Annotated in this window: 32 protein-coding genes and 1 pseudogene; 15 read left to right on the top strand and 18 right to left on the bottom strand. The window is 63.4% G+C overall.

Annotation, left to right across the window (positions count from 1 at the left end; translation table 11 throughout):
* The 4 genes from VGH41_RS02575 to VGH41_RS02560 all read left to right on the top strand — a co-directional run.
* On the top strand, positions 1 to 448 hold a 448-nt coding region (locus VGH41_RS02575; protein ID WP_331595780.1), incomplete at its 5' end, for a TolC family protein.
* On the top strand, positions 445 to 1,755 hold the full coding sequence (locus tag VGH41_RS02570; RefSeq protein WP_331595779.1) for a paraquat-inducible protein A: 1,311 nt from the start codon (positions 445 to 447) through the stop codon (positions 1,753 to 1,755). The genes VGH41_RS02575 and VGH41_RS02570, both read left to right, overlap by 4 nt.
* Entirely contained in the window at positions 1,748 to 3,370 is a 1,623-nt protein-coding gene (locus VGH41_RS02565; protein WP_331595778.1) for an intermembrane transport protein PqiB, read from the top strand. Before VGH41_RS02570 ends, VGH41_RS02565 begins: the two co-directional genes overlap by 8 nt.
* The gene (locus VGH41_RS02560) at positions 3,367 to 3,972 is read left to right on the top strand and encodes a PqiC family protein (protein WP_331595777.1); all 606 of its coding nucleotides are present in this window, start codon (positions 3,367 to 3,369) and stop codon (positions 3,970 to 3,972) included. Before VGH41_RS02565 ends, VGH41_RS02560 begins: the two co-directional genes overlap by 4 nt.
* A 56-nt stretch (positions 3,973 to 4,028) precedes the next feature.
* Here the strand turns inward: VGH41_RS02560 and VGH41_RS02555 are convergent, their stop codons facing one another.
* From VGH41_RS02555 to VGH41_RS02515, 9 genes are all read right to left on the bottom strand, one after another.
* Positions 4,029 to 6,809 (bottom strand): Hsp70 family protein, encoded by a 2,781-nt coding sequence (locus tag VGH41_RS02555; protein WP_331595776.1) that lies wholly within the window; start codon positions 6,807 to 6,809, stop codon positions 4,029 to 4,031.
* 5 nt (positions 6,810 to 6,814) lie between these two features.
* Positions 6,815 to 8,662, bottom strand: a complete 1,848-nt coding sequence (locus VGH41_RS02550; RefSeq protein ID WP_331595775.1) for an Hsp70 family protein — start codon at positions 8,660 to 8,662, stop codon at positions 6,815 to 6,817.
* Positions 8,659 to 9,261 (bottom strand): DUF2760 domain-containing protein, encoded by a 603-nt coding sequence (locus VGH41_RS02545; protein WP_331595774.1) that lies wholly within the window; start codon positions 9,259 to 9,261, stop codon positions 8,659 to 8,661. Before VGH41_RS02545 ends, VGH41_RS02550 begins: the two co-directional genes overlap by 4 nt.
* A 675-nt stretch (positions 9,262 to 9,936) precedes the next feature.
* Positions 9,937 to 11,886 (bottom strand): alpha amylase C-terminal domain-containing protein, encoded by a 1,950-nt coding sequence (locus tag VGH41_RS02540; RefSeq protein WP_331595773.1) that lies wholly within the window; start codon positions 11,884 to 11,886, stop codon positions 9,937 to 9,939.
* 14 nt (positions 11,887 to 11,900) lie between these two features.
* Positions 11,901 to 13,163 carry a cupin domain-containing protein gene (locus VGH41_RS02535; RefSeq protein WP_331595772.1) on the bottom strand — a complete coding sequence of 421 codons (1,263 nt, stop codon included), beginning with the start codon at positions 13,161 to 13,163 and terminating at the stop codon, positions 11,901 to 11,903.
* Positions 13,164 to 13,180: 17 nt separating this feature from the next.
* The gene (locus VGH41_RS02530) at positions 13,181 to 14,359 is read right to left on the bottom strand and encodes a cupin domain-containing protein (protein WP_331595771.1); all 1,179 of its coding nucleotides are present in this window, start codon (positions 14,357 to 14,359) and stop codon (positions 13,181 to 13,183) included.
* 4 nt (positions 14,360 to 14,363) lie between these two features.
* Positions 14,364 to 16,187, bottom strand: a complete 1,824-nt coding sequence (locus VGH41_RS02525; protein ID WP_331595770.1) for a GMC family oxidoreductase — start codon at positions 16,185 to 16,187, stop codon at positions 14,364 to 14,366.
* A gap of 18 nt (positions 16,188 to 16,205) precedes the next feature.
* On the bottom strand, positions 16,206 to 17,237 hold the full coding sequence (locus tag VGH41_RS02520) for a gluconate 2-dehydrogenase subunit 3 family protein (RefSeq protein ID WP_331595769.1): 1,032 nt from the start codon (positions 17,235 to 17,237) through the stop codon (positions 16,206 to 16,208).
* Between the two features lie 16 nt (positions 17,238 to 17,253).
* Positions 17,254 to 20,565, bottom strand: a complete 3,312-nt coding sequence (locus VGH41_RS02515; RefSeq protein ID WP_331595768.1) for an adenylate/guanylate cyclase domain-containing protein — start codon at positions 20,563 to 20,565, stop codon at positions 17,254 to 17,256.
* 595 nt (positions 20,566 to 21,160) lie between these two features.
* On the opposite strand from VGH41_RS02515, the gene VGH41_RS02510 reads away from it, so the two are divergent.
* A complete protein-coding gene (locus tag VGH41_RS02510; RefSeq protein ID WP_331595767.1) occupies positions 21,161 to 22,783 on the top strand; it encodes a S10 family peptidase in 1,623 nt (540 codons plus the stop codon).
* Positions 22,784 to 22,807: 24 nt separating this feature from the next.
* On the opposite strand, the gene VGH41_RS02505 is transcribed toward VGH41_RS02510, so the two are convergent.
* Positions 22,808 to 25,378 (bottom strand): adenosylcobalamin-dependent ribonucleoside-diphosphate reductase, encoded by a 2,571-nt coding sequence (locus VGH41_RS02505; protein WP_331595766.1) that lies wholly within the window; start codon positions 25,376 to 25,378, stop codon positions 22,808 to 22,810.
* A 201-nt stretch (positions 25,379 to 25,579) separates the two neighbouring features.
* Between VGH41_RS02505 and VGH41_RS26575 the strand changes: the two are divergent.
* Positions 25,580 to 25,891, top strand: a pseudogene (locus tag VGH41_RS26575) (ArsR/SmtB family transcription factor); the annotation flags it as partial.
* A 6-nt stretch (positions 25,892 to 25,897) separates the two neighbouring features.
* Positions 25,898 to 26,374 carry an SRPBCC family protein gene (locus VGH41_RS26570; RefSeq protein ID WP_331595781.1) on the top strand — a complete coding sequence of 159 codons (477 nt, stop codon included), beginning with the start codon at positions 25,898 to 25,900 and terminating at the stop codon, positions 26,372 to 26,374.
* A gap of 144 nt (positions 26,375 to 26,518) precedes the next feature.
* On the opposite strand, the gene VGH41_RS02490 is transcribed toward VGH41_RS26570, so the two are convergent.
* Positions 26,519 to 26,809 (bottom strand): DUF3331 domain-containing protein, encoded by a 291-nt coding sequence (locus tag VGH41_RS02490; protein ID WP_331595765.1) that lies wholly within the window; start codon positions 26,807 to 26,809, stop codon positions 26,519 to 26,521.
* A gap of 337 nt (positions 26,810 to 27,146) precedes the next feature.
* Between VGH41_RS02490 and VGH41_RS02485 the strand changes: the two genes are divergently transcribed.
* On the top strand, positions 27,147 to 28,220 hold the full coding sequence (locus VGH41_RS02485; RefSeq protein ID WP_331595764.1) for an AI-2E family transporter: 1,074 nt from the start codon (positions 27,147 to 27,149) through the stop codon (positions 28,218 to 28,220).
* 69 nt (positions 28,221 to 28,289) lie between these two features.
* On the opposite strand, the gene VGH41_RS02480 is transcribed toward VGH41_RS02485, so the two are convergent.
* Positions 28,290 to 29,165 (bottom strand): alpha/beta hydrolase, encoded by an 876-nt coding sequence (locus VGH41_RS02480; protein WP_331595763.1) that lies wholly within the window; start codon positions 29,163 to 29,165, stop codon positions 28,290 to 28,292.
* A 285-nt stretch (positions 29,166 to 29,450) separates the two neighbouring features.
* A complete protein-coding gene (locus tag VGH41_RS02475) occupies positions 29,451 to 30,569 on the bottom strand; it encodes an OpgC domain-containing protein (protein WP_331595762.1) in 1,119 nt (372 codons plus the stop codon).
* A gap of 526 nt (positions 30,570 to 31,095) precedes the next feature.
* Between VGH41_RS02475 and VGH41_RS02470 the strand changes: the two genes are divergently transcribed.
* Positions 31,096 to 32,250: a porin gene (locus VGH41_RS02470; RefSeq protein ID WP_331595761.1), complete on the top strand. Its 1,155-nt coding sequence runs from the start codon at positions 31,096 to 31,098 to the stop codon at positions 32,248 to 32,250.
* Positions 32,251 to 32,288: 38 nt separating this feature from the next.
* On the opposite strand, the gene VGH41_RS02465 is transcribed toward VGH41_RS02470, so the two are convergent.
* Entirely contained in the window at positions 32,289 to 32,873 is a 585-nt protein-coding gene (locus tag VGH41_RS02465; RefSeq protein ID WP_331595760.1) for an NUDIX domain-containing protein, read from the bottom strand.
* A gap of 82 nt (positions 32,874 to 32,955) precedes the next feature.
* On the opposite strand from VGH41_RS02465, the gene VGH41_RS02460 reads away from it, so the two are divergent.
* Complete coding sequence (locus VGH41_RS02460; RefSeq protein WP_331595759.1) at positions 32,956 to 33,711, top strand: DeoR/GlpR family DNA-binding transcription regulator; 756 nt, start codon at positions 32,956 to 32,958, stop codon at positions 33,709 to 33,711.
* Between the two features lie 87 nt (positions 33,712 to 33,798).
* Here the strand turns inward: VGH41_RS02460 and VGH41_RS02455 are convergent, their stop codons facing one another.
* Positions 33,799 to 34,602: a glycosyltransferase family A protein gene (locus VGH41_RS02455; protein ID WP_331595758.1), complete on the bottom strand. Its 804-nt coding sequence runs from the start codon at positions 34,600 to 34,602 to the stop codon at positions 33,799 to 33,801.
* Positions 34,603 to 35,172: 570 nt separating this feature from the next.
* Between VGH41_RS02455 and VGH41_RS02450 the strand changes: the two genes are divergently transcribed.
* From VGH41_RS02450 to VGH41_RS02430, 5 genes are all read left to right on the top strand, one after another.
* On the top strand, positions 35,173 to 38,001 hold the full coding sequence (locus VGH41_RS02450; protein ID WP_331595757.1) for a xanthine dehydrogenase family protein molybdopterin-binding subunit: 2,829 nt from the start codon (positions 35,173 to 35,175) through the stop codon (positions 37,999 to 38,001).
* A complete protein-coding gene (locus tag VGH41_RS02445; protein ID WP_331595756.1) occupies positions 37,998 to 38,669 on the top strand; it encodes a (2Fe-2S)-binding protein in 672 nt (223 codons plus the stop codon). Before VGH41_RS02450 ends, VGH41_RS02445 begins: the two co-directional genes overlap by 4 nt.
* Positions 38,666 to 39,943 carry a c-type cytochrome gene (locus VGH41_RS02440; RefSeq protein WP_331595755.1) on the top strand — a complete coding sequence of 426 codons (1,278 nt, stop codon included), beginning with the start codon at positions 38,666 to 38,668 and terminating at the stop codon, positions 39,941 to 39,943. The genes VGH41_RS02445 and VGH41_RS02440 overlap by 4 nt, the downstream gene beginning before the upstream one ends.
* A gap of 156 nt (positions 39,944 to 40,099) precedes the next feature.
* Complete coding sequence (locus VGH41_RS02435; RefSeq protein WP_331595754.1) at positions 40,100 to 40,516, top strand: hypothetical protein; 417 nt, start codon at positions 40,100 to 40,102, stop codon at positions 40,514 to 40,516.
* Between the two features lie 536 nt (positions 40,517 to 41,052).
* Positions 41,053 to 42,051 carry a peptidoglycan DD-metalloendopeptidase family protein gene (locus VGH41_RS02430; RefSeq protein WP_331595753.1) on the top strand — a complete coding sequence of 333 codons (999 nt, stop codon included), beginning with the start codon at positions 41,053 to 41,055 and terminating at the stop codon, positions 42,049 to 42,051.
* A 55-nt stretch (positions 42,052 to 42,106) separates the two neighbouring features.
* Here VGH41_RS02430 and prpF read toward each other — a convergent pair whose 3' ends face one another.
* From prpF to prpC, 3 genes are all read right to left on the bottom strand, one after another.
* On the bottom strand, positions 42,107 to 43,297 hold the full coding sequence (gene prpF, locus VGH41_RS02425; RefSeq protein WP_331595752.1) for a 2-methylaconitate cis-trans isomerase PrpF: 1,191 nt from the start codon (positions 43,295 to 43,297) through the stop codon (positions 42,107 to 42,109).
* A gap of 62 nt (positions 43,298 to 43,359) precedes the next feature.
* Positions 43,360 to 45,954, bottom strand: a complete 2,595-nt coding sequence (gene acnD / locus VGH41_RS02420) for a Fe/S-dependent 2-methylisocitrate dehydratase AcnD (protein ID WP_331595751.1) — start codon at positions 45,952 to 45,954, stop codon at positions 43,360 to 43,362.
* Positions 45,955 to 46,196: 242 nt separating this feature from the next.
* On the bottom strand, positions 46,197 to 47,135 hold a 939-nt coding region (gene prpC / locus VGH41_RS02415), incomplete at its 5' end, for a bifunctional 2-methylcitrate synthase/citrate synthase (RefSeq protein ID WP_331595750.1).

Here is a 47,135-nt window from a genome sequence, read left to right as displayed (position 1 = left end):
CAGCGGACAGGTCAAGCAAGCCGAAGCGCAGCAGCAACAGGCGCTGTTCCAGTACCAGGAGGCCATTCAGACCGCGTTCCAGGAAGTCGACGATGCGCTGATCGCACTGCAGAAGTCGCGTGAACAGCTGGTGGTGCAGGGTCGTGAGGTGGATGCATTGAAGACCTATGCACGGCTCGCGCGCTTGCGCTACGAGGGAGGCTATACGAGTTATATCGAAGTGCTGGACGCCGAGCGAAGTCTCTTCAATTCGCAATTGACCTATACGCAGACAAACGGCCTGGTGTACCAGTCGGTCGTGGCGCTTTACAAGGCAATGGGCGGTGGCTGGGTAGTGACTGCGGAAGAGCTCACGCATCAGGACGCTGCGCCGCAGGCCGTACCTCACGATCAGCCGCAAGGCAGTGCAACCGGGGTCAAACAATCGGTTGCGGAGCTGCCGCGATGATCGCGACCGTCGCTCCTCAGGAAGGGCGTCTGATCGCCTGTCACGAATGCGATCTGTTGCAACGTGAGCGGCCTTTGCCGCGCAACGGCGTGCTGCGCTGCCGCCGTTGCAATGCCGAATTGTCGCGCAGCCACCCGGACAGTGTGGATCGGGCGCTGGCGTTTACGCTGGCGTCGCTGGTGCTGTTCGCTGTCGGCAATGCGTTCCCCATCGTCGGTCTGGAGGTCAATGGCACGCTGGTCAAGACGAGCTTGCTGGGAGCGGCGCGCGTGCTCTACGACGACGGCATGTGGCCGCTCGCCGGACTGGTGCTGGCGACGACGTTCATCATGCCCTTGCTGCAGATGCTCACCATGACGTATCTGTTGACCCCGTTGCGCATTGGCCGCGCGCCGTACCGCGCCGACCTGGTATTTCGACTGCTGCAAATGGCGCGGCCCTGGGGCATGACCGAAGTGTTGATCCTCGGCATGCTGGTTGCGCTCGTCAAGCTCGCGCATATTGCGAGCGTGGTGCCGGGTACGGCGCTCTGGTCGTTCGGCGTCCTGATGTTGTTGCTTGCGGCGGCGAGCGCCGCGTTCGATCCGCAAGAAGTGTGGTCGCGCACGCGTGCCGCCCTGGGCGAGGTGCCCGGGCACCCGACGTTGACAGCGCCGTCCGCCGCGACCGCGATCGGCTGCGGTCTCGCGACCTGCCACAGTTGCGGCTTGCTGGTGCGCGCTCCCGTTCATCTGCACGAGGCCGCCTGTCCGCGTTGCGGCAGCCACCTGCATGCGCGCAAGCCGAACAGTATCGCGCGGACCTGGGCATTCCTGATTGCCGCCATGGTGCTCTATATTCCAGCGAATTTACTGCCGGTCATGAACACCAGTTCGCTGTTCGGCAGCGAGAAGGACACCATCATGAGCGGTGTGGTCTACCTGTGGACTTCCGGCTCGTGGCCGCTTGCCATTGTCGTGTTTATCGCGAGCGTTGCGGTGCCGATGCTCAAGATCATGGCGATGGTATTTCTCGTCGCCGCCGCCCAGCTCCGTTCCTCCTGGGTGCCGCACCAGCGGGCGAAGATCTATCGTCTGGTCGAACTGGTCGGCCGCTGGTCGATGCTCGACATCTACGTCATCACCATTCTGGTGGCGCTCGTGCAGTTCCAGGGACTGGCGACCATCCAGGCAGGGCCGGCGGCGATTGCCTTCGGTTCGGTGGTGGTGCTGACGATGTTCGCCGCCATGTCGTTCGATCCGCGTCTGATGTGGGACAGGCTGGAGAGCGAAGCGGACAGCCGCAAGCCGGAGCGCGATCGTGGCTAGACCTCCCGAGCCACCCGAGATCCCCGAGGCGCTAGCCGTCGGGCGCTCGCGCTGGCGCATCCAGCTGATCTGGCTGGTGCCGGTCATTGCCGTGCTGATCGGCGGCTGGCTCGCCGTCAAGGCGGTGCTCGAGAAAGGACCGACCATCACGATCAGCTTTGCCACCGGCGAAGGTCTGGAAGCGGGCAAGACCAAGATCAAGTTCAAGGACGTGGACGTCGGCGTGGTGCATAGCGTGACGCTGTCGCACGACCACCGTAGCGTCATCGCCACCGCGGAGCTTTCCCGGGATGCAGAGAGCCTGCTGGTCGACAACACGCGCTTCTGGGTGGTGCGTCCCCGCGTCTCGGGTGGGACGGTATCGGGCATCGGCACCTTGCTGAGCGGTTCGTTTATCGGCATGGACGTGGGCAATTCGACGACCCCGCGGCGCGACTACGTCGGACTCGAGACGCCCCCTGTATTCGCGAGCGGTGTGCCGGGCCGCGAGTTCGTGCTGAAGGGCGAGAACATGGGCTCGCTCGATATCGGTTCGCCCATCTTCTATCGGCGCCTGCAGGTCGGACAGGTGACCTCGTACCGTCTCGATCCGGACGGCAAGGGCGTGACGATGGAGGTGTTCGTCAACGCGCCGTACGACAGGTTCGTCAAGGACGAGACGCGTTTCTGGCAGGCGAGCGGCATCGATGTGTCGCTCGATACCAGCGGTGTCAAGGTCAACACACAGTCGCTGGTGGCCATCCTGATAGGCGGGCTCGCGTTCCAGACGCCGGATGATGCCGCGCCGGATGTCGATACGGCTCCGGAGGCCCAACCCCGCAAGACGTACACGCTGTTCCCCGACCGCGCGGAGGCGATGAGAAGGCATGACAGCATCGTCGATAAGTATGTGTTCAATTTCAACGAGTCGGTGCGGGGCCTCACGGTGGGCGCGCCGGTGGACTTCCGCGGGATCGTGGTGGGCGAGGTCGCGGCAATCTACACGCGCTTCGATCCGGTCAACCGGCGCTTCAGCATTCCGGTCGAAGTGCGCCTCTATCCGGAGCGCTTCACCTCGCGTCTGCAGTCCGGCGGACCGGGGGGCAGACTGACTGGGGACCGCCAGGGGCTGGCGCAATGGATGGTCGCACACGGTTTGCGTGGACAGTTGCGCACCGGAAACCTGCTGACCGGGCAGCTCTATATCGCGCTCGACTTCTTCCCCAACGCACCGAAGCGGACACTCGATCTGAGCACTGTTCCACCCGAACTGCCGACCGTGCCAGGCGGGCTGCAATCGCTGCAGGACTCGGTGACGGAGCTGGTGACGAGGCTGAACAAGATCCCGTTCGAAGGGATTGGCGACAACGCAAAGAAGACCCTGGCGGACGCGGATCTGCTCCTCAAACAGTTGAGCACCGAGGTCATTCCGCAAGCCCGCTCGACACTGGCGGCAGCGCAAACGGCGTTGAACTCGGCGAACAGCACGCTGCAACCGGACTCGCCATTGCAGCAGAATACGGCTGACACGATGCGTGAACTCGGCCGCACGGCCGCGGCGTTCCGCACGCTGGCGGATTACCTCGAGCGTCATCCGGAGGCGTTGATTCGCGGCAAGCCGGAGGACAACAAATGATGCGTCTTTGTTTGCCCGTGACCATCGCGTTGGCCGTCTCGGTGCTGGGCGGGTGCGCGTCGCCGAAGGCCGCCTTCTACACGCTCAGTCCGGAGGCGCGGCGCGACAGTACCAGTTCCGGCGCGCCGGTCACGGTAGTGATCCGCCCGGTGAGCGTGCCCGAACTGATTGATCGTCCGCAGATGGTGGTTCGCGCCGGCGACAATCAGGTGACCATCGAGGAGTACGCGCGTTGGGCCGACCCGCTGAGGAGCCAGATCCCACGCGTGGTCGCCGCCGATCTTGGCATCGTGCTCGATAGCACACTGGTGTCCGTGAATCCCGTCGGCGTAGACCCGGCCGCGGCCTGGCGGGTACAGATCGACGTGCAGCGCTTCGATGCCACCCTGGGCGAGGCGGCCACGGTCGATGTGCTGTGGTCGGTGACGCCGCCCGGTAACGGCTCGCCGCTCACGGGCCGGACGCGGGCCAGCGAACGCTGTTCAGGTCCAGGCTACGACGCGCTGGTGGCGGCGTACAGCAGGGCGCTTGCGACAGTGAGCGGGGATATTGCGGCGGCGATTCATCCGGCGGCCGTGATGCGGAAGGCGCCGTCGTCATAACAGGCAGGGTTGCCACGCGAGCCCTGCAGGTCCGCCGCTTTCGACACGCGGCGCCGTCAACCAATCAGCTTGAGCCCGGGTGGCAAGGACTCGCCAAATACGCGTCCCTCATCTGCTTCATCCAGCTCGACGGTCTCGCGCACCATGCTGATCCAGTTGACCGGCGCGCGTGCGTTGTCGAGCCGTTTGATGACGCCCGCGCGGATGTCTTCGGGCAAGTCACGCGTCCGGTCGCCCGTCATGCGCGCAATCTGCACTGCGGCAAATGCGGCGGGTTCGACCTTCTTCCAGTCGAGCGCGAGAATCTCATCCAGCCACTGCCCGGCAATCTCAGGCGGCACGACGCTGTGCGCGCTGCCGTAGAACGGCCGCCTTGCGCCGATACGGCCCACGGCCCACCAGCCCTGATGGCTTTCTGCAGGCTTCCTGAGCGAGCTCAGCAGCCGCTGGCCGAGTTCGATCTTGCGTTCGGCAGGCACGCGTTCAAGTGACGCTTCGAGCCGCACCATGTCGGCATAGCCGGCCCTGGAAGGGTCGAACGGCAGCTTCGCGCGCGTCGCGCCGGCGGCCTGCATGTAGGCCACTGCGTCAAGCACGCCGAGCTGTTCGCTTTCGCCAAGACCGCCCGCGGCGCGCCGCCATAGCGTCCACCATTCGGACCATACCTGAGCGTCGTTGATGTACTGGATACCGTCATCGAACAGGGTCCAGAGCTGCTCGACGCGCCACTCGTCGAGCGGATAGCCGAAACCGGGACGCAGGCAATAACCCGCCAGATTGAGCCACAGTCGTTCATGGTCCGCCGAACGGCGGCGCCGCCGCACGCGCTCCCACAACGCATTGAACAGTTCGCGCAGCAGCGCGCTGTTCCAGCCTGCACGCGGACCGAGTAGCTGTTCGAGGTCCGCACGCAGGCGCCGGACCTGCTTCGGATCGACCTTCTGCGAGCGCGAGCCGAAGGTGCGATCGATCAGTTCCAGTGCTTCAGGCAAGGCGGGATGCGGCGTGTCTTTCGATAGCGTGACTTGCGCTTCGCTGCCTCGCAACTGGAATTCGAGCAGCCAGCGTTGTGCCGCATCGTTGGCGTCGATGCAATGCACTTCCAGCGTGCCGACCTCGGTGAGCGAAGTCACGATCTGAACAGGTGTTTCATGCGATTGCACCGCGCCGCGTGGCTGCACGACCGTTGCAATCGGCGGCAAGCGTACGAAATCGCCCAACGGCAATTGCGCGATTTCGCCGGGCTGCCACGCGGTGTCCGCCGTCGACGACACCAGATGAAACTGCACCGGATGCCCGAGCCGCAGCGCGAAGCTGCGATCGGCCAGATGGATCTCGTGACCTTCTTCGGTGCCGCGCGGCAACACGCAGACGCCTGTTAAGGCGTGCGCATCTTCATCGAGCATGAGGAAATAGCTGCGCGGCGAGCCGCCGCCGATACGCGGTGCGTGTCCCGCGCGCGCCAGCGCGTACGCGACGGCGCCACGCGCGACGGCCACGTCGGGGTTGGCGTTGTGCAGCACATTGAGCGGCGCCCCGCGCCATGTTCCCAACGTGCTCGCCAGACGGGCGGTGAGCGGTTGCGCGCGGAATACGCCGCCGTTGAGCAGCAGGGTGTCGGGCATCGGCAGCGCGTCCTCTCCGAGGGGGCTGCCGGAAACACCCAGCGCCTCACGCGATTGCGCGGCAAGCCGGCTCAGAAATGCGGCCACGTGGCGCGTGATGGCCGGATCGCTCGCGTAGGGCAAACCGAATTCGACGATCGCGCCGCGCGGCCGTCCGGGTCGGGCATCCGCGGCAACGGCCGGGAAAAAGCCGTCGACGATGATCTGTTCGACCTCCGCGCGCGTCAATTCAGCCGAGCGCGCCCCGCCGATCAGTTTCGAACCCGCGCCCAGTAACGTGATCGGCGCGGACTCAGGTGCCTGCGCGCCGAGCAGTTGTTCCTTGGCGCCACGGCAGCGCTCGACGAGCTGCGACAGACTCGCCGCCGACAGCCGCGTCTGCGGCGTCGACAAGCGGCTCTCGGCCAGATGGGCAAGCGCCAGATCCATGTTGTCGCCGCCGAGCATCAGATGGTTGCCCACGCCAATGCGCGTCAGTTGCGGCTCGCCGCCTTGCATCTGCACTTTGATCAGCGTGAAGTCGGTCGTGCCGCCGCCGACGTCGCAGATCAGGACGAGGCGCGTATCGGCAAGTTCGGCGGCGAGCGTGCCGCGGTGCTGAAACAGCCAGTCGTAGAACGCGGCTTGCGGCTCTTCAAGCAGACGCAGCGTCGGCAGACGCGCCATGCGCGCCGCTTCGAGCGTCAGCGCCCGCGCGCCGTCGTCGAACGAGGCGGGCACCGTCAACACCACGTCCTGATCTTCGAGCAACGCTTGCGGGAAACGATGGTTCCACGCCGCCCGCACATGCGCCAGATAGCTCGCGCTGGCCGCGACGGGTGATACCTTGTCGACGTCGTCCGGGGCGCCCCATGGAAGGATCGGCGCCACCCGGTCCACCGCTGCATGCGAGAGCCAGCTTTTCGCACTGGCGACGAGCCTGCCCGGTACCTGCGCGCCCAAGGTGCGTGCGAGGCGTCCGATCACGGCACGCTGGGAGCCGCTTTCCTGGGATTCCGAAGCAGTAGACCAGGGTAGTTGCAGATCACCCGCGCTCAGCTCGCGAGGCGCGGCCTGATAGCGCACGGACGGCAGCAGCTCGCGCGCGGCGACCTCGCCCGGACTGACGAGCTGGTCGATATCGAAGACGCGAATCTGCTCCGATCCCGCCTCGGCATAAGCGACGACCGTATTGCTCGTACCGAGATCGATCCCGACGATGTACTGCTTCATCTCGTTCAGACGTTGGCGTTGCCGCGCACGTCGAACTCGACCTTCCAGCGCTCACCGGTACCACGCGGGATGGCTTCCAGTTCGAGCGTGCCGGCTTCCGTCACGCGCGCGTGCAGTTTGACTGGCACCACTTCGCCTGGGCTGCGGCCTTCGGGCGGCAGCGTGGCCTGGATTTCTTCGAGTTCCTGCAGCTCTTCAGGCGACCAGTAGTCAAGCAAGGTGCCGACCTGATCCTGGCGGCGCACCGACGACCCGAAGAAGCGGAAGTGCACCGGTTCGCCTACCACGAGGCCGAATTCCTGCGCGGGCAACTCCGCGTCGGTTCCTTCTTCCATGCCGAAGGGCGCGACGCACAGCGCCTGAATCGGCGGCTCGAAACCGGGCACGGCGGGCATGGCCGATTCCACCGCGATATAGAACGCCCGCGCGAGGCCGCCGCGAATCCGCACGCCCTGGCCGCGCTTCACGTAGCCGTAGTAGGCGGCGCCGCGTGCCACGGCGAGGTCCAGATCCGCGCCTTCCAGCAGACGGGCGGGCGCGGCGCCTTCGTTGGCCAGCCAGCCGTTCAAGGTCTGCATGATGCGCTCCACCAGCAGTGGCGACTTGAATACGCCGCCGTTGAACAGCACCGCGGTGGGATGCAGGAAGCTCGCGCCTTCGGGCTGCACGCGCTGGAAGCCTTCGAGCTCGGCGAGTGCCGCAACCTGACGGCCAAGGAAGGCAGCCAGATGACGCGTGATGGCGGCATCCTGTGCATAGGGCAGGCCGAGTTGCGTCAGACCGACGCGGGCCCGGCTGACCGGACGCGCGGCGCTGTCCACTTGCGGAAAGAACCCTTCGAGGATGGTCTGCGTGAGTTCGGCGCGCGTCAGTTCCGTGCGGATCGAACCGCCGATCAGCTTCGCGCCGCGGCTCGGCACGACGAGCGGCACCGCGTCGGCGCTGGCATCGGTGAGCAGCGTTTCCTTGGCGGCGCGGCACGCGTAGGTGAGGGCGCGCAATTGCCACGGATCGGGCTGGGTGCCTTGCGCGGCGAGCTTGCGCGCCACCACGTGAGCGAGCGCGAGGTCCATGTTGTCGCCGCCGAGCAGAATGTGCTCGCCCACTGCCACGCGATGCAGTTCGAGATTGCCTGCACGCTCGACCACGGCGATCAGCGACAGGTCCGTGGTGCCGCCGCCCACGTCGACGACCAGAATGATGTCGCCCACCTTGACCTGCTTGCGCCATTGGCCCGCGCTCTTCTGGATCCAGCTGTAAAGCGCGGCTTGCGGTTCTTCCAGCAAGGTCATGCCGGTATAGCCGGCGGCCTGGGCGGCTTCGGCGGTCAGTTCGCGCGCGGCCGGATCGAACGAGGCGGGAATCGTCACGGTGATTTCCTGCTCGCCGAACGGCGCGTCAGGATGCGTGTGGTCCCAGGCTTCGCGCAGATGCGTGAGATAGCGAATCGAAGTTTCGAGCGGCGAGACGCGCGCGACTTCCGGTGGCGCGTCATTGGGCAGAATCGCCGCGCGACGGTCCACGCCGGGATGACAGAGCCAGCTTTTCGCACTCGAGACGAGACGGATCGGCGTGGCTGCGCCGCGGCTGCGCGCCATTTCGCCCACGGCGAAATCGCGGCTGCCGGTCCACGGCAAACCGAGGTCGAACGGCGCCAGCTCACTCGCATGCGGCAGATAAAGGAAGGACGGCAGCAAAGGCAGATCGTCGATGCTGCCCGGCGCTGTCAACTGCGTGATGGGCAGCACCTCCTGGGTGGTCTTTTCGCCGTCACTGCCGGCGAGGTCGACGTAGGAGAGGGCGCAATGCGTCGTACCGAGGTCGATACCAATCGAATAACGCGGCTCGCTCATAGTTCCACCTCGGCCGGTGCGATGACTTTCGTGTCGTGGCGCTCGGCGAGCTTCGGCAGACGCACGTCTTCAACGCGCCAGCCACGATGACTCAGCGTGCCGGTAAACGGCGCTTTACCGACGACATTGCCGGTCAGGCGCACAGCGGCGGCGTCGAAGCCCTCCGCGAGCGTCAAACGACTGCCTTCGGCTTCATCGCGTACCGGGCGAATGGTGAAATGCTCGCGCAGCACGGTGCGGCAGCCGCCGTGCACGACGCGCGCGGCAGCTCCGATGTCCGCATCCGAATAGCCGGCGACGTCTTCCTGAATGAAGTCGACAAAGCGCGCGTCGCGTTGCAGCAGACCGAGCAACTGCAGCGCGGCGTCCGGTGTGGCCTGCTTGAGCGTGGGCGCGACGGGCTGCGGCGCCGGTGCGGGCGTTGCAATTGGGGCGGCGGCCGGTGCCGGCGTGGCGGCTGGGGCTGTCGGGGCTGCGAAGGGCGTGCCCGCGCGCAGACGCTGGACGCGAGCGGCGAACTCGCCGTCGCCGAGAATGCTGAAGAACGTCCCCACGGCCAGTGAGATCCTGCCGAGGAAAGACACGTTCGAGTCGGTCATGAATAGGGCTCCTGATGCGCTCTGTTCGAGGACGAGCTGTCCTTGGGCGAGCCCGGGCAAAGCCGGGGCCGCCACGGTTCAAGCGGTTGCGGACATCGATGCACGCGCGGGCGCCATCGTCGAATTCATGGGGTGAGCGGGTCGGCTCCTATAGGCCGCCCGTTCCGGACAGGCTTTGCTCGCACCTGGTCAGCTTGCGCCGCCAATGAGACTGCCATCCCGTTATTTTACCTTCCAGGCGGGCGGGCTCCGGCCAGTGGCCCGTATCGGGGCGACAAACAGGGCGGGATGAGGTGTGGAGCGGGCCGATGGGCGGTGGGTCGCCGCGCAAATTCGCCCTAAAGCGGTAATTTATACCTGGTGCGCGTCAACAAAGGCAGGTCAAGAGCGGGAAATTACTCATGAAGTACTGAAGACGTTCGCCGATATCATAGCTACGCTTTCGCAATTGACAGGGTCACGCGGCGGTCGGCGCCGCAGTCCACATCCGGGCCATGTCACGGTCGAACGCTCCCGGTCGCTTCTGCTGACCGGTACTCCATTACGAGGATCGCCTGCGCGGCTCCGGGCGAGCGGCAGGCGGGCTTCAAATCGACACGCCGCGCGCCCGGCTGGGCGGCGCGGCCCATCTACTCGAGCTACCCGATTCGATGCGCGGTTTTGCCTCCATGCATCTCAACGCGCCAGCACGAGAAAACCATTCGCCGGCAGCGTGATCTCAGCCGAAGCCGGCATGTCATTCCACGGCACGTCGGACTGCGCGACCACCTCGCCACCGTTGCCCACCACTTGCGGGTTCGGATATCCATCGTAGTAGTCGCTATTGAAAATCTCGCGCCACGTGCCGCCTGACGGGAATCCCGTTCGATAGCCGTAGCGGTTCTCTTCCTGCAGATTGGCCACCAGCATCACGTCCGCGCCGACACCGTCGATCCAGCGGTGCAATGCGATGACGCGGTCCTCGGCATTGACGACCCACACATGCAGCGACTCGCTTCGCAACGCCGGCCAGTTGTTGCGAAGGTGGATCAGGTCGCGGCAAAAGGCGAGGTAGTCGCGCATCACGGAGTCCGTCGCGAGGCCGTCCCACCAGATCAGCAGGTTCGCGTGGAAGTTGATGTCGTCGCTCCACTGCTTGTCTTCGAGGATTTCCTCGCCCATGAAGAGCTGTGGGATGCCGGGCGCGCCGAACATCAGGCCCAGTGCCCAGCGCGCGCGGCTACGGGCAAACCACGAACGGTGGTCGGCAGGGTCGGCGAGGGCGGCGACGCGCTGATCGCGGTCGGCGAACACGACGTCGTGGTCTTCCAGCATGTTGACCGCGCGCCAGGCCGCGTCGAATCCCGCCGGCCGGGCGAGGCATTGCGCGAGCGCGTCCATGTCGACGAATGCGTCACGGCCGCCGCTTGCCTCGACGAGCGCGCGGCGAATGCCGAGCCGCAGCGGATCGGACCATGCGGCATCGAAACCGAGGCCGTTGGGCGTCGGCCGGATCGCGGCGGCGCGATCGTCGCCCCAATACTCGGCAATCTGGATTGCCTGGGGCCGCTCGGCGCGCAGCGTGTCGGCGAGGTTCTGGCAGAACTGACCGCCGCCATGCGTGTCGATCACGGTCACCTCGTCGTAACGCAACCCGTCGACGTGATACTCCTCGATGCATTGCTTCGCGTTGTCGATCAGAAACCCGCGGACGTCCTCGTTCCAGTACGCAAACACGCTGCCGCCCGCCCAGCTCTGATCGGTGAAGTAGACGCTGCGATTGTCGTCGCCGCCAGGCTGGCGGTCGATGAACTTCAGGCACTGGTCGTTAAATCCAGGCCCGGCATGATTGAACACCAGATCGAACATCGCGCATATGCCGCTGAGATGCAGAATGTCGATCACGCATTTCAACTGGTTGGGGCCGGGCAAGAGGTCGTTGAGCGTGAGTGGCGCCTTGCCGCGTGCGGCCAGCAGCGCGTTGGCCTTGGCCAGATAGCGGGCCAGCTCCTGATGATCGTTGACCTGATAATCGATCTCGGGTGAATACAGGTCGAGGCCGTTGTAGCCGAGACTGGTTTCGCTCGGGTACTCCTGCACGGGCATCAGTTGCACGCCTTTGATGCCGAGCGCGCAAAAGTAGTCGACCCGGTCGAGCAGGTCGAGAAACTTGCCGATCGAGCGCCGCTTGTCCTGGCCGAGTGCGTCGACCGCGTAGAAGGTGCCGATGTGCAACTGGTACAGCACGAGATCGTTGAACGGCGGCGTGCGGAAATCGCCGTCATGCCATGGGTAGGTTTGCGGATCGCGCACGATGCAATCGCAGGCGGGATAAGCCGGCTGTGTGCCCAGTTCGCGCGCTCGCGGATCACGTTTCAGACCGGTGCCCCCCGCGCCGACTACCCAGAAGCGGAACGGCGTGCCTTCGCCGGCAGCCGGCACGAACGCGCTCCAGGTACCGTCGCCGAGTGGGAAGAGGGCATCCGTGCTGGCCGGCATGAAGCCCGCTTGCTGGGCGTTCTGCAGGTTAAGGCCGGTCAGCACGAAGACCCGTTGTGCCGCGGGCGCCCACAGCCGGAAGGTCGCGCCGCCCGGCACGACAGTCGCGCCCATCCTGACATTGCCCTGGGTTGGGGTCGTCGTCATGGTGTTGCCGTCCGCTAGTCGTAGCCGCCGAAGGTGAATAGAAAGAAATCTTCATCCGAGGGGTTGATGAGCGCGTGAAGATTGCCCCCCTTCAGCAATGCGAGACTCCCTGAGCGCAACGTGCGTACTTCGAAGCAGCGTTCGCGCTCCGGCATCTTCGCCCAGTCGCCGACCACCATCAGCCCGGCGCGGTCGCCGATCGTCATGAAGATTTCCTGGTTGTCGCGATGCCGGTGCAGGCCGATCGCCGAGTTGGGGCGGATGATGTGCAGGTCCGCGTAATCGACGGCCATGAAGGGTTCAGTGCGGTTGTCGGCGCCCTTGTTGCCGAACGCATCGAAACTCCATGAAGGCAGCGTGCGGGCCAGTTCGCCCATGCCTGCAAACTTGCCGTAGTTCGACAGCAGGTTGCGATATTCGAGCGCGCCCGGTCCGCCATGCGCGTTACGACTGGTGCCGACGCTCAGAAAATTTTCCCAGCCGCGCAGAATCATGTTGAACTCGAACTGGTGATTCGCGCCGTCCATCGAATCCCACACGTTGCCGGACGCGTCGGCCCACGCGGCTTCGATGTGCAGACGGCGTACCGGATGCAGCGCGTCGTTCGGCGCCACGTTAAGCGCGCTCGGCACGTTGTCGCCGTCGAGCGCTTCACGCGAAAAATCGCCGTTCGCTTGCACGAGAGTCGGGTTCGGCACCAGCGCGCCCCGATCGAACGCCGCCTGACCGCGTGCGTCGAGCGCTTGGCGCAGATTCGCGGGCGAGCCTTGCCAGCCCCAGAATTCAATCGCGTAGCGGCCCGATTCCGCGTCGTAGGGCACGCTCACGAGCCCCGGTAACGCAACCTCGCCCACCTTCATCCAGAGGCGAATCGCCGGACCGGGCGAGCCGCCCAGCCGCGCCGCGAGGACGGAATCGGGACCGGCCTGATACGAAATGCGGATAAATGGCCCCGTCCAGTTGTCGAGCGAAACCTTGCCACGGACGAGGTGTGTGTCGCCCGCGGTAAACGACTGGACATTCTGTTTCTGGAAATCACACTTGTTGTCCTGCGCGCGCGGATCGAGCACGGCGCTATCCGGCGCACTGGGTCCGTAGAGCTGAATCGAGCGGATCGAAAACAGATACTGCAACTCCTCGAACAGATAGCATTCGCGCGCGGCAGCGAGTACCGCATTTTCGATCATGCCGAGCACCCGGACCACCGGATTGTCATGGCTGTAATCGGGCGTCGCGCCCGGACGAACCGGGACGACTTCTTCGTGCAGGATTTCCATCGCGTCAATCCCTTGGTTCAGGCGCTGTGATAGAGGAATGCAACGAATTTCAGATCTACCGGGCTGTCCGGCAGGTTGCGGATGCCGTGCATGCCGCCGCTTTTCGTGTAGATGATGCTCCCGGCCTTGACGGGCAGTTCCTTGAAATCCTGCTGCCCAAGCCCGAACACCTCGCGCTGCACGGTGTTGTACTGATCGCCCAGGGTGGGGTCGTCACCGACACGCAGATACGCGATCCCATTACCTTGCACGATGTAGTAGAGCTCTTCCGAGCCGACGTGCTGATGATTGCCTTCGACCTTGCCCGGTGGAATCGTGACCTCGTGAAAGAAGATCATCGAGCCGCCCAGTTCGCGCTGGAACAGCCAGCGCATCTGGATGATGTTGTTGCTGGACGCATCCGGATTGGTATAGACACCGTTTTGCCCGAGCATCATCGCGTTGCGGTACAACACGGGAGTCACGTCGCTCGCCTGCTTGAACCAGCCGCGCTGGAAGTCGAGCAGGTAGTTCATGTCGTGCACGGTGTTTTCGTCCGCGCTGGGTACGTCGGGGCGCACCGGTTGCTGGTGCGTGCGGCCGAAGTCGTTGTCCCAGGCCAGATCGTCTTTCTGGATCAGGTTGCCGAACGCGTATTGGCGCGACTCCTCGCGAAATGCCAGTTCCGCTTTGGCAATCGAAGTGACGTCGTTGAGCAGCGGCAGAAACTGCGTGATGCGCGTGATTTCGTTGTCGCGTCCCATCAGCGCGAGCACCGAGGCGTCGTGACGCGCGTTGTCCGGCTGTTCGAGGCGGTCCCATATCTCGGCCTGAAACGCGTTGACCCAGGCGTCGTAGTGCAGGGTCAACGGGTGATCGTCGTCGGTCTGGGCAGAGCGGCCGCTCTTGTCGGTGAGCTTGAGCCAGGCGGCGCAGCGGCTGCGCAAGAAGCGGTTCCGGACACGCATCGCCTCAGTGAGCCGCGAGCCGCGATATTCGATGCGCACGAAATTCGCATAGAACGCGCCGTCGAGAAACACGCTGCCCTTCAGGCACATCACTTCGTAATAGCTGCGCACGTCTGTCACGTTATAGCGGTAACGAGGGCTGCGCGTGGCGTTCAGATAAGCCTGGTGGTAGATGCGATCGGGAAAGAAGAGCACCCCGAAAATCTGGTTCGAAGGGTCGGTGCTCAGGGCGTCGAGTCGCGGGTCCATGGGTCTAGAGTCTCCCGGTCAGAATCTCGGCCACGCGAAAAGCGTTTGCCTCGATCGTCAGCGTGGGGTTCGCACCGCCCGAGGTGGGCATGAACGAGCCATCGGTGACGTACAGGTTGTCGAAGCCCCACGCGCGGCAATCGGCGTCGAGCACGGAATCCTTCGGGTCCGTGCCGAAGCGCGCGCCGCCCAGAATGTGGTTCGCGCAGCGGGCGTATTCATCCTTGCCGTATACCGCCCCGGCATTCAGCGCATTCTTGATTCCGCCGCTCGACAGCACGTCGTAGCATTGCGCGCTCAGACGGTTCATCAATGCAATGTCGTGCGAGTGCCAGTTCTTGATGATGTAGGCGACCGGCCGCCCCCATTTGTCGCGCACGTTCGGATGCAGTTCGATGCGATTGGACTTCTGCGGAACCTGGTTGGCCATGAACGTGAGGGACAGGCCACGGCCGAAACTGTCGTCGAGAAACTGATGCATCGCCTGTCCGCAGATATTGGCGGCGTTGTTGAAGCCGTCCCACAACGTGTCGAGATCGTGACTGTCGACGTTGCGCGCCAGCGCGAGGGGCAACGCGCGGTCTGAGGTGTTGTTGTAGATCACGGCGCCGGCCCACAACTTTTCGGCTGCGAGAAAATCGTCTGTATGACAGAAATCAGAGGCGAAGTCGCTGTCGAGCGATTCGGATTTGTCGTAGCGCTCGGGTTGAGTCACGAGGCCCGAGGCGCCGCCGAAACAGTGCGTGAGGAAATACGCGCCGAGCATGCCGTTGCGGTCCTGATTGATGTGTTCCGAGAAGCCAGTCTTGTCGAGTTCGGCCGACAGTTTCAGAAGACGGACAGTTTCGATCGCCGAGCAGGCCACTACCACGACGCGCCCCGCGACCGAGTGCGGCGTGCCATCCGGGTCGACGAAATGGACCGCGCTGATCCGGCTTCCTTCCGAAGCCAGATGCGTGACCGTACAGTTCGGCAGCAGCGTGAAGTTCGGCAGATCGTAGACCGGGCTGAGCAGCGACACCCACGTGCTCGACTTGAAGCCCATCGGGTCGCCGTAGCGATTGACGTACGAGGTCCTTGCGAGCGCTCCGGTTTGCGGTCCCTTCCGGTTGCTGGGCGGGTGGTCCTGTGTAATGACCGCGAGCGGCGTCCGGTAGTACGACATATGAAGCGCGTCCATGCCGGTCTTGACGTGCTCGCTGATCGGGTTGTACTGCAACGGCGGCTGATACATGTCGCCGCTCTTGAAGGGCTTGCGCTGGTTGTTGACTTCACCGTTGATGCCTACCAGTCGCTCGGCGAGCGCGTAGTACGGCTCCAGCGTGTCGTAGGTGATCGGCCAGTCACGTGCGGCGCACCGCACCTCCTCCTTGGGATCGTCGAGCAGGGCCGCGCCTGGGCGAGTGTTCCATTGGGCGAGCGTCAGATCGCGCGGTGTGTAGCGCAAGGACACCCCGCCGTATAGCTGCGTTCCACCGCCCACCACTTGCGCGGTATAACCTTCGATGGTCGCGGCGTCGCGCGGCTTGCCCTGATCGTCGCTGCGCAGGTAGATGTGTGGCTCGTCGTTCAGATCGGGCTCGACATGGCTCGAGTAGTAGGACGCACCGTGATTGTCGACGTCGAGGTTCAGGATTTTTTCCGGGCCGTCCGAGATCAGTTCGTCACGCTTGAAACCGCTCACGCGTCCCTGCACCTGATATTGCGGGCGGATCAACGGCCCTTTCTCCAGCACCAGAACCCGCTTGCCCTTGCGTGCCAATTGATGCGCGATCGGCGAGCCTCCGGCCCCGCTGCCGATGATCACGATGTCGTAACTGTCTTCCATGGCATGGGTCCGGGGCGTTCAGCCAAAATACTCGGCGTTCATGCCGAGAGGAATTTCCATGGCGCGGCGCCAGTCGAAACAGCTTTTGCCCGGCGAGCCATCCGGCTGATCCTTGTCACGGAAGGTCCCTTCCAGATAAGCCCAGCCCGCACCGCCCACATTGCCGCCGTATTTGGGATGCGAGAACGCGCCACAGAACGTATGTCTGCGCAGGAGCTGCAGGAAAAAGCGCGGACTCTGGTATTGCGAGGTGTCCCAATCGGGGACGTTGTCGGCCGCCATCTGGTCGTACAACTCCTTGTAGCTATCCGAGTCGACCTGCGAGGGCGCGAGCGACGGATGGCGTTTTCTGAGCACTGCATTGATGAGCGCGAGGCAGATCTTGTAGTCGACCAGCCGGTGGTGCTCTTCGCGCGAGAGAATGTTGTCGATGAAGTTCACGGCGCCCACCGGTTGCTCCAGCCGATAGGCGCTTTGTTGCGTCGCCTTGTCGGCGTTGTAATAGAACGTGTCCATGAATTTCTGCGCGGCACCTGTTGTGAACGGCAGAATTTCATTCGTGAGGCGCGCGAGAATGGAGATCTCCCAACTCTCGAGACTGACCGGCACGGCGCAGTAGTTCGTAAAGAAGCGCGACCACTGCGCTCCGGTATCGAGCTGGGTGCGTTGCGGATTGATCGGGTCGAGCACGGCCTGACCGTCGACGATGAACTTGTAGAGGTACAGGCCGCCGCTCGCCACGCGTACCGTGGCTGCGCGGTAAAGCGTGCGACGGTTATCGAACAGCACGGGTTCGAGCTGCGTCGAGTCCCACAGGTTATCGAAATTGCCGACCACGGCGACGGGCCGTTCGTCATCACGCGCTGCGGCACGCCATACGAAAGTCACCTGATTCGGTGGATGCTGCGCGGCCGTGACGTCAGCGAGCCGGGTGCTTTCGATAATCGGAAAGCGCCACGGCTCCGTGTATCCGGGCGAGGTGCTGGCGCGCGCAAGATACTTCGCGGTGAAGTTCAGGACGTGGATGTGATCGAGCGGATCGGCTTGCAAATCGCACCTCCACGAGTCAGGGAACCACGCGGTGATCTGGCGCGCGGCGATGGGAGATCCCGCGCGTATCGCGCGTTGCCAGCGCAACATCGATCGCGCCAAGTGCGCAGCCGAGTTGTGCGTCGACGATGTCCTGCCGCACGCGCTCCAGACGCTGCCGCGCCACGAGACGCGGGCTGCCGATGGCGAGCTCGCGCAGCGCGCGAGCGCGTTCGATCTGCAGCATCGCCCATGGAAACGGCTCGTCGCGCATGAACTTCTCGAGCGCCTCGCAATAGCGCAACGCGTTGTCCCACTCGGCCGCGTCGATGCAGGCCTCGATTGCGCTCACGTAAAAACGCAGAACAGAACGCGCCAGACAGGGATGCATCAACAAGGCTTCCCCTTCGTGCAAGGCCTGAGCGCGTTCCTTACGCCCTGTCGCCGCGCGCGCGATCATCCCGAAGATGGCGGCCCCCGCGAAGCCCATGCCCGTTTCGCGGGCGAGGGCGAGTGCCGCGTCGAGCTGATGCCGCGCGTCATGCCGGCGTCCCTGGCGCAACCGCAGGTCGGCCAACGACAGGCGCAGCGACGCTTCGAAGCGACGCGCGCCCGAGCGCCGTGCGAGTGCGATGCCGTCCACACAGGCCGGCTCAGCTTCATCGAACTGGCCTGCATCGACGAGAACCGTGGCGAGTGTCATCAAGGCGAATACCTGGGCCGGCACGAGGCCCACGCGCTGTGCGTCGAGCCACGCACGGCGCACTTCCGCCGACGCCTCGCCGAGTTGCGCGGCGTATCGCAAGCAGTGGCCGAGCATGCACCGGTTTGGAATTTCGATTGCGATGCGTCCTTGCGGCGCGCACAGCGTGACACAGCGGCGAAACGATTCGAGCGCCTGGCGCAGGTGGCCGAGTTCGAGTTGCGCGTCGCCCAGACCGCTCAACGCACGTACTTCGCACTCCGCATCGCCGCTCAGTCTGGCGTGGTGCAGCGCCTGGACGTGTTCGATCTCGCAGGCGCGCGCATCGCCGTGGGCGTAGTACAGGTTGCCGCGCGTGTTGTGAATTTGCGAGCATTCGACGTCCAGATGCAACTGGTTTGCGACGGCCTCTGCCTCGGATAGCGCAGCCACCGCCTGCGCAAAGTTTCCGGTCACGCGACAGCCCGCGGCAATGCCCATCCAGGCGCGGCAGCGTTGCAGGTCGTTGGCGGCCAGATCGAGCGAGGCACGATAGGCGTCGATCGAATCCGCTGACTGGCCGGCCTCGCGCAGCAATTCGGCATACAGCAGCGACAGTTCGCACTGCACCGCCGTCTCGCCGGCCAGCGCCATGCCGCGTTGCGTCAGCAACAGCGCCGCGTCGAAGCGAAAGCGCCGCATCTCGTACTTGACGGCCGACAGATAGGCCGCGGCGGCGTCCGGATCCTGCGCACGGTCGAGGTGCTCGGCGCTCAGGACGGGGTCGCTATTGCCGACCCATTGCGCGACCTGCTTGTGCAATACGCGCCGGCGGCTCTTTAGAACCGAGGCGTAGATGGCCTCCTGGATCAGGGCGTGGGTGAACAGAAAAGCGTCGCCGTCCGGGCGGATCAGGCCCGCCGCGGTCAGCGCGTCGCAATGATCATCCGGCTTGCCGGTGAGGGTGCGCAGCGCGCCTGCCGTGAAACGCTTGCCGACCACCGAAGCGGCTTGCAGCGCGGCGCGTTCGGATGGTGTCAGGCGGTCCATCCGTTCGAGCACGAGGCTCTGCACGGTAGGCGGTACGTCGCTCGGTTCGCGCTCGTGCGGTGCGCGCAGCAACTGTTCGAGGAACAGCGGATTGCCGTCGGCCCGCTCGACGCATTGCTGGGCGAAGTCGGCCTGGACTTCCGCCCACGTGCAGGCGAGCGCGGCTGCTTCGTGCGGGCGTAGCGGCCCGAGGTCCAGCGTCACGAGCGGACGGTCCTGGAGCGCGGCACGCCACGTCAGATCCAGTGGATCGCCTTCGATGCGCGAGGTCATCAGCAGGATGAGCGGCGCGTCGACAACGCTGCATGCGACGGCTTGCAGCTGCCGCAGAAATTCGGCGGAAGCCCAATGCACGTCTTCCACCGTCAACAGCATTGGACGGACTCGCGCAACCCGCTGCAGCATCGCGATCAGCGCGTCGGTCTCGCATTGCGAGCGGGTGGCGTTGTCGATTGCGTTATAGACGGCGATTTCCGCCGCCGACAGGCTCAATTCGAGCAGCGCTGCAAGGAACAGTTCCTCCTGCCCGACGATCAGGCCCCTTTCGACGGCGTGTCGCAACGCGAGTCGGGACGCGGATTCGTCGTCGGGCGCGCTCACGCCGAGCGCGGTCTTGAGCAGGGCGGGCACCGCTGCCTTGCCTCTGGCGACACCGAAGTCCAGCACCTGTTCGATCGGCACATCGAAGCCTGCCGCGCTGGCGCGCGCCCGAACTTCGGTGACGAGGCGCGATTTGCCGATGCCGGCCTGGCCGCGAATCACGATGGTGGTGCCGGTGCCGGTCTGCCGTAAGCCCTCGAGCGCTGCGACGATCTGTTCGAACTCGGCTTCGCGGCCCACGAACGGCGACAGCGGTGGCGAAGCAGGCCGCAGGCGTCGAACCCGCCATACCTGCACAGGCGCGGCGAGGCCTTTGACCGCATGCGCACCGTGCACTTCGACTTCGAGTAGCGTCGACACCGAACGGTACAGGCCGTCCGAAATCAGCGTTTCGCCCGCGACGGCCAGGTCTTGCAGACGCGCGGCGAGATTGACCGTGTCGCCCGTGATCGAATAATGCGCGCCGTTTTCACTGCCGATCATGCCGGCCACCACTTCGCCGCGCGCCACGCCGACGTGCAGGCGCAGCGGCTGTCCCAGGCAATCGGGCATGCCGGCCGCCGTGTCGTGCATGTCGAGCGCGGCGCGCAAGGCGCGTTCCGGGTCGTTGCCATGCGCCACGGGAGCGCCGAAGACCGCCATCACCGCGTCGCCGATACGGTCGAAAACGTGACCGCCATAGCGCACGACGATGGTTTCCATTGCCGCATAAAAGCGCCGCAGCATGTCCTGAACCTGTTCCGGATCGCTGCGCGCGCACTGCGCAGTGAAGCCGGAAATATCGACGAACAGCACGGTGACCTGGCGGCGGTCTTCCGAGGTGGGCGCGCCAGTCCATGCTGGGGCGTCACCGCCTTCGTGATGCGCCACGGCAACGGACAGAGGTGCGGCTGGCGGCACGACCGCGGCTGCGCGCACCGCGCCATGCAAGGCTGGACTAGCCGGGAGCTTCGTGCCGCATTCTTCGCAGAACTTGGCAGTAGCAGGGCAGTCGTGATGACACAGAACACATTTCATCTTCCGGGCTCGGACCATGAAGTCGGGTAGCGCGATCCGGTCCAACCACGCTCGCAGTAAAAACCATTCACTCTCAATGCAGCGAACCGGTATGGATATCGTGAAACACGCTGTTCACATAGCATGGCACATCGTTATGAATATCCAAGGAAGATTTGTTATTCACCGCGCAAAAAGAATGAGATGCACGCTTTAATTGCAGCGTGCATTGAGAATGTGCTGGCATATTCCGCCAGGTGGCGCACAGAGCCAATCTTGACGCTTTAATGCGGGCATTGACGAATGGCGAGGCGTGTGGCCGCGATGAAAATAAGGGTTGAGGCGCCGTGAACAGAGACAGGATGACGCAAGCCTGGCGAATGAAATGACGCATTCGGTGCGGCTGGTTTTGATGCAATGGCGTACGCAATTAGAAATTCCGCGGCCCGGATCGTTTTATGTTTGAGCAGCACCCGCGCGGCCCGGTTCGAGAAATCGTTCGGCCGGCGTGTGCTGTGCCGCGTGAACCTCGAGCCGGTGTGCGACACGGAGGAGGCTTCGCGCACTCGTGAACGCCTGCGCGTCACCGATGCGATACCCAGGGAGCGGACGACCTATGTCAACAGCACTCGATGCACCCCAATCCGAGCAGCCGGCCCCAGCCGATCAACCGTATTCCGACCCAACCGCATACGGCAGCGGTCCGGGCGATTCGATCACGGACACGTCTGAACAGGCGGCGATCACGCATCATCAGATCGAGCTGGACGGCAAGACGATTGCCTATACGGCGAGCGCCGGGCATCTGGTCACGCGCGATCCGACCAGCGCGCAGCCGGCCGCGAAGATCTTCTATGTGGCGTTCACCGCCGACGGCGTCGATCACGACACACGGCCGGTCACGTTCTTCTATAACGGCGGCCCAGGCTCGTCGTCAGTGTTTCTGTTGCTGGGTTCGTTCGCGCCGCAACGCATCAAGACCCAGATGCCCAGCTTTACGCCGGCCGCACCTTACGCGATGGAGCCCAATCCTGACAGCTTGCTCGACAGAAGCGACCTGGTATTCATCAACCCGGTCGGAACCGGCTATTCGGCTGCGATTGCGCCGAACAAGAACAAGGACTTCTGGGGCGTTGACGAAGACGCGGGGTCGCTGCGGCAATTCATCGAGCGCTTTCTGACCGTCTACGATCGCTGGAATTCACCCAAATTCCTGTTCGGAGAATCGTACGGTACCGCGCGCAGTTGCGTGCTTGCCTATCTGTTGCATGAAGCCGGCATCGACCTGAACGGCGTCACGCTGCAGTCGTCGATTCTCGACTATTCGCAGGCGGGCAATCCGGTCGGGCTGCTACCCACCTGCGCCGCCGACGCGTGGTACCACAAGAAGATCAATGTCACTCCCGCTCCGGCGGATCTGCCGTCCTATATGCAAACGATCATTCCGTTTGCACTGACGCCTTATGCGGCCGCCTTGGCGGCCTTTCCGGCTGCGAACGCCGCGACGGTGCAACAACTGAGCGACTCGATCGGCATCGCGCCGGTGGTGCTCGACAGCTGGAGCCTCGACGTGGCGGCGCAAAACGCCATTGGCAACACGGCATTTCTGGTGTCGCTGCTGCAATCGGCGGGGCTCGAACTGGGCGCCTACGATGGACGCGTGACCGGGGTGGGCACCGGTATCGCCGCGGTGATCAACCCGAACTCGGGCGGCAACGACCCGACCATGACCGCGGTAAGCGGCGTGTACACAGCAATGTGGAACAGTTACCTGAACGACACGCTGAAGTTCACGTCGGTCTCACCGTTCACCGATCTGAACGATCTCGCCTTTGCCAACTGGGACTTCGGCCACATCGACCCGACGGGCGCGCAAAAAGGCAAGGACGTGAACGGCAACATCGTGCTGTACACCGCCGGCGACCTCGCGGCGACCATGTCGTTGAACGTGGACCTGAAGGTGCTGTCGGCGAACGGCTACTACGATGCGGTGACGCCGTTCTTCCAGACCACCATGGATTTGCAGAACATGCCCTTGCAGGACGCTACGGTGCGCAAGAATCTCACGGTCAAATACTATCCGTCGGGACATATGGTGTATCTCGACGGCGGCTCGCGCACGGCGTTGAAGGCGGATCTGGCGGCAATGTACGACAGCACGACCGCCGATCACGCGGCGATAGCGCGCGTGCGGATGCTGCAGACCCGCAGACGGGCCATGCTGGAGCGCAAGCCGTAGTCTCGCTGACGACTCGCGACGTCTTCATCCGCACGCGCCAATTTCACCGCACGCCGTGCAGAAGTCGCAGCCGTCCTTGCGGATCACCGCGTTTGCGCCGCACGATCCGCATTTGCGACCCAGCATGGTTTGCAATGGCGCTGTGCCGTCTTGCGCGGACGTTTCAGTTTCGGCGTCCGCGCTTGCATGGCCCCTCAGGCCGAAGTCCGCCGTCAGCGCGGAGGGCGGTCTGATTTCGCCGCGCTGCAGCCGCGCCAACATGCGCGAGGGCACCTGATTGCCTTCGGCGTCGAGAAAGCCGCGCCGATGCAAAATCTGCTGGATGGCATACGCCAGCGCCGCGACTTCCGAATCGTGCCAACGTGGCGTGCGATGACCGTCGAGCCGCTGCACTTCGCCAAGCCGCACCTGACCGCGATCCCACGACACCTTGCGCAGGTCCTGCAAGATGCGCGCGACAAAGAAGCCACCGCGTGCCGCAAATGAGAGCGAACGCATCGTCGCGGTGATCCATTGCTGCGATTCGTCGCGCTGGCCGGCGGGAATGAAGAACTCGACCGGCCGTTCGATGGTTACTTCTTCACCGCTCAAACGGCCGGTCACCTCGATGAACGACACGGCGACATACAGCGACTTCTTGCCGAGCTGCGTCAGATACTCGACCTTTTCGATCACGGCGGGCAGTTCGCCCTTCGGGCGATGATCGATGGAGATGCGCAGCGGATCGATATCGGCATCGCTGATCGCGTCGTCCGCCTGCGGCGGCTGTGTCGTGACGCTCAGCACGGCACCGAGCGTTTCGTTGGGCCGGTATGTGGCCATGCCTTTGAGGCCACCTTTCCACGCATCGAAATAGAGGCTTTCGAAGGCTTCGAACGGGTAGTCCGCAGGCACGTTGACGGTCTTCGAAATCGACGTGTCCACGTACGGCTGAACGGCTGCCATCATCTCGAGGTGGTCGCGCGCGGACATTTCCAGTGCGCTGATGAAATACTCTGGCAACGCGTTGACGTCACCGCCGAGTTCACGATAGAGGCGATACGCATAGTCTTCGACCGCGAACGTTTCGCGGCTGCCGTCGGCCATGACTTTCATCCGGTTGTAGGTCCAGGAGAAGGCCGGTTCGATACCGTTCGACGCGTTGTCGGCGAACGCGAGACTCACGGTGCCGGTAGGCGCGATGGACAGCAGATGACTATTGCGGATGCCGTCGCGCTGGATCGCTTCCTTGATGTCCTCGGGCAGGCGCGACGCGAACGTGCCCGGCTCCAGGTACTGCCTGGCGTTGAAGAGCGCAAACGCGCCGCGTTCGCGGGCCAGTTCGACTGACGCGCGATAGGCCTCGTCGCGCATCAACCTGGCAATCCGTACCGCAAAGTCGCGGCCTTCCGGCGCGTTGTAGCGCAGTCCGAGCATCACGAGCGTATCGCCGAGACCGGTGAAGCCGACACCAATGCGTCGTTTGGCGCGCGACTCGTCGTATTGCTCGGGCAGCGGCCAGAGCGTGACGTCGAGCACATCGTCGAGGAACCGCACCTGAGTACGCGTGCTTTGCGCGAGTGCGTTGAAGTCGAATGACGGCTTGCCGCCTTTGAGTTCCGCAAACGGGTCAAGCACGAAACGCGTGAGATTGAGCGGGCCGAGATTGCAGCAGCCATAGGCCGGCAGCGGTTGCTCGCCGCACGGATTGGTCGCGCGAATCGTTTCGATTGCGCGCAGGTTGTTGTCCTCGTTCATCCGCGAGATGAACACGACACCCGGCTCGGCGACGTCGTAAGTCGAGCGCATGATGCGATCCCAGATCGCGCGGGCCGGCATCTCGCTGTAGACCCACAAGCCGTCTTCGCGCTGACGGACTTCGTTGGCGGCACGCAGGGCGGGTGAGGGCTCGGCGCGATGCACCAGTTGCCACGCCTGATTCGCCTCCACCGCGCGCATGAATTCGTCCGTGACGGCGACCGACACGTTGAAGTTATTCCAGCGGCCCTTCGAATGCTTGGCCTCGATAAACTCCAGAAGATCCGGATGGCTGCAGTCGAGCACCGCCATCTGCGCGCCGCGCCGCGAGCCGGCGCTTTCCACGGTGCGGCACGACGCGTCGAACACATCCATATAACTGCACGGACCGGACGCCGATGAACTGGTGGTATGAACCCGCGCCCCCTTCGGACGGATGGCCGAAAAGTTGTAGCCGACGCCGCCGCCGCGCCGCATGGTTTCGGCAGCTTGCAAGAGCGCGACGTAGATTCCGGGCAAGCCTTGTTCGTCGTGTCCCTGAATAGCGTCGCCGACCGGCTGCACAAAACAGTTGATGAGCGTCGCGGCGATGCCGCTGCCCGCCGCGCTCATGATGCGGCCGGCGCCAAGTGCGCCCCGGCGCAAGTTTTCTACGAAGCGCGCCTCGACGGTCTCGCGCAGCGCTTCCGGTTCGGCCAGAGCGACGCCATGCGCGACGCGTTGGTAGACGTCGTCGGAGGTCTGTTCATTGCCTTTGGCGTATTTCTCGAGCAGGACGTCGAGAGAGAATTGCTGCGGTGCAACCAGCAGCTGCGGTACGGAACGGTCGGAGCGGGTTTCAACGCTGTCGTCTGCCATGGTCCAGCCTTTAACGGCGCCGCGCGGGACGCGGCGCAATGGTGGAAAAGCAGGTCACGGTAAGGGGCGCTGGCCGGGCTGGCGTGACATGCCGCAACCAGTTCACCTTAACGCAGGTGGCGGGACGTCGCAACGTCAGGCTCTTGCCTTTGGATCAAGGCGCTTAACTCATCTTGACATGTGACCAAATGGTCACCTAACATGGATTGCATGGACGACGTATTCAAGGCGCTTGCCGACGCGACGCGGCGCAGCTTGCTGGACGAGCTCTTCAAAGAGGACGGGCAGACCTTGGGCATGCTGGAGAGCCGCCTGCCCATGACGCGTTTCGGCGTGATGAAGCATCTGAAGGTGCTGGAAGAAGCGGGGCTCGTGGTGTCACGACGGCGCGGGCGCGAGAAATTGCACTTCCTGAACGCGGTCCCCATCAGGCTGATGCACGACCGGTGGGTGAGCAAATATGCCGCGCCCTGGGTGGCGGCGTTGAGTGATCTGAAGCAGGAACTGGAGGAGAAGACGATGGAGAAGGTCTTTGAAATCTACATCAAGACGACGCCGGAGCGGCTTTGGGAGGCGATCACGAATCCGCAGATGCGTCGCAAGTATACGTTCGGACTACTGGTGACTTCGGACTGGACCGTGGGCTCTCGCTATGAGGGGCGTAGCGGTGAGTCGACCAAGGCGGGTTTCGCGCCGCATAGTGCGATTATCGAGGGGGAAAACCTCGACGTCGATCCACCACGCAAGCTGGTACAGAGTTTCCGGGCGTTATGGAGCGACGATGTGAAGGGCGAAGGGACATCGCGCGTTACATGGGAGATCGAACCGATTGGCGACTCCTGCCGCCTGACGGTGATCCACGACCAATTGCGCGAGAACGCCAACGCTGAGCTGTATGGCGGATGGCCGATGGTGCTCTCGGGCCTAAAAACGCTGCTGGAAACGGGCGAATTGCTGACGACCCCGGGGTCGCTGAGGTACACGGCAGGACCCTAGGCGTATGCGCTCGCCCAGACCCGGGCACGACACGCAGGGCGTGTTCGCGCGAACCACGGACACCGCAGCCATCTGTTGCGTGACAACTCGTGACTCGCGCAACAGCAAGACCGACCTTCTTCGGGTCTTGCTCAAGCAACGCCCTTACAGTCCTTCAACAAGACTGCACAGCGTCTCAACCGAAATCATTGCCGAAGCATTCGAAGGCGCCGGTCGTTCGGCCGGCTTGAAGACCGCATCGCCACGCCGGATCTTGCGGCGCGACACCGCGCAGGTGCCCGAAGTATGCGCGGAACGGCGGCGCCAGCGCTGCTCGCCGTAGTGACAACGGCCTGGCTCGACCCAGCGGATCACCAGCGTCGTGTCGGAGCGCTCGAGAATCTCGATGCGTACGCCATTGGCACCGTCAAGGGGGAAGGACTCTGTGGTCTTCATCGTCGGCTCCGTAAGTGTGGTGTGCCGAATGTATTCCTGCGCGAGCCCAAGAGCCATTGTGTGCCAGTTGAAACACTGTTCTTGAATTAGCAACAATGCTACTTGACTTCGGCGGTGTTACCGAACCGCGCGGGTTTGCGGGTAGGTCTGCGGGAGATTTTTGCTCTAGCGCGATTTTTGCAACGCAGTGTTGCCTGCAGCGCGACGGGCGTGGAGCCTGACGGAAGGCGCGGGGCGCTTCCTTTAAGATGTGGCCATTGAGGAACTGAATGCGGCACCCAGTGTATCTGGTTTGCTTTTTTTGCGTCGGCTCGCTCGCCTATCTTTGAGAGGTCAAATGGTCACACCGCCGGTCTCACCGCCGCCCGGCACGCCCAGCCGCAGAAAAATGCAGCAGGGGGCGTCCGCTGCACTGTATGCCGCCCTCGTGCTATTGGCGCTGTGGATCATTCGAGACTTCATCCCGGCGGTCGGCTGGGCGTGCGTGATTGCGATTGCGCTGTGGCCGCTGTTGCGCAAGATCGACTGCCATGCCTGGTTCCAGGGTCGCACCACCTTGATCGCGGCGATTCTGACCGCGGGCATCGCGTTGCTGGTGGTGTTGCCCGTCGGGCTCGGCATCGTGCAGGCGTCGCATGAAGTGCACGACCTGCTGGCGTGGTTCAAGGGCGTCCAGGAAAACGGTATTCCGATGCCTGACATCGTCCACCATCTGCCGTTCGGTTCGGAGCAGGTCGCGACCTGGTGGCAGACCAACCTCGCGCAGCCGTTGCGCCAGTCGCCCGCCATGAAAGGGTTGCACGGCAATGCCGTGGTCACCTTCAGTCGGCATTTCGGGGCGCGCGCGGCGCACGGCGTGATGGTGTTCGCCTTCATGCTGGTCACGCTGTTCGTCATCTTTCAGGCAGGGCCGCGTCTGTCCGGCGCGTTGCACAAAGGAGCGCAGCGGGCGTTCGGCAGCAACGGCGCGCAGCTTCTGACACGCATGACCGCGGCGGTGCGCGGCACGGTGGCGGGGCTCGTGGTGGTCGGCATCGGCGAGGGTGCGTTGCTCGGGGTGGCCTACGCGGTGACCGGCGTGCCGCATGTGGCGTTGCTTGCGTTCGTGACCGCCATCGCCGCCATGCTGCCGTTCTGTGCGCCGCTCGTTTTTTGCGCTTCGGCGCTCTGGCTGTTCGTGCAAGGATCGGTGGCAGCGGCGCTCGGCCTGATCGTATGCGGCTTCGTCATCGTCTTTATCGCGGAACACTTCGTGCGGCCGGTCATCATCGGCAATTCGACGCGTCTGCCGTTCTTGCTGGTGCTGTTCGGCATCCTCGGCGGTGTCGAAACATTCGGGATACTCGGCCTCTTTATCGGCCCCGCGCTGATGACCGTGCTGATGGTCTTGTGGACCGACTTCGTGCGGTGAGACGGATTCGCTTGTGCGCCGCGTGGCGCTTGCCGTGCGCCGGAACGATGGCGCGGCGTCGCCGGTTATTTAGTGCCCCTGGTTCTGCATCCACGGTTTCGCGCAGTCGAGCGTGTATTTCAACGCCGCCGGCAGCAGCGCGCTCCACACTTCCCATGTATGTCCGCCGTCGATAATGCGTAGCGCCGCCGGATTCCCCGAGAGCCGCAAGCTGGTATAGAGGACGGACGCGTCGGCCTGGATGGTGAGGTCGTCGTCGCCCGCGCCGATGAACATCGGCAGCCGGTACGGGCGGCTCATGTAATGCTGCCATTGGGCCGGATAGTTGAGCGCGTGCCAGATCTGCGGATCGAACTGATGGTCGCCGAACACGCCCACGCGGCGCGCCGCCGAGGTCAAGGGCGGTTCGTTCGGATAGATGGCGGGGCTCAGCAGCATCGCGCTGCAGAACTGGTCAGGCTGCGTCAGCGCGTAGCGCAACGCGCCGAAGCCGCCCATCGACAGGCCGCCGATCATTCGCCCGCCGCGCTGATTGGCTACGGCGTAGCGGGTTTCGATTTCCGGCAGCAGGTCGGCGAAGAACGCGGTCTCCAGCTTTTCCTTGCGATCGACGTACCAGCCCGTGCCACCTTCCGGCATCACGATGACGACGGGCGGAATCTCCTTGCGTTCGATCAGCGCATCAGCGGTGGTCTGCAAATGGCCTTGCGTGATCCAGTCGTAGGCATTGCCGTTGTTGCCGTGCAGGAGGTACAGGACGGGATAGCGCGTCCCGCTGGCGCGGTAGCCGGTGGGCAGGTAGACGGTATAAGCCCAGTCGCGCTGGAGCGCGGCCGCCTGAAAACTGCGATTGAGGACCGTGCTGCCGAAGGCCGCCGCGCTCGTCAGCGCCGTAGCAGCAGTGATCCCCAGCGACAGCAACGCAGCAAGTGAAAATCTGAGCATGGCGAAAAGAGAGGGGAGAGGGCGGTGCTGTGTGGCCCTATGCTAGCAGCGATGGCCGCGGCGTTGGCGAGGATCTTGGCATTGGCATTGGCATTGGCATTGGCGTTGGCATTGGCATTGGCTTTGGCTTTGGCATTGGCTTTGGCATTGGCTTTGGCTTTGGCTTTGGCTTTGGCGTTGGCGTCGCCGCGGATCGTGGCCTTGACCCGCCTGAAGCAATCAGCTCAGCCGGACCAGCGAGCCCGGTTCAGCGGGAAGCTCTGCGAGTTCGTGCTCTCGAACAGATCAGCGCGGCGGTTGCGCGACCGACCCGCTGGCGCGCCCCCGCCACGAGAGTAGCCGCACACACGGATCCGCAGCTTTTGCGACCGCGAACAGCGCGCCCACGGCGACGGCATCCGCAACGAGGCCCAGCGGAATGTTGAGATAGCCGTCGGTCGCGGTGTAAAGCAGCGAATCGACGACGAGCGAAATCACCGCGCCCGCCACGAAGCACAGCAACCCCTTGCGCCCGATCAGTCCCACCCAGGGCAGCGACAGTGCGACCTTCTTCGCCCAGCCCAGCTGGATCATATTGGCGATCAGCCATGCAATCGCGAGGAAATTCCCGGCGCGCAGCCACGACAGGTTCTGCTTGAAACTGGCGTCGAGCGGCGCGCGTTCGATAAAGAGCTTGTAGTACGCCGCCGCGACCACGACGCCAAACGCCAGCACACTGACCAGCCAGCCGAAGCGATGCGTGCTGATCTTCTGATACACCGGCTGGCATCGCGCGATCACCCCGCAAACGAACAGCAATTGCCACGCGAAAGGGTTGAAGTCCCAATGTGCGTCTTCGACGGCCGGCAGATACCCGTTCACGTAGCGCGCGCCGGCCCACAGCGCGACGCTGCCCGCCAGCAGCCACGCCGGCCGGCGGCGCGCGAGCGGCAGTGCAAAAGGCACGCACAGCGCAAAGAACACATACATGGGCAGCACCGACGCCAGATACGGCTGCCGCCGCAGCAGCAGGATGTCGAGCAGCGCGGGGAAGGGCGAGGCCGTCAGGTCGTCGAGATCGGTACTGGTCAGATTCGGGGCATCGACGCTGAAGGCGATCAGGACCGCACTGACGAGCAGCATCAAGCCGGCGGTAACGAGGAACGCGCGGTAGATTTCCAGCGAGCGCCGCAGGAAGCGATTGCGCGCAATCGCCTCGGTGCGCCGCTCGGCGAGTGCGGCGTAGGCGGTCGCGGTAGCAAAACCGCCGAGAAACACGAACACCTCGGCGGCGTCGCACAGGGCATAGGCATGCAGCGTGATGCGCGACAGGATGCTGCCGCCAATGTGATCCACGACGATGACCAGCAGGACCAGCCCGCGAAAAAAATCGAGTTCGATCAGACGGGCTTGTGAATTTTGCATACCGTAATACCAAAGCAGCCGCATGCAAGGGCGCGCTAGTTGAGCGCGGCGCGCTTGTACACGGCTTTGAAAAGGGGAGACAACGCGGTGCGTTGCCGGGAGGCCGAACGAACGGCCGGTCCGCAAGACAGTTAAACGAGACCCGCGGCGCAAGAAGGAGTTCTGCTGGAGTGACGCAATTGCTTTCGAAACTATTTCATCATATTACAGATGAACGGGGCGCCAGCCGCTGTAGCGTCCTGCTGGCCGTCCGGCCAGGTCCCCAGCCAGCTGCTCGGACAGGGCGCTGACGTAACTCCCGAAGCACGCCATTGCGCAACCTGATCCTGTCGCCGCGTGTACATTTAGCAACGTTTTGCAGCGCACCAACCAGTCCCGATGGACGACCCGGTATGGGTGTGCAAGCATCGATTCAAATCCTCTTGAACGCGCAAAAAATCGAATGAAGTCGCTGCTGCAAACATAAGAAGAGGTGTCTCAAAGTTGGCTATGCGTTGGCTGATGACTAGAGATTCGGGAGATCTTCATGAAGAAGAAAATCATCGCGCTGGCGGTATGTTCGACCTTTGCGCTGCCGGTCTTTGCCCAGAGCAGCATCACGCTTTACGGGGTGATCGACGAGGGCATCAACTACACCAGCAACGCAGGCGATAAATCGGCTTATCAGCTGCAAAGCGGGTACGCGCAAGGCAGCCGCTGGGGCCTGAAAGGCTCGGAAGATCTCGGCACCGGTCTGAAGGCAATCTTCGACCTCGAAAACGGCTTCGATGTGAACAGCGGCGCACTGGGTCAGGGCGGCCGCCTGTTCGGCCGGCAGGCATTCGTGGGCCTGCAGTCGTCCAACTTCGGCGCGGTGACGCTGGGGCGGCAGTACGATTCGGTGGTCGACTACCTCGCGCAGGCCACGGCCAACGGCACCTGGGGTGGCTATCTGCTGTCGCACCCGTACGACAACGACAATACCGACAACTCGTTCCGGGTGAACAACACCATCAAGTACACCAGCCCGGACTTTTCAGGCCTGCAGTTCGGCGGAACCTACAGCTTCAGCAACGACACGAACTTCGCCAACAATCGTCAGTACAGCCTGGGCGGCCAGTACACCAATGGCGGCTTGCTGTTGACGGGCTCCTACTTGCAGGGAAGCAATCCGGGGCTGACCACGGGCGGCTCGATTGCGACTGACGACGCCAACTTCATCTCGCAACGTCTGCGCATTTTCGGCGGCGGCATCAACTACACCTTTGGCGCGGCGACCCTCGGCTTCGTGTACACGAACACGAACGTCGAGCAGCCGTCGGCGACGGACACCTCGGTGTATGTGGGCGCGATCACGCCGCCGAACGGCGGCACGCTGACCGCGCTCAAGTTCCAGAACTTCGAGGTGAACGGCAAATACCAGTTCACGCCGGCCTTCTTCGTGGGCGTGCAGTACATCTACACGGAGGCGACGATGGATGCGACCTCCGGCAACGAGAGCCCGAAATATCACACGTTCGGGCTGATGGCCGACTACAACCTGTCGAAACGCACGGACTTCTATTTTCAGGCGGCGTATCAGAAAGTGACGGGCGACAAGACCGATACCGTGCTGGACGACGCCTATATTCCGGGGGCGGCCGGCGTGTCCTCGACGTCGAACCAGTTTGCAGTGCGAGCGGCAATCCGGCATAAATTCTGAGGCGGCGCGGCTTCAGCGGGTGAGCGCACCCGCAACCCTCACCTGAACAGATGCAACGCCGCGTACTGCAGCAACATGATGGTCTTGCCGTCGACGATCTCCCCGCGCTGAATCATGGCCAGCGCTTCGTCGAACGGCAACTCCAGCACCTCGATATCCTCGCCTTCGCTCGCGATGCCACCGCCTTTGCTCACCCGCGTGGCCGCGGCATATTCAGCCACGAAGAAGAACACCTTCTCCGTGACCGATCCGGGGCTCATGAACGCCTCGTACACCTTGCGCACCGTCTGCACGCGGTAGCCCGTTTCCTCTTCGACTTCGGCGCGAATCCGCTCCTCCGGCGACGCCTGTTCGAGGAGCCCGCCAGGCGCCTCGATCAGCATGCCGTGATGGCCGTTGACGAAGGCTGGCAAGCGGAACTGACGCGTGAGCACCACCGCACGATGCGCTGGCTCGTAAAGCAGAAGCGTCGCGCCATTGCCCCGGTCGTACGTCTCGCGGCTTTGGCGCTGCCAGCTGCCGTCGGCGCGCTGGTAGTCGAAGGTGGTTTTCTTCAGCACATACCAGTCGTCGGATAGCACCTTGACGTCGACGATACGCACCCGTCCGGCAGTTTCGTTCATTTCAGTCACCCGAAAGCACGGTCTGAACCGCGAGATCTCATGGTATCCTGCAGTCTCGTGCAAAAACAAGCAATTTCGTGCAATGCTGACATCACAAAGAAAGCAGTTGATCCTGGATGCGCTCAAGCGCGACGGCCAGGTCATCGCCAAGAACCTGAGCGCCGGATTCTCGGTGTCGGAGGATACGATTCGCCGCGATCTGCGCGAACTCGCCGCCGAAGGCCACTTGCAGCGCGTGCATGGCGGCGCATTGCCGTCCTCGCCCGCGGCAGTGGATCTGGCCGGCCGGGAAAGTATTGAATCGGCGTCGAAGGCGGCTGTCGGCAAGGCCGCGGCGCAGATGGTCGAGCCGGGGCAGATCGTGATCGTCGACGGCGGCACGACGGCCGTGCAGCTGGTGCGTCACTTGCCGCCCGATCTGCGCGCAACCATCGTCACGCATAGCCCGACTATCGCCGTCGAACTGGCCAGGCACACGGGACTTGAAGTCATCATGATCGGCGGACGGCTGTTCCGTCATTCAATGGTGAATGTCGGCGCCGCCGCCATCGAAGCGCTGAGCCACATTCGCGCCGACCTCTACTTCATGGGCGTGACCGGCGTGCATCCCGAAGCCGGACTGAGTACCGGCGATCTCGAAGAGGCGTATGTGAAGCGCGCGCTGGTCGCGCGCGCCGCGGAGACGGTGGTGCTGGCGTCGGCGGAGAAGCTCAATGCGGCATCGGCTTTCATGATCGCCGAGGTCACGGCCGCGCATACGATCATCGTCGAGCGGGAAACGCCATGCACGCTGACTGCGCCGCTGGAGGCGCTGGGTGTGACCATCGTGCGGGCTTGAGGCGTGTCGCGCCCGCTATTGTCGCGCGGCAAACGCCGGGCGCGGCTTCCGCGAACGGCCCGGCAGCGACGTCAACCGGGCAGGTGGTCATGCCGGATTTGCGGCGAGTTGGAGAGACTGCAGGGTGCGATTGCCCGCGGCGCGAGCAATGTGCTGCCCGATGGCCAGCGTCAATGACCCGTTGTCTTCTTCGGGAAGGGACTCCGAGAAAATCACCTTTCCATCGACCACGGACGTCCGGCGCAAATACTGTTCGAGATGGGAACCCGGCCGGTTGTAGTGACGGGCGAATTTCTGCGGCGTGAACGCAATGGCGAAGTTGTGGCGAAGCGCCCGATTGAGTGCAATATCTTCCCCACCGAGCTTACCGCGAAAAATTTCGCCTTGAGGGAAGCCTCCGGCCATCCAGAACAGCGGCGCGCGCACGGCAAGGTTCCACGGCGCCGAGGCCAGAACTGCGGAGTAGCGAGGGTCGGCATCGTCGATGCACAGGTCGTCCGGCAAACCCGCGATCTGTGCACCGCATTTCAGGCCGGCCCAGTGCGGAGCGCTCGCGAAGGTTTGCTTGGCGAACGCGTAGTAGCCGGGCAAGTGTTCGTCATCCGCATCGAGAAAGCACAGGATGTCGCTGGCGGCTGCCGCCGCACCGAAGTTGCGGGACTGTGCCGGGCCGCCACGGGTGAGCACACCGATGGCGCGCACGCGCGCGTCGCGTTGCACGAACTGCTGGGCGAGTTGCAGGCTGGCGTCGCTGGAGGCGTCGACTACCACCAGGAGTTCGTCCAGTTCGGGTTGGTTCAACGCGGATTGCATGGCGCGTGCCAGGGTATCGGCGTTGTTGTGGCAAGGAATGATGGTTGCCAGCGTGAGCGGAGAGGGGAGTGGTGTCATGCGTCAAGCGGTGAGGTGAGCGGAGAGGGGGAATGGGCGGCGAATTGCCTGAGCCCTGCCGTGCGGATCTCTGCTGAGGGCGTGGTTGCTCGCAAGCCGAAGCCTGGCTGAAGGGGAGAAGCGTATTTTTATTGTGCTTGCGGGGCTATCGGCGTATTCCGGACTACCGCTCAGAAATTTCGGAACCTTATCGAGGCGGAAGAGCCGCGCCGGATTGGTCCTTCTACTTCGAATGATTCATTCGGATGCCAGATTATCCAGAAAAAAGTGAATTTTCTTGAGTTTTAAATTTTATAAAAAATAATCAGTAATCCATATAAAAAAATAGAGACAGCAGAGGATTCGTTATCCAATAAATACAAGACAAATTGTTACGTTTTTCCTGTTCGACGACGTCATAATCCCGCGCCTTGCCTCGCCACAGGGCGGAGGCGTTGGCAACTCACGGCAGTGCCAGGTCAATCAGCTCGACAGGTTCTTGCTGTCGCATGCCATCGGCATGGCCGCAGCCATACGGCATTGCCGCCTGTCCGACAGAGTGGCCGCCGTCGTTCATCAAAGGAGAAGTCCATGGGGGAACTCGACCTGTCGCGTCGCAGTTTTCTGAAGGCCAGCGTGCTTGCGGGCGTATCGGTGTATATCGCGCCGATAGGCAGCCGCGCGTTCGCAGCCTTGTTCGAAGAAAAGATACTCACGCCGGTGCAATGGGATGCTGCAAACGGCCAGGCAAAATTTCGCATTGACGGTATCGCCAAGGTGACCGGCGCGAAAGTGTTCGCCCGCGACATCCGCGCCACCCACATGCTGCATTGGCCGCAACAGCAGGCGCACGCATTCATCTTGCGCGCGACCCGCGCTGACCGGCTTTATGAAGGTTTCGATCTGGCGTTGCTGGGCGACGGGTTGAAGCCGGATCGCATCGTGAGCGCCGACGATCTCGAGCGCGACGGCCTGGCCTTCCCCACCTTCTATGGCGACGACATGCTGCTGCCGGCCGGAAAGACACCAGCATATCTTGGCCAGGCGGTCGCGATCTTGATCTATCACGACTTTGCGCGCTTTCGCTTTGCGAAGGACAAGCTCAAATTCCACGACGAGATCATTCGTTACGGCGCACAGACCGGGCCGCTGGAGCGCGATCCGTGGGGCACGTTCCGCTTCGTGCGGGTGGGCGGCAAAACGCCGTATGACGACGATACCTTCTCCAGCCTGAAAGACGCACCGGTGTTTCCGGGCATGATGCGCAAACATCAGCCGGTGTGGCCCGACGGCAAGGAGCACGGCAAGCTCGACGAACAGGGCATGTTCCACGCCGGGCAGATAGAGCAGGCACTGGATCGTCCGTCAGCGGACTGGCTCGTGATGGAGCGCGAGTACAACACGCAGTCCATCGACACCGCCGCGCTCGAACCCGACAACGCGAACTGCTGGTACGACAGCGCGACGCAATCGCTGCACATGGTGGTGCCGACCCAGGCGCCGCTGGAAGTGGCGCAAAGCGCGGCGGCCATGGTCGCGAAGTGCGCGTTTGCGGTGAAGAACCTGTTCGTGCATCCGTGCTACACGGTGGGCTACGGCTCAAAAGATCACTTCAATGTGCCGTTCTACGGTCTGGTGACCGCGCTGTATGCGCAAGGGCGGCCGGTGCGTCTTGCCAATGATCGCTACGAGCAGTTCCAGACTTCGCTCAAGCGCCACGCGTTCAGAATGCAATACCGGATTGCGGTCGACAGGAAGACCGGTCTGCTGCAAGCGTTCAAGGCCGAGATGGAAGCAAACGGCGGCGGCCGCTGCAATTTCTCTCCGTCGGTGGCAATGGTCGGCGCGACCGCGGCTCAATCAATCTACTACTTCCCGAAGAGCGATCTCTCCGCTGTCGCGCTTGCCTCGCGCGCTATCGACGCCGGTTCCGCACGCGGCTACGGCACGCTGCAAAGCATGGCCGCGACCGAGATGATGATCGACGAGATCGCCGCGCAACTCGGCGTCGATCCGATTGCTTTTCGCCTGAAGAACGCGTTGCGTTCCGGCATGAAAAATACCCAGGGCGCAGTGCCGGCCGGCGCGCTTCGCGTGGATGAGGTGTTGCAAAAGGCGCAGCTGCATCCGCTGTGGGTGAATCGTGCGAAAAACAAGCTCGAATTCGAACTCGCGCATCCGGGTAAGCGCTATGGCGTCGGCTTCGCGTGCGTGCAAAAAGACTTCGGCACCGGCGCGGAAACCTCGTTTGCGAAGGTCGAATTCACCGCCGACGGCAAGATCAGCCTGCATCACACGGCGGCTGAAATCGGCACGGGTATGTCCACATCGCAAGCGATTGCAGTTGCAAAGTGGCTCGGCATGCCGGCCACCGAGGTGCGCGTCGCGGTGACCGACTGGTCCGACCTGCCGGTCGTCACCAGCGGGGACCCGTACCTGATGTCGCAGGCGGAGCAGGACAAGCTGTCGGCCAATCCGCGCTGGTCGCCGGGTTATGCGTCGCCGTCGAGCGCGACGAATTCGGCGTTCTACTTCACCCACAGCACGCGCGAAGCGGCGCGAGTCGTCTTCACCCACGGTTTATGGCCGGCGGCGCTGGCGCTGTGGACCCAAGGTCCGGGTGGCGGTCAGGCGGCGCCGCTGGTGGTGCGCATCGAGGATGCGCGCTGGCGCGACGGCAAGCTGTCGGCGGCGGGACTCGAAGCGCTGCCGTTTGAACAGCTCGCGAAGAAAGCGCATGAGCTCGGCCTTGTGACCGGCGCGACCGTACACGTGTTCAACCGCTGGCAATGGGCGGAGTCGGAGTTCGAGATCGACGGCAAGATCGAGCGTCTGCCACTCGACGGCCTGTCGCTGCGCTATGGCGAGAACGCCGCCGCCGACAAGAAGCAACTGCAGACCACGCCGAACCACTACCGCGTGCTTAACCGCAAGCGCGTTTTCATTCCACCGGTGCAGCGCAATAACGCCGCGGTCACGTACTACAGCGCGGTCGGCACCCTCGTCGAACTCGCGGTGCATGAAGCGAGCGGCAAGGTCGAACTGTTGACGCATCACTCGATCATGGAATGCGGCAATCAGATTTCGCCACAACTGGTATCGGGCCAGTTGCAGGGCGGCCTGGCAATGGGCATTGGCCACGCGCTGCACGAATACTTGCCGCTCTATGAAGACGGTCCCGGCAATGGCACGTGGAATTTCAACCGCTACCGCTTGCCGCGCGCCAAGGACGTCGCCGTCTGGACCCAGACCGGCGAAGTGCTGCCGCCGTTGAGCGAGACCGATCCCCCCAAGGGCATTGCCGAAGTGGTGATGATTCCGGTGGTGGGCGCCATCGTGAACGGCATCGCGCATGCCATTGGACATCGTTTTACTGACCTGCCGGTCACCCCGCAAAAAATTCAGGAGGTGCTCGCATGACGGCCCCTAATCAAACTACAGATCTGGCAGCGGGTGCTGCTGCAAATGCCGAAACCGGCGCACATGGCAAGCCACGAGGCAACGCCGCAACCGCGCCGGCGCTCGGGCAGCCGTTGCTGCCATGGCGCGCGCAATCGGTTTCGCTGAAGGTGAACGGCCAGGCGGTCGGCCCGCTGCAGGTACCGGCCGGTCTGATGATGATCGACTTCCTGCACGAGTATCTCGACCTGACCGGCTCGCGCCTGGGCTGCGGTCAGGGCATCTGCCACGCGTGCGTGGTGATTCTGGACAAGCCGGACGGCACGAGCGAAGAAGTCCGTACCTGCATCACCGGCGCGAATTTTTTCGACGGCAAATCGATTCGCACGGTCGAAGGCCATGCTCAGCGCAACCAGGACGGCGAAGTGGTGGCGCTGTCACCGATCCAGCAGAAGTTTCTCGAGCACTTCAGTTTTCAGTGCGGCTACTGTACGCCGGGTTTTGTCAACGCGGCGACTGTGCTGATCGAGCGTCTCGAGCGGCAGCCGGTTGCCAGGAACCGGGTGGAGGAGACCATCACCGAAGCGCTCAACGAGCATATCTGCCGCTGTACCGGCTATGTGCGTTACTACGAGGCGGTGAAGGACGTCGTGCTGACGATGCCGGGACTCGTGAAGGATGCCGCATGACCACGCGCTTTCTGACCGTGCGCCGCGTTGCGCTGATATTGAGCGTGTCGTTGCTGGCCGCGTGTGGCGGGCAGCATGACGATACCGTGGGAGCCAACCCGAGCGCTCCTGCCGCCCCAGCCGCTCCTGGTGTGGCGACGCCCGCCGCTGCGGATCAGCTTGCGCGGGGCCGCTATCTCGTCAAGGCTGCCGATTGCGCAGCCTGCCATACGTCCGCCGATGGCGCGCCGTTCGCCGGCGGCGTGAAACTGGTATCGCCGTTCGGCTCGTTCTACGGCACGAATATCACGTCGGATAAGGACCACGGTATCGGTAAATGGAGCGCCGGCGATTTCTACAAGGCGTTGCACGACGGCGTATCGCCGCGCGGCCAGCTCTATCCGGCAATGCCGTACACCTCGTACCGGCAGCTCTCGCGTGCCGATACGGATGCCATGTACGCGTGGTTGACGGCCCAGAAACCCGCGGCAGTCGCGAACCGCGAGCCCGAGCTGTCGTTTCCGTTCAACCTGCGTTTCGCGGTGCGTTTCTGGGATGGCCTGTTCCTGAAGGACGCGCTGCCGGATGCATCGAAAGGTCAGAGCGCCGACTGGCAGCGCGGCCGCTATCTGGCCAATGCATTGGGTCACTGCGCCGAATGTCATACGCCGCGCGGCAAGTTCGGTCAGCTCGATCAGGCGCTGCCGTTGACGGGCGGCGCGCTTGGCCGCGTCGTAGCGCCTGACATCACGCCGCAAGGACTCGCGGCACGCGGCTGGACGGCGGCAGATCTGCAGACGTTCTTCGCCACCGGCATTGCTCCGCAAGGTTCGGCGTTCAGCGAGATGTATCCGGTCGTGCATCTGAGCAGCCAGTATCTGAATCATGACGATCTGCGCGCGATGTCGACGTATCTGCTCGGCGACCATCCGCCGGCACCGCAAGCGTTGCAATCAATCTCCGCGGATGCCGCGCAACTGGCGGCCGGACGCAATCTCTATCTGGCTGTTTGCGCGGGCTGTCACGGCCGCGATGGCGAGGGCAAACCGCACGTCGCAGTGCCGATGAGCGGCAACTCGACGGTGCGGCAGAGCGATCCGCACAACCTGATCGTTGCGATGCTCGACGGTATCGAGGCGCAGGACTTTCCTGGCGTCGAACGCATGCAGGGTATGCCGGGTTTCGCCGGCCAACTCGACGACACAGAACTTGCACAACTGGCGAGTTATCTACGCGCAACGTGGGGCGGTCAATCTGCAGATGTCACGGCCGATGCTGTGAAGACCTTACGATAAAAAGTTCGGCGTCGACTCGACACCGAGCTTAACGAAGGCTTACGAACGGCCGGCACCTCGCAAGGAGGGGCGGCCGTTTGTCCATCCGATGAAACTCACACGCCGCGATGTGCTCAAACGCTTTCCAGAGGGCTAGCCTCACTCACGGAGAAGCTGATGACCAATCGCGCGACACTTATCCTTCCGCATCACCGCTATTCTCATTCGATCGGCGCGCCGCTCGCCTGCGTGCAGGGCACCGTCACTCGTGTGTTCGACGGGCCGGAGAATCACCACGGCGCAAATCACCAGCAGTTCGTGATCAAGATCGACAAGGTCGTGAAGTTCGAAGGCGGCACTGAAAATCTGGTGGGCACACTCGTATTCGTTGCGGTCCGCTTCGGCGACGACGAGGGGCTCGCGCATGAAATTCCCAACCTGCAAGCAGGGCAACCAATCGAAGCACAGGGCGAATACATTCCTGACGCGCAGGCCTATCCGACTCAGGACAACCAGAACCCGGTGCTGGCTGTGCTGCACTTTACCCATCATCCGGTGGGCTACGTGCTCTACCAGGGCCAGTACTACAGTTGACGGGCGTTGGGCTCTGCTCAAGTCCCGTACTCGTCATTGATCTTCCTTTTCACGCGCCTTGTCCCGGGAATCGCGACGCGATTCAAGTTTTGACAATCATGTGCCGTTAAAACAAACGTTGTCGGGTTGTATCCGGGGAAGGCGCCGTGTCAGACAGTGCGCCGTTGTCCTGTAACGCCGCGCCTGCGAGGCGCGGGCGTTCATCAGTCGACAGCGCGCAGCCATCGACCGTCCTTCGTCGGGTCTCGCAATACCCGTACGTAAGGGATGTATCAGAGTGTTCGGACGCATGCGTTTTTTGTCCGGGCCCCTTTACAATTCCGCTTGAATTTTAATCCTCTGTCTGGCCCCTTTTGCGACAGATCGGCCCACCAGGAGCCGTTTTCGCGGGGGCGCCACGCAGATGGCGCAGCACGGGTGCTAGCCGCAACGAGGCGGTCGCTCCGGTCGCGAGATAGCAGCGCGTCGCAAGACAGCGCGCATCGGAGGCGACGCGAGAAACATCCGGGCTCGCCAATAAAAAGCAGGAGTCGAATATGTTGAGAGGTCGTTTCGACAGGACACTGATGGCCAGTGTCGCAGGGGTCTGGGTCGCAGTGGCAATGAGCGGTTGTGTGAACGTGGCGCAGCAGCAGGGCAGCCAGGCGGGTGTGGCGGCATCTGGGGTACCGGCGGCTTCGGCGGCTTTGGCGGCCTCGGCACCAGTGGGTGCAGCCTCGGGTGTGGCCGCGGCGGGTTCGCAGCAGATGTCTTTGGACGGTAAGCCGCTCGCGTTGAAGAAGGCGCCGCCACTGGTTTATCGCGTGCGGCGTGGCGACACGCTGGGCCGCATCGCACAGCATCATCACTGCAGCGTCAAAGATCTGATGGCCTGGAACAGGCTCAAGCCGTCGACCCGGCTCAAGCTCGGACAGACGTTGCGCGTCGCTTCACCGGAAACGGTTCGCGAGGTGAATGCCGCAGCCGCTGCTGCCAAGGCTGCTTCAGCGGCTACTGCCACTACTGCGGCCACTTCTGCGCCTGTGGTCAGTGCGCCGGGTGTCGCGGCCGCGAATGCAGGTGCATCGACATCCTCATCCGTGGCTGGCGGCGCGTCTGTGTCCCCGGCGCCTGATGCCGCTGAAACGCGTCAGGTCGACGCCGCCCTCACACGTCATGCGAAAGGCGTGACGCTCGCGTGGCCGGCACAAGGCAACGTGGTGCAAGGCTTCCAGCCGGGCGAAACCCGTGGCATCGAAATTGGCGGCAAGCCTGGGGACCCGGTGCGCGCCGCGGCGGACGGCAAGGTCATGTATGCGGGCACCGGGCTCAATGAGTACGGCAGCCTGATCATCGTGCAGCACAACAAGGACTTTCTGACGGCCTACTCGCATAACCGCAAGCTGCTGGTCAAGACCGGCGATATCGTGCGGCAAGGCCAGGAAATTGCCGAGATGGGCGATGAGAATAACTCACGCGTATCGGTGCTATTCGAGTTGCGCCACGATGGCAAGCCGATCGACCCGATGCCTTATTTGCCCGGCAAGCAAAGCTAGCAGCGTTGGCGAAAGCAGCAAACGGCGGGGTCTTTGCGGACGCCCGCCGCCTTCGTCAGAACGTGTCGCCCGGCACCCGCACCCAGCCTTCCATCAGCACGCGCGCGCTGCGGCTCATGACGGCTTTTTTCACCACCCACTCTTCGTCAATCTGACGGGCCTCTGCGCCCACCCTCAAGGTGCCGGACGGATGCCCGAAGCGCACCGCATTGCGCTCGCCGCCCCCCGCGGCAAGATTCACCAGCGTGCCGGGAATCGCGGCGGCCGTGCCGATCGCCACCGCCGCCGTGCCCATCATGGCGTGATGCAGCTTGCCCATGGACATGGCGCGCACCAGCAGGTCGATCTCGGCTGCGCTCACCGGTTTGCCGCTGGAGGCGAGGTAGTCGGCCGGCTTCGCGACGAACGCGATTTTCGGTGTGTGCTGCCGCGTTGCGATCTCATCAATATGTTTGATCAGGCCCATGCGCAGCGCGCCGTGAGCGCGAATGGTCTCGAACTTCGTCAACGCCTTTTCGTCACCGTTGATGGCGTCCTGCAGTTCCGTGCCCGTGTAGCCAATCGCGTCCGCGTTCACGAAGATGGTCGGGATGCCTGCATTGATCATGGTGGCCTTCAGGGTGCCGATGCCCGGCACGTCGAGATCGTCGACCAGCTTGCCGGTCGGGAACATCGCACCGCCTGCGCCTTCTTCCTCGGCGGCCGGATCCATGAATTCGAGCTGGACCTCGGCGGCAGGGAAGGTCACGCCGTCAAGCTCGAAGCCGCCGGTTTCCTGCACGGCGCCGTTACTGATGGGTACATGCCCGATGATCGTCTTGCCGATATTGGCCTGCCAGATCCGCACGGCCACTACGCCATTTTCCGGCACGCGGCTCGGGTCGACGAGTCCCGCGCTGATCGCAAAAGGTCCCACGGCGGCGGAAAGGTTGCCGCAATTGCCGCTCCAGTCCACGAACGCCTTGTCGATGGCGACCTGGCCGAACAGATAGTCGACGTCGTGATCGGGCTTGCTGCTCTTCGCGACGATCACGGTCTTGCTGGTGCTCGACGTAGCGCCGCCCATGCCGTCAATCTGTTTCCCATAAGGATCGGGGCTGCCGATCACGCGCAACAGCAGCGCATCGCGCGCGGCGCCGGGCACTTGAGCCGGTTCGGGCAAGTCTTGCAGGCGGAAAAACACGCCTTTGCTGGTGCCGCCACGCATATAGGTAGCGGCAATCTTGATCTGGGGTACGTGGGCCATGAAAAATTTGTCCTGGTAAGACTGGGGCGATACGTTGGCGTATCGCCCGAACCCGGGTGCCGTTAAGCCGCCTTCGACGACTCGAGGAAATCCTGCGCAAACCGCTGCAGCACGCCGCCCGCTTCGTAAATAGACACTTCTTCCGCGGTATCGAGCCGGCACGTCACCGGCACGTCCACGCGCTCGCCGTTCCTGCGATGAATCACGAGCGTGAGGTCGGTGCGCGGCTTGCGCTCGCCGATTACGTCGAAGGTTTCCGTGCCGTCAATGCCGAGCGTCAAGCGGTTCACGCCGGGCTTGAACTCCAGCGGCAGCACGCCCATGCCGACCAGGTTGGTGCGGTGAATCCGTTCGAAGCCTTCGGCAACAATCGCTTCTGCGCCGGCGAGGCGCACGCCCTTGGCCGCCCAGTCGCGTGACGAACCCTGGCCGTAGTCGGCCCCGGCAATCACGATCAACGGCTGCTTGCGCTCCATATAGGTTTCGATCGCTTCCCACATGCGCGTGACCTTGCCTTCAGGTTCGATGCGCGCGAGCGACCCGGCCTTGACCTTGCCATCCTCCAGCACCATTTCGTTTTTCAAGGTCGGGTTGGCGAAGGTGGCGCGTTGCGCCGTCAGGTGATCGCCGCGGTGAGTGGCGTACGAATTGAAGTCCTCTTCCGGCAAGCCCATTTTCGCCAGATATTCGCCCGATGCGCTATCCGCGAGGATGGCGTTGGACGGCGACAGATGGTCGGTGGTGATGTTGTCGCCGAGCACAGCCAGGGCACGCATACCCTTGAGCGAACGCTCCCCAGCCAGCGCCCCTTCCCAATACGGCGGGCGGCGAATGTAGGTGCTCATTGGACGCCAGTCGTACAGCGGATTAGCGTGCTCGCCGGTCGCGGCGCTGAGTGCGAACATCGGTTCGTACACTTTGCGGAACTGCTCCGGCTTCACGCTGGAGGCCACGATAGCGTCGATCTCTTCGTCGGTTGGCCAGATGTCCTTCAGCATGACCGGCTTGCCGTCTGCATCCGTGCCTAGCACGTCCTTCTCGATGTCGAAGCGGATCGTCCCCGCAATCGCATAGGCCACCACCAAGGGCGGCGAAGCCAGGAAGGCCTGCTTTGCATACGGATGAATCCGGCCATCGAAATTGCGGTTGCCGGACAGCACGGCCGTCGCATACAGATCGCGCTCGACAATCTCCTTTTGAATCACCGGGTCGAGTGCGCCGGACATGCCGTTGCACGACGTGCACGCGTACGCCACCACGCCAAAACCGAGTTGTTCGAGTTCCGGCAACAGCGTGGCTTCCTCCAGATACAGCGTCACCGCCTTGGAGCCCGGCGCCAGGGAGCTCTTCACCCACGGCTTGCGCGTGAGGCCGCGCTGGTTCGCGTTGCGCGCGAGCAGGCCGGCGGCAATCATGTTGCGCGGGTTGTTGGTGTTGGTGCAACTCGTGATGGCCGCAATGATGACCGCGCCATCCGGCATCAAGCCCGGCTCGTTCTCGACCTTGCCGCTGATGCCGCGCGAGGCCAGTTCCGACACCGGCAGACGGCGATGCGGATTCGACGGACCCGCGAGCGTACGCACCACGCTCGACAGATCGAACTTCAGTACGCGCTCATATTCGGCGTTGCGAAGGCTATCGGCCCACAGACCGGTTTCCTTCGCGTAGCGCTCCACCAGTTTGACGAGTTCGTCATCGCGGCCGGTGAGCTTGAGGTATTTGATGGTCTGTTCGTCGATATAGAACATTGCCGCCGTTGCGCCGAATTCAGGCGCCATGTTGGCGATAGTCGCACGGTCGCCGAGCGTCAGGTTCGCGGTACCTTCGCCATAGAACTCCAGGTACGCGCCGACCACTTTCTCCTTGCGCAGGAATTCGGTGAGCGACAGCACCACGTCGGTGGCCGTAATGCCCGGACCGGGTTTGCCGCTCAGTTGAACGCCCACTATGTCCGGCAGCCGCATATACGAAGCGCGCCCCAGCATCACGCTCTCCGCTTCGAGACCCCCCACGCCGATTGCGATCACGCCGAGCGCATCCACCATTGGTGTATGTGAATCAGTGCCGACGAGCGTATCCGGAAACGCGACGCCGTCCTTCACCTGCACGACCGGACTCATCCGTTCGAGGTTGATCTGATGCAGGATGCCGTTGCCCGGCGGAATGACGTCGACGTTCTTGAACGCCTTCTTGGTCCAGTTGATGAAGTCGAAGCGGTCTTCGTTACGGCGGTCTTCGATTGCGCGGTTCTTGCTGAACGCGTCCGGATCGAAACCGCCGCACTCGACGGCGAGCGAGTGGTCGACCACCAGTTGCGTCGGCACGACCGGGTTGACCATGGCCGGGTCGCCACCTTGCGCGGCGATCGCATCGCGCAGGCCGGCGAGGTCGACCAGCGCGGTCTGGCCAAGAATGTCATGACACACCACGCGCGCCGGAAACCACGGGAAATCCAGCTCGCGTTTTCGTTCGATGATCTGCTTGAGCGACGCGTCGAGCGTCTCAGGATCGCAGCGGCGCACGAGGTTTTCGGCCAGCACGCGCGAGGTGTACGGCAACGTTTCGTACGCGCCCGGCTGGATGGCATCCACGGCGGCACGCGTGTCGAAGAAATCCAGCTTCGTGCCAGGCAGGGGCTTGCGGTTTGCAGTGTTCATGGCTTGGAACAGACTCAGGGGACAAACTTGGGAGGAACTGCGTGGAACCACAGTATGGGTAAAGATTTTATCCGCATCGGGCTAGCGACAGGCAATAGGCCGGATGGCCTGGGAAAATTCCCGTCGCCATCCGCCGCAGCCTTGACCCGGTGTGGCGCGGGCGGGTTGCCGCGCGGCCGGGTCAAGGTTTTGTCTCATCGCAGCGCGCTGACGGCCAACGACGGAGCGGAAACGCGCACGCCTTACACGCGTTTGGCAAGCGGCACGAACGGCAGGTCGTCCGGACCGGTGTAATTTGCACTCGGCCGGATGATCTTGTTGTCGACGCGCTGTTCGATGATGTGCGCGGCCCAGCCGGCCGTGCGCGCGATCACGAAAACGGGCGTGAACATCGCGGTCGGCACGCCCATCATGTGATACGACACGGCGCTGAACCAGTCCAGGTTCGGGAACATCTTCTTCGCGTCCCACATCACCGTTTCGAGGCGCTCGGCGATGTCGAACAGCTTCGTGCTGCCGGCTTCTTTCGAGAGCTTCTTCGCCACGTCCTTGATCACCTTGTTGCGCGGGTCGGAGATCGTGTACACCGGATGACCGAAGCCGATCACGACTTCCTTGTTCTCGACGCGGCGGCGGATGTCCGCTTCGGCCTGATCGGGCGTCTGGTAGCGCGACTGGATCTCGAACGCCACCTCGTTCGCGCCGCCATGCTTGGGCCCGCGCAGCGCGCCGATTGCGCCGGTCAGGGCCGAGTACATGTCCGAGCCCGTGCCGGCAATCACACGGCCGGTAAAGGTCGACGCGTTGAATTCGTGTTCGGCATACAGGTTCAGCGACGTATGCATCGCCTCGACCCACGACTGCGACGGCTCGACGCCATGCAGCAGATGCAGGAAGTGGCCGCCGATCGAATCGTCGTCGGTCTCGACCTCGATGCGTTTGCCGTTGTGCGAGTAGTGATACCAGTAGAGCAGCATCGAACCCAGCGAGGCCAGCAGCCTGTCGGCGATATCGCGGGCGCCCGGCAGGTTGTGGTCGTCCTTTTCGGGCAACACGGTGCCGAGCACCGAGACGCCGGTGCGCATCACGTCCATCGGGTGCGCTGCGGCCGGAATCCATTCGAGCGCCGCCTTCACGTTCGCGGGCAGGCCGCGCAGCGCCTTGAGTTTCGTCTTGTAGGC

This window comes from Paraburkholderia sp., from assembly GCF_036488795.1.
Classification (GTDB): Bacteria; Pseudomonadota; Gammaproteobacteria; order Burkholderiales; family Burkholderiaceae; genus Paraburkholderia.
Note: the sequence above shows the minus strand (reverse complement) of the source record. Positions and strands in the feature narration are given on the sequence as shown.

Coding starts and splice junctions, on each gene's coding strand:
- prpF (WP_331595752.1), bottom strand. CDS start 43,297: ATGGCCCACGTACCCCAGATCAAGATTGCCGCTACCTATATGCGTGGC.
- VGH41_RS02550 (WP_331595775.1), bottom strand. CDS start 8,662: ATGAGCGAGCCGCGTTATTCGATTGGTATCGACCTCGGTACGACGCAT.
- VGH41_RS02515 (WP_331595768.1), bottom strand. CDS start 20,565: ATGAAATGTGTTCTGTGTCATCACGACTGCCCTGCTACTGCCAAGTTC.
- VGH41_RS02465 (WP_331595760.1), bottom strand. CDS start 32,873: ATGAACGAAACTGCCGGACGGGTGCGTATCGTCGACGTCAAGGTGCTA.
- VGH41_RS02455 (WP_331595758.1), bottom strand. CDS start 34,602: ATGACACCACTCCCCTCTCCGCTCACGCTGGCAACCATCATTCCTTGC.
- VGH41_RS26570 (WP_331595781.1), top strand. CDS start 25,898: ATGGAGAAGGTCTTTGAAATCTACATCAAGACGACGCCGGAGCGGCTT.
- VGH41_RS02510 (WP_331595767.1), top strand. CDS start 21,161: ATGTCAACAGCACTCGATGCACCCCAATCCGAGCAGCCGGCCCCAGCC.
- acnD (WP_331595751.1), bottom strand. CDS start 45,954: ATGAACACTGCAAACCGCAAGCCCCTGCCTGGCACGAAGCTGGATTTC.
- VGH41_RS02435 (WP_331595754.1), top strand. CDS start 40,100: ATGACCAATCGCGCGACACTTATCCTTCCGCATCACCGCTATTCTCAT.
- VGH41_RS02555 (WP_331595776.1), bottom strand. CDS start 6,809: ATGAAGCAGTACATCGTCGGGATCGATCTCGGTACGAGCAATACGGTC.
- VGH41_RS02430 (WP_331595753.1), top strand. CDS start 41,053: ATGTTGAGAGGTCGTTTCGACAGGACACTGATGGCCAGTGTCGCAGGG.
- VGH41_RS02450 (WP_331595757.1), top strand. CDS start 35,173: ATGGGGGAACTCGACCTGTCGCGTCGCAGTTTTCTGAAGGCCAGCGTG.
- VGH41_RS02445 (WP_331595756.1), top strand. CDS start 37,998: ATGACGGCCCCTAATCAAACTACAGATCTGGCAGCGGGTGCTGCTGCA.
- VGH41_RS02490 (WP_331595765.1), bottom strand. CDS start 26,809: ATGAAGACCACAGAGTCCTTCCCCCTTGACGGTGCCAATGGCGTACGC.
- VGH41_RS02460 (WP_331595759.1), top strand. CDS start 32,956: ATGCTGACATCACAAAGAAAGCAGTTGATCCTGGATGCGCTCAAGCGC.
- VGH41_RS02505 (WP_331595766.1), bottom strand. CDS start 25,378: ATGGCAGACGACAGCGTTGAAACCCGCTCCGACCGTTCCGTACCGCAG.
- VGH41_RS02470 (WP_331595761.1), top strand. CDS start 31,096: ATGAAGAAGAAAATCATCGCGCTGGCGGTATGTTCGACCTTTGCGCTG.
- VGH41_RS02570 (WP_331595779.1), top strand. CDS start 445: ATGATCGCGACCGTCGCTCCTCAGGAAGGGCGTCTGATCGCCTGTCAC.
- VGH41_RS02530 (WP_331595771.1), bottom strand. CDS start 14,359: ATGGACCCGCGACTCGACGCCCTGAGCACCGACCCTTCGAACCAGATT.
- VGH41_RS02475 (WP_331595762.1), bottom strand. CDS start 30,569: ATGCAAAATTCACAAGCCCGTCTGATCGAACTCGATTTTTTTCGCGGG.
- VGH41_RS02525 (WP_331595770.1), bottom strand. CDS start 16,187: ATGGAAGACAGTTACGACATCGTGATCATCGGCAGCGGGGCCGGAGGC.
- VGH41_RS02535 (WP_331595772.1), bottom strand. CDS start 13,163: ATGGAAATCCTGCACGAAGAAGTCGTCCCGGTTCGTCCGGGCGCGACG.
- VGH41_RS02440 (WP_331595755.1), top strand. CDS start 38,666: ATGACCACGCGCTTTCTGACCGTGCGCCGCGTTGCGCTGATATTGAGC.
- VGH41_RS02485 (WP_331595764.1), top strand. CDS start 27,147: ATGGTCACACCGCCGGTCTCACCGCCGCCCGGCACGCCCAGCCGCAGA.
- VGH41_RS02480 (WP_331595763.1), bottom strand. CDS start 29,165: ATGCTCAGATTTTCACTTGCTGCGTTGCTGTCGCTGGGGATCACTGCT.
- VGH41_RS02560 (WP_331595777.1), top strand. CDS start 3,367: ATGATGCGTCTTTGTTTGCCCGTGACCATCGCGTTGGCCGTCTCGGTG.
- VGH41_RS02540 (WP_331595773.1), bottom strand. CDS start 11,886: ATGACGACGACCCCAACCCAGGGCAATGTCAGGATGGGCGCGACTGTC.
- VGH41_RS02545 (WP_331595774.1), bottom strand. CDS start 9,261: ATGACCGACTCGAACGTGTCTTTCCTCGGCAGGATCTCACTGGCCGTG.